The sequence below is a fragment of the Mesorhizobium sp. WSM4311 genome (assembly GCF_002295115.1).
Classification (GTDB): Bacteria; Pseudomonadota; Alphaproteobacteria; order Rhizobiales; family Rhizobiaceae; genus Mesorhizobium.
On the sequence record NZ_NSFV01000002.1, the window covers coordinates 396,832 to 452,222 of the forward strand.

Consider the following 55,391-nt stretch of genomic DNA (forward strand, 5'->3'; position numbering starts at 1 on the left):
TGTCACTCAGCCTCCGATGGCATGCTGCGCGTCGCCGCGACGAACCAGTCGGGCTGGCGGCCGCGGATCTCGGCAGCCGCGCGCTTGGCGACATTGCCGGTCTCGAACAGGCCGAAACATGTCGCGCCCGATCCCGACATGCGTGAAAACCCCGACCCGGCCTTGTTGAGCCATGACAGGGCCCTGCCTATGGCGGGCTGCAGCGCAAGGGCTGCCGGCTCCAGATCGTTGCGGGTAATCTCCAGCCAGTTGCGCAGGCTGTGAAAATCGATGCTGCGCGGCAGCGGCGGCAGGGGCTCGTTGTCGCGGCGGGACAGGGCCGCGAAGACATCCGCCGTCGACACCGGCGTGCCTGGATTGACCAGCACCAGTCCCAGCGCCGAAAAGTCCGGTACCATCGACAGCTCGTCACCGATGCCGCGCGCCACCAGTGGCTTTGCCGCCAGGCACATCGGTACGTCGGCGCCAAGCGAAAGGCCGATCCGCGCCAAGCCGGCGTCGTCCAGATCCAAGGCCCATGCCTGCGCCAGTCCGCGCAACACGGCCGCCGCATCGCTCGACCCGCCGCCGACGCCGGAGGCAACCGGCAGGTTCTTTTCGAGTTTTATGGAGATGGGCGGGGTCCGTGAGGGGCCAGCCTCCCGTCGCAAGGCATCGCGCGCCTTTAGCACAAGATTGCTGGCGTCGAGCGGAACCGCCGGCGCATAACGGCCCGACACGGTGAAATCATCGTTATCGGCGAGCGCGATCTCGACCCGGTCGCCAAAGCGTGTGAACACCGCCAGACTGTCGATCAGATGGTAGCCGTCAGCACGCCTGCCGGTGACGTGCAGCGCCAGATTGATCTTGGCATGCGCGTGCCAGATGCACGAACCGATCTCGGTGTCCACGGCGTCAGTCGTATAGGGGATGATGCTCAGTCCTTGGCCAGCCGGTATTCGCCGGTCTTCGGGTCCTTGACCAGCGTTCCCATCGCGCCATTGGCCGCCTGCTTTTCGGTGCGCCGCACCTTGGCCGTCACGCGCTCGGCTTCCCGGATGAAAGTGCGGTAGCCAAAATAGGCGGCGGCGCCAACGACGGCGAAGAAGATGATCTGCGGCATGTCACAACTCCTACCACGCTGGGCCGGCGAAGGCGGCCGGTCGGGTCGGTTGATGCATGTCGCCCAAAACTGTGTCCGGTTTTGGAAAAACGGCATGCATGGACTTCAAGCCTTCATGCTAGACGGTTTTGCGCGGTTTTCAAAGCCCGAAGCGGGCCCACAATGCGCGCTCTTCCGCCGCATCGATGACGCCGCTGGCGGCGGCGGCGGCAATATCGGGCGCTGAAAAGCCCTTGCTTGAGCCGAACAGGCCGAAACGACCGAGGAAACCGCGCGGCGCGGTGATCAGCCTGAGCTGGGTCTTCGCGCCAAACCGGGTCTTCAGCACCGTGCGCATGTCGCCGAGTGCATCGACGAGGCCGAGCTCCACGCCTTTCTTGCCGGTCCAGAACAGACCGGTGAACAGATCCGGATCGTCCTTCAGCTTCGTGCCGCGCCGCTCCTTGACCAGATCGATGAAGGTTTCGTGCACCTCGAGCTGCAGCGCCTTCAGCCGTTCCACGTCTTCCTTTTTCTCGGGCTTGAACGGATCGAGCACCGCCTTGTTCTGGCCTGCGGTGTGGACGCGGCGCTCGACGCCGATCTTCTTCATCAGTTCGGGAAAGCCGAACGAGGCCGAGACCACACCGATGGAGCCGACGATGGAGGAGGGATCGGCAAAAATCTCGTCGCCGGCGACCGCGATCATGTAGCCGCCCGAGGCCGCGACATCTTCGACGAAGACCAGCACCTTCTTGTTCTTTTCAACCGCCAGGTCGCGGATGCGCCTGAAGATCAGGCGCGACTGCACCGGCGAGCCGCCAGGCGAATTGATCGAGATGGCAACCGCCGGCGCATCGAAGGAAAATGCCTTCTCGATAAGGCCGGCTGTCGAGGCCAGCGACAGATTCTGCCGGAACTGGCCGCCGGCCATGATCGTGCCGTGCAGCCGGATGACCGGAATGGTGACGACGGTGGAGCGCCAGGATTTCGGCAGCAGGCGGTTGAAAAAGCGTTTCACGAGGGCGCGGTCTCCGGTCGATGGGTTGCAGGCATGTAGGGATTTCCCGGCCAACGGCAATGCGGCGGCGAGGAATAGCTCAATCTCCAAACAGCGAGGCGAGACCGTTGGCAATCATTTCGCTGCGCTCGTCGGGGCTATTGCCCGATTGCGCGTGAAGCATCAAAGGCGGACGGATGGCAAGTTTTCCGCGCGCGCCGAGCGCTGCCCGCACAATGATACGGATCGCCGCTGCGTCGGGGCGAGGGTGCACGGTGAGCAGCTCGGCATCGCCGAAGCGACCTGACATCGCGTCGAGAATGGCGCCGAGCTGTTCGGGCCGCGCGATGACCGCAAGCCCGCCGCGCGGCCTGACCACCGCTGCCGCGCTGCGGATCCAGCTTTCGAACAGCCCGTCCTGCATGACATGGGCTTCCTTTCGCAGCCGGTCAGGCGTGGCGCGGTCCCTGGCTGCGTTGAAGGGCGGGTTCATGATGACATAGTCGAAGTCGTTGTCGGCCAGACCTGCCGCCACCCGGGCCTGGCCTGAAACCGTGACGTCGGCGACGAGCACGGATGCGCGATCGCTGAGATGCGCATTGCCGGGGTGAGCAAGGGTAGCCGATGCGAAGGCGGCCATTTCCGGTGCGCGTTCGACCAGAACGGCCCGGGCAGCCGGGCAGCGCGACAGCACCGCCAGGCCGGCAGCGCCGGCGCCGGCGCCGAAATCGGCGAGACGTCCGCCAAAGACGGACGGCACGGACGCCGCCAGCATCATCGCATCCATGCCGGCGCGGTGGCCGCCATGCTTGGGCTGGACGAGCCAGAACCGGCCGCGATGGAAGGCATCGACCGTATGGGCCGGCGTGTCCGGGCCAAGGGTGTCAAGGGCAGGGGCGGCTGGCGCGGTCGACATTATTTTGTGCGGATCTCGTTGGCGATGCCGGCATCCCTGAGGATGCGACGAGCGGCATCGGCCTGGTCGGCGTCGACCATGACGCGCTTCTGCAAAAGCCCGATCGACCCTTCGAGAATGCTCATATTCTGATCGGCGACAAAGCAGGCGATACCGGCGTCGCGCATCAGCGATTCGACGAAGGAGATGATCACGGCATCGTTGGTGCGGACAAGCTCTATCATCGTATGAAACTCGCAGTTTGCGCCATTGATGTAAACGGGCAGGGGATTCGGCGGCAGAGCCTCGACTCCATCCAGGATCGTTAACAGGCTGTCACCGCCGCCGCGCCAATTCGCCACTTGCCGTGGCCGTGTCCGCCGCCCTAGAGTCCGTATCGGGACTAAGGGTGCCGTCGCACGCGTTGTAACAAGACGGGAGTTATTGTCGTGGGTGTCGTTCTCAACATCGAAAACGGGAAGCGGGAGCCCGCCTCCATCAAGGATCTGATCGATCTGACGGCGGCCGACATGGGACGCGTCAACGAATTGATCCTGTCCAAGGCCGGCTCCGACGTCGAGATGATTCCGGAGGTCGCCAACCATCTGATCTCGTCGGGCGGCAAGCGGCTCAGGCCGATGCTGACGCTCGCCGCCGCGCAGATGTTCGGCTATGCCGGCGAAGGCCATGTCAAGCTGGCCACCTCAGTCGAGTTCATGCATACCGCGACTTTGCTGCACGACGACGTCGTCGACGAGAGCGGCATGCGCCGTGGCAAGAAGACCGCCCGCATGATCTGGGGCAACCAGGCAAGCGTGCTGGTCGGCGATTTCCTGCTTGGCCAGGCCTTCCGCATGATGGTCGATGTCGGCTCGCTCGAAGCGCTCGACATCCTGTCGAGCGCCGCCTCGATCATCGCCGAGGGCGAGGTCATGCAACTCGCCGCCGCCAAGAACCTTGAAACCACCGAGGACGAGCATTTCGCGGTCATCAAGGCCAAGACAGCCGCACTGTTTTCGGCTGCCGCCGAAGTTGGACCGGTCATCGCCCAGGCGACCCGCAATGATCGCGCAGCACTACGCTCCTACGGCATGAATCTCGGGCTTGCCTTCCAACTCATCGACGATGCGCTGGATTATGGCGGCACCAGCAAGGACCTGGGCAAGAATGTCGGCGACGATTTCCGCGAGGGCAAGGTGACCTTGCCGGTCATCCTCGCCTACCGGCGCGGCACCAAGGCCGAGCGCACCTTCTGGAAGCGCGCCATCGAGGACAATGTCGTCGACGACGCGGGCCTGGAAAAGGCGATCGGCCTGATGACCCGTCACGGCGCCATCGCCGACACGATCGGCCGCGCCCGCCATTTCGGCGAGATCGCCCGCGACGCGCTGGCGCCGCTGGAAGAAACGCCACAGAAATCGGCGCTGATCGACGTCATCGATTTCTGCATCAGCCGGGTGAACTGAGAAGGCCGTCTTTTCTCCGAATTTCCCGTCGCTTTGTACTGGGGAGAACGATGGCGAACACGGCCTCATCGTCTCGACAAGCGGCCTTACGGCAAATTATCTATAAAACATGGCAAAGGGCACGGACGACACCATCGCGGTGCGCATCAGCAAGGCGCTGGCGGACCGCATCATCTCGGGCGCGATCGAGCCTGGAGCGCGGCTGCGCCAGGATCATGTCGCCGAGGAATTCAACACAAGTCATGTTCCGGTGCGCGAGGCCTTCCGCCGTCTGGAGGCGCAAGGCCTGGCGGTCAGCGAACCGCGCCGTGGCGTGCGCGTCGCGGCTTTTGATCTCGGCGAGGTCAAGGAGGTCGCCGAAATGCGGGCCGCGCTCGAAGTGCTGGCGCTGCGCCACGCCGCGCCGCATCTGACGTCGGCTATTCTCGATCTTGCCGAGGAGGCGACCAAGGCTGGCGACAAATCGCGCGATGTCCGATCCTGGGAGGAAGCCAACCGCGCCTTTCACCGGCTGATCCTGGCGCCATGCGGCATGCCGCGCCTGCTCGCCACCATCGACGATCTGCATGCCGCCAGCGCCCGCTTCCTGTTCGCGGCATGGCGCTCGGAGTGGGAGGCGCGCACCGACCAGGACCATAGGGCGATCCTGACCGCTTTGCGGCAGGGGAACACCGAATCGGCCGCGGCGACGCTGGGGCGGCATGTCCAATGGATCGGCCGCAAGCCGGTCAGGACGGCGTCCGGCGCGACGCGCGAAGCCTTCGCGATCGTGGGTTGATGCCCCTCACCCAAAAGTGGCCCTCAATTTGGGGCGCCATCCATAAAGCAATGACCTGAAGCGCATCGCGACGCAGTTCAGACGCTCTTTGTCGTGGGAAGGCTTGCTATGTTGCGAGAAATGTGGATTCGATAATAGATCGAAAACAGAAATTATCTATAATTTCAAATCGACCGAAGGGACCCTCATGACAGACATCGCATTCACGTCCAGCAAGCCGTCCTTCAGCCCGCTCCGGCTTCAAGACCGCTCGCTCGCCTGGCAGGTCGGAGCCGTGGTGCTCGGCACGCTGTTCCTGGCGCTGTCCTCCTGCATCGAAGTGCCGATGGTGCCGGTTCCCGTGACCATGCAGACCTTCGCGGTGACGCTGATCGGCGCGCTCTATGGCTGGCGGCTTGGCGCGGTCACCATCGCGGCATGGCTGGTCGAGGGTGCTGCCGGCTTTCCGGTGCTGGCCGGGGGCGCTGCCGGCGTCGCGCATTTCGTCGGGCCGACCGGTGGCTATCTCTTCGCTTTCCCGATCACCGGCGCGCTTGTCGGCTGGCTGGCCGAACGCGGCTGGAACGGCAACAGGGTGGTGCTTGCCTTCGCCGCCATGCTGCTCGGCAATCTTGCCTGCCTGGTGCTCGGCACGGCATGGCTCGCCGTCATGATCGGCACTGAGAAGGCCATTACCTTCGGCTTCCTGCCGTTCATTGTCGGCGGCTTGCTGAAGTCGGCGCTTGGTGCCGCGACACTCATGGCGCTCCCCCGTGGCAAGGCGAAGCCGGCCAATCCGTGACGATCAGGCTGCGCGCCCATCATCTCCTTTGCCTGCTCACCTATGTGGGCAAGGGATACAGCCCCGCCTTCACCGTCAATTATGACGCGATCGCGGAGCGCCTGAGCCGGGGCGAGGACATCCTCCTTGTTTCCGGCCCGGATGATGTCTGCGCGCCTTTGCTCGAAGGGCCGGACCCGCATTGCCGCAACGAGAGCGTCATCGAGCGGGACCGGCTTGCCGCACGCGATGTCGGGGATCTTCTGGCCCGACCAATCGAGCCCGGCGTCCGCCTCGATCTCGACGCGGCAATCCTGGCGCGGCTGCGACAGGCGTTCTCGATTGGTGGCGTGCGCAAGGCTTGCGGCGGTTGCGAATGGAACGAGCTGTGCGGCGCGATTGCGGCCGGCGGCTTTCCCGAGACGAAAGTGCAGCGATCCGTCGTGCAGCGCTGACCTTGACGCCGGCTTTTCCACGGCCGAAAATCTCCTCCAGCCATGGTTTGTTAATCGGCTGACCCGATTGTGAATTTCAGGCGGATTGAAGCGCGACCCCAAAAAGGCCATGCTTTGCCCGGAAAGATCGAGTCTACGTCGATCCCGCTGAAGCGGAGATGGCGCCTGGCTGAAAGGGATACGATGCAGCAAGGACGTGCGCGCTGGCTGACAAGGCTGGCAATTGTGACGGGCATGGCGATTTCGGCTTTGCCGGCCTATGCCAAGCAATCCACCGAACCGGTCAAGATCTCGTCGTTCTCGGGCGCCTATCTGGCAGCCCGGATCGCCGAAGGCGACAACGACCTCGACAGCGCCATCGCCTACTACAAGCAGGCCCTGGCCTTCGATCCGAGCGACACCGGCCTGCAGCAGAGCCTGATGCTGTCGCTGATCGCGCAAGGTCGTTTCGACGAATCCCTGGTCTATGCCGACAAGCTCAAGGAAGTGCCCGATGTCGAGCGCTTCTCGCGCCTGGCGCTGGCCGTTGATTCGTTCCACAAGAAGGATTTCACCAAGGCCCAGTACTGGCTGAAGCTGTCACTTGAGTCCGACCTTGACCGGCTGATTTCCGGCGTGATGTCCGGCTGGGCCGAACAGGGTGCTGGCCAAGCCGGCGACGCGATGGCTTCGATCGACAAGCTTCAGGGCCCGGACTGGTTCGGCCTGTTCAAATCCTTCCACCGCGCCCTGGTCGCCGATGCCTCCAACATGCCCGAAAAGGCCGAGGCGATCTACGCCGCGACGATGCAGGATACCGCCGCCGGCGGAGCCGCGCCCGAAACCTGGATGCGCAACGCGCAGGCCTATGCCTCGTTCCTGGCCCGCAAGGGCGACAAGGCCAAGGCGATCTCGGTGCTCGACCAGGCCGAGGCGTTTTCGCCGGGTAAGCTCGAAATCGTCGCCTTGCGCGACAGGATCAGCAAGGGCGACAAGATCGCGCCCTTCGTGTCCGGTCCGTCCGACGGTGCTTCCGAAATCCTGCTCGACCTCGCCACCGCGCTCAACCGGGGCGGCGGCGAGCCGTTCGTTCGCCTTTACCTGCAATATGCGCTCGCCCTGCGGCCCGACAGCGACGCGGCTCTCGTGCAACTCGCCGCCGTCGCCGAGCAGCTGAAGGACGGCGAGGGCGCCATCGCGCTCTATCGGCGGATTCCCGATTCTTCGCCGCTGAAGGAGCTTTCTGACCTGCAGCTTGGCCTCAACCTTGCCGATCTCGACCGCCATGACGAGGCGATCACCCATCTGAAGGCCTTCGTCGAGGCTCATCCCAACGACATGCGCGCCTATCTGGCGCTTGGCGGGGTCTATTCCTCCAAGGACGATTTCCGCTCGGCCGCCAACCTCTACGACAAGGCCGTCGAGGCGCTGAAGACGCCGACCGCTGCCAACTGGAACATCTTCTACCAGCGTGGCATCGCCTACGAGCGGCTGAAGGAATGGCCTAAGGCCGAACCGAATTTCCGCAAGGCGCTGGAACTGCAGCCGGACCAGCCGCAGGTGCTGAACTATCTCGGCTATTCCTGGGTCGACATGAACACCAACCTCAAGGAAGGCCTGGCGATGATCCAGAAGGCCGTCGACCTCAGGCCGAGCGACGGTTACATCGTGGATTCGCTGGGCTGGGCCTATTTCCGCCTCGGCCGCTTCGATGACGCGGTGCGCGAGATGGAACGCGCCGTATCGCTGAAGCCCGAAGATCCGGTTCTCAACGACCATCTCGGCGACGCCTACTGGCGCGTCGGCCGCAAGCTGGAAGCCACCTTCCAGTGGAATCAGGCGCGTGACCTGAAGCCCGATCCCGACGTGCTGGCCACCTTGCAGCAGAAGCTGATGAAGGGCCTGCCGCCGATCGAATCCAACACGGCGCAGGAAACGCCCAAGGTCAAGCCCGAGCCGGTGCCTGTCCCGAAGGGGTGAGATCGGCTACTTTTGAATGCGAACGGGGCTTCTTTGGGAGCCCCGTTTTCGTTTGGAGGCGCGCAGCCCTCAAAACAGCTTCCGGTAGACGACGAAACCGGAGCGTTCGCCGACCTTGTCATAGAGTCTCATCGCGGTCTGATTGGTTTCGTGCGTCAGCCAATACACCCGTCCGGAGCCGGCGGCCTGCGCGCGCTCATAGACGCCTTCGATCAGCGCCCGGGCGATGCCTTTGCCACGCGAAGCCTGCGTGGTGAAAAGATCCTGCAGATAGCAGTTCGGTGCGATCGCCGTCGTGCTGCGGTGGAACAGATAGTGCACGAGGCCGAGGAGCTGTCCCTGGCTTTCAGCCACTAGCGCATGGACCGGTTCATAGGCGTCGAAGAAGCGCGACCACGTCATCGCGGTGATCTCGCTTGCCAGCGCCGTCTCGCCGGCGCGGCCATAAAATGCGTTGTAGCCGTCCCAGAGAGGCAGCCATTGCTCGTAGTCCTGTCGCGTGACCGGGCGGACGATGATGGAGCTGGGCATGGCTGGACCTGTGGTCGTTGATTTGGGCTGTAGGGACGAAACAGACCGCAGGCTCCCGAGCCCGGCAATGGGCCAGTCCCCGGCAAAGTCTTCAACACCGCCCGGCATACTCACGGCGGCTCGCATCCGGCGCGCCCCTTGCTTGACGCTTCGCCGCCGTGTCTCTAGGACGGGCCGGCAAGAGCACGATCCCGAAAAGTGGATACCGGTTTTCGGAAAAGATCATGCTCGAGGACAGGCTCCAGCCTTTGATGTCGAGGCCACCCGTGACGATTGAAATCCCTGCCCATATGCACCCCAGCCGCTCGTTCCAGGGGCTGATCCTGACCTTGCACAATTACTGGGCGGCTTATGGTTGCGTCATCCTGCAGCCCTACGACATGGAGGTCGGCGCCGGCACGTTTCATCCGGCAACGACGCTGCGCGCGCTCGGGCCGAAGCGCTGGAACGCCGCCTATGTCCAGCCCTCGCGCCGCCCCAAGGATGGCCGCTATGGCGAGAACCCGAACCGGCTGCAGCATTATTACCAGTACCAGGTGATCCTGAAGCCGAATCCGCCGAACCTGCAGGAGCTCTATCTCGGCTCGCTGGCGGCGATCGGCGTCGATCCGCTGCTGCATGACATCCGCTTCGTCGAGGACGACTGGGAAAGCCCGACGCTCGGCGCCTGGGGGCTTGGCTGGGAATGCTGGTGCGACGGCATGGAAGTCTCGCAGTTCACCTATTTCCAGCAGGTCTGCGGCATCGAATGCGCGCCGGTGGCGGGCGAACTGACCTACGGGCTGGAGCGGCTCGCCATGTATGTGCAGGGCGTCGACAATGTCTACGACCTCAACTTCAACGGCCGCGAAGGCGCCGACAAGGTGACCTATGGCGATGTCTTCCTGCAGGCCGAGCAGGAATATTCGCGCCACAATTTCGAATACGCCAACACGGCGATGCTGCTCAGGCATTTCGAAGACGCCGAGGCCGAGTGCAAGGCGCTGCTCGAGGCCGGCGCGCCGGCGTCGAACGACAATCTGCCGATGCACAAGATGGTCTTTCCGGCCTATGACCAGTGCATCAAGGCCAGCCATGTCTTCAACCTGCTCGATGCTCGCGGCGTGATCTCGGTTACCGAGCGGCAGAGCTACATCCTGCGCGTGCGCAATCTGGCGAAGGCCTGCGGCGAGGCGTTTTTGAAGACACAGGCGGGTGGATTGGCGGCCTGAGCAATTCCAGGAAAAGCGCGTAGCTTTTTCCCTCGGGAGTTGCGCCAAACAAAGCTCTGCTTCAGGCAGACCTCATCGTCTCGAGGGTAGCGTTGATCGGTGACAGGATCTGGCCGCTCGGGCCAGCCATTGTCCGCAATGCCTGCCGAACACCCGGCATCGAGAAAGCGCCATGGACCTGCGCGGTGAAGCAGGCGCTGAGCGCGAGGATCTGCAGAAGTCTGGATGCCGTTTTCATGGTCGTTCAGCCAATAGTTCCCTGCCTGAGCGTGGGTCGCTTCAGCGCTGCGTTCGGTTCATGGAAATCTTTGATCCAAGGACGGACTGGGGCGCCGCGTCCCGACAGGGGAGCCAAAATTTCTGGAAAGGGTGACAGCGGCCAGCCGAGTTGCTATGCCCCGCCCGGACCACTCTCCCGCATGAGCTGACCCCAATGCCTGACCTGCTTCTAGAACTTCGCTCCGAGGAAATCCCTGCCCAGCCGCGCGACCGCAGCGCCGGAGGCGCGAGGACGCGCAAACAGGAAACTGGCATGCGGGTGGAGACACTCTGATGCCGGATCTTTTGCTGGAACTTCGCTCCGAGGAAATTCCCGCCCGCATGCAGCGCAAGGCGGCGGGTGATCTCAAGAAGATGCTGACCGACGGTCTGGTCGAAGCCGGTCTGACCTATGAGGCGGCGCGCGAATACTGGACGCCGCGGCGCCTGACGCTCGACATCAGGGGCCTGACGGCGCGCTCGAAGGATATCCGCGAAGAGATCAAGGGACCATCGACGACGGCACCCGAGCAGGCGGTCCAGGGGTTCCTGCGCAAGGCAGGGCTGTCCTCGGTCGCCGAGGCGCATGTCCATTCCGACCCGAAGAAGGGCGACTTCTATGTCGCCCACATTTCGAAGCCGGGCAGGGCGGCCGAAGAGATCATCGCGGAACTGGTGCCGGGCATTATCCGCAATTTCCCCTGGCCGAAATCGATGCGCTGGGGACCGGCCTCGGCCAAGCCAGGCTCGCTGCGCTGGGTGCGGCCGCTGCAATCGATCCTGTGCACCTTCGGCCCGGAAACCGAGGAGCCTGTCGTGGTCGATTTCGAGATCGACGGCATCCGCTCCGGCAACGTCACATATGGCCACCGTTTCCTCGCCCCGGGCGAAATCACCGTGCGCCGCTTCGAGGATTATGTGAGCAAGCTGGAAGCGGCAAAGGTCGTGCTCGACGCCGACCGGCGCAAGGAGATCATCCTTGCCGACGCCCGCAACCTCGCTTTCGCCAACGGGCTCGACCTGGTCGAGGACGAAGGGCTGCTGGAGGAAGTGTCCGGTCTCGTCGAATGGCCTGTCGTGCTGATGGGCGAGTTCGAGCAGGATTTCCTCGCCATTCCGGCCGAAGTGATCCGGCTGACCATCCGCGCCAACCAGAAGTGCTTCGTCACGCGACCGCAAGGTGAAGGCGAGGCGCTGTCCAGCCGCTTCATTCTCACCGCCAACATCGAGGCCAGGGACGGCGGCAAGGAGATCGCCCACGGCAACGGCAAGGTGGTGCGCGCCCGCCTCTCCGATGCGCTTTATTTCTGGACCACGGACCAGGGCGATCTGCCGGACCTCGGACAACTCGAAGCCTCGGCGAAAAAGTTTGGCCTCGATCTGAAAAGGCCGCTCGACCAACGCATGGCCCGCCTCGACCATCTCGGCGTCACCTTCCACGCCAAGCTCGGCACGCAGGGCGAGCGGGTGCAGCGGATTAAAGAATTGGCCGAAGGGCTAGCGCCAATTGTTGGCGCTGATCCCGCTCTGGCGCGCCGAGCCGCAGTGCTGGCCAAGGCCGATCTGCAGACAGAAGTCGTTGGCGAGTTTCCAGAACTACAAGGCGCTATAGGCGCTAAGTATGCGCTGCTACAGGGGGAGCTTCCTTCGGTCGCGGCGGCCATTGAGGAGCACTATAAGCCGCAAGGCCCGTCCGACCGCGTGCCGATCGATCCCGTTTCTGCGGCCGTTGCACTCGCCGACAAGCTCGACACGCTGGTCGGATTTTGGGCGATCGATGAAAAGCCAACTGGTTCGAAAGATCCCTATGCGCTCAGAAGGGCCGCGCTAGGTGTGATAAGGATCTTGGTTGAGAATGGGGCGAATGTGTCGCTTCTTCGTTCGATGATGTCTTCGATACTGGCGGCATACATGAAGTTCCAACGTGAGGGATCGCAGCCATATCTTGAGGCTGCGGATCGACTAACGTCCGCTGGTCTCGCTACGACAACTCAACGAGCCGAAGTCTATAACCGTCTCGTAGGGCAGTCGGGAAAAGAGGCCTTTGCGGAAGAGACGCCAGAGATGGCATGGCGCTTGAGTCTTGACCTCCTCGCCTTCTTCCATGACCGCCTCAAGGTCTACCTCCGCGACCAGGGTGCCCGTCACGATCTCATCGATGCCGTCATCACGCCGCAGTCCGACGACCTCCTGCAGATCGTCCGCCGCGTCGAGGCGCTGGGCTCCTTCCTCGACACCGAGGACGGCAAGAACCTGCTCGCCGGCACCAAGCGCGCGGCCAACATCCTGGCCGCCGAGGAGAAGAAGAAAACAGCTGTTGCCGAAACCGTTGAGCCGGCCTTGTTCAAGGAAAATGCCGAAAAATTGCTGTTTGTGGCGGTGAATCAGGCCGAGAAGCAAGCGGGCGAAGCGATTCAAAACGGAGACTTTTCCGCCGCCATGCTGGCGCTTAGCGCGTTACGCGAACCGGTTGATTCATTCTTTGAAGGTGTTCTCGTGAATGATGAAGACCTGGCGGTGCGAGCCAACCGTCTGGCGCTGCTCACGCGCATCCGCGCGGCCACCGGTCAGGTCGCGGATTTCTCGAAAATCGCGGGTTGAGAGCTTAACAAAAATATCTTCCAGCCGGCCGTTCGAGCCGGCTTACAGTCATATGGCGATGATCTCTGCGTGGCAAAAGGGACATGTTCCCCAACCCAACGGAGGCTTCCATGAATTCCGATCACGACATCGAAGTGACTGAAGAAACCTCGGCCGCCGCCGAGGCGCTTGAATCCGCTTCCGAAACCGCCCTCGATCATGCCGCTGCCACGGCGGTCGAAGCCGCCGATCACTCTGAGGACGAGGATGGCGACGAAGAAGAAGGCGACGACGCCGAAGACGAAGAAGAATCCGAAGACGGCGAGTCCGAAGAAGACGAGGACGACAAGGAAGAAGCGGCCTGAGATTTCAATCCGGCTTTGTCGAGAAGCGGGCGGCGCATCGGCGCCGCCCTTTGTCATCTTCCCGGACGCTTGTCAGTTCTCCAGGATGCGGACGCGCACGCTGTCCTCGTAGACGTCGACCTGGATCAGCGGTTCGCCATTGACGATGGCGCGCTTGGTCGACGAGCTCATCGCGCCGGGACGCTCCAGCATGCGCTGCAGGTCCGCGCGCTGGTCGTTGGTCCTGAACCAGGCATCACCCTCATCGTCGCTGTCGCGGCGATGGAATTTGTGCCAGTTGGCGCGATCCTGCCGCACCATCTGCGCGGCGTTGTCCAGCGCATAGCCGTCGCTCGCCTGATGGTCCCGATCGGAAATACGCGCGACATAGGATCCCAGCATGTCATCGGCTTGCGCTGCACTGGCGCCCAGCAGCGATGCCAGCAGAAGCCCGGCCACGGTAACGGTCTTGGATAGTCTCATGATCAACCCCCTTTTGAAACGACGAACTCGTTTGCCACGGCCGCCCCTTTCCCTGAATCGCTCGACCAAATTCAGGCGGCTTCGAGCGGCAAGATATGCCGGCACGAACTCGCGCGGCAATGGTGCGCAGGGCGCCGTCAAACTGTCAACGAACTGGCCGGGTCCAGCAGTTTGCCGGCCGGCTACTTGACCTTGCCGACCTTGGAAGCGGGCGCCGATGCGGCTGCCGGTGCGGCCGGCTTCTTCTGCGTGCCCGACGCCGGAGCCGCCGAGGCGGTCGCCTGGGCCGGGGCAGGAGCCGCGGCGGTGGTGGCGGCCGGTGCCTTGGTTTGTGTCGGTGTCGAGAAATCGCCGCCGACGATGCCGCCGCGAATGATCATCGGGCTTGGCATGAAGCCGTGCTGTGCCTCGGGCGGGTTGGGGATCGCCGCCACCTTCTCATAGGTAACGTCGGGCTCGCCGAGCGCGACGACGGACACCACATCGCTTGCCTTGATATCGGCCGCCTTCAGGGTCAGGATGGAGGGCGTCGCGGCCGGCGGGCCGGGAAAGACCAGGGACGAGGCCTGAACTCCGCTGGCCATCGTGGCCAGAGTTATTCCCAGCAGTACGCGCACAGACACTGATATAGCTCCCCTTTGCCCCGAAGCTGCTCAATAGCAGGCCAGAATTGATGCCGGCTTTCGCACAAACATAGCATTTTAGGGATTGATAAATCGCCAAGACCCTCTCTTGCCCAACAGCCGCCATCGTACTACGCAGCCGGCATCTGCGAGGTGACGAGAGTGGCTGAGATACTTGCCGTCGGCGAGGCGCTGGAGCGGGCGCTGGCTTTGCTTCAGGGCGGCGACGTCGTCGCCATTCCGACGGAAACCGTCTACGGGCTTGCCGGCGATGCCACCAACGGCATCGGTGTGGCGCGCATCTTCGAGGCCAAGGGGCGGCCGCGCTTCAATCCGCTGATCGCCCATGTCGCCGACATGGCCATGGCCGAGCGCATCGCCGTGTTCGATCCGCTGTCGAAGAAACTCGCACGGGCCTTCTGGCCGGGTCCGCTGACGCTGGTGCTGTCGCAGCGGCCCGGCAACGGCATCCATCCACTGGTCACAGCCGGGCTCGACACGATCGCCTTGCGCATGCCGAGGGGCTTTGGCGGCGACCTCATCGCAAAGCTCGGCCGGCCGCTGGCCGCGCCCAGCGCCAATTCCTCCGGCAAGATCAGCGCGACGACGGCGCAAGCGGTGGCGGCCGATCTCGGCGCCCGCATCAAGCTGGTGGTCGATGGCGGCGCGACGCCGGTCGGACTGGAATCGACCATCGTCAAGGCTGAAGGGGCAGGAGTGCGCCTGCTCCGGCCTGGCGGCATCGCCGCCGGGGAGATCGAGGCGGCCATCGGCATGGAACTGTTGCGCGGCGGTGCAGTCGGCGTCGAGGCGCCAGGCATGCTTGCCTCGCACTATGCGCCGGGTGCTGAGATGCGGCTCAATGCCGGAATGGTCGTCGAGGGCGAGGCGCTGCTTGCCTTCGGCGATCAGCGAGCCGAAGGCTGGCGCAATGCTGCCGCGTTCCTCAACCTGTCCGCGTCTGGTGACCTGCGTGAAGCGGCGAGCAATCTTTTCGCCTATATGCAGGAACTCGATCGCAGCGGCGCGCGCACCATCGCGGTGGAGACGATTCCGTTCGACGGGCTCGGAGAGGCCATCAATGACCGGCTCGCTCGCGCGGCCGCCCCTCGTGACAATGCACAGCCCACAACATAGTTTTGCCGCATGACCGAAATCGCAAAGACACTCGATCCCGCCCTCATCGACCGCTTTGCGGCGATCGTGGGTGACAAATACGCGCTGCGCGACGAGCAGGACATTGCGCCTTATCTCGTCGAGCGGCGCGGGCTCTGGCATGGCGCGACGTCGCTGGTGCTGCGGCCGGGTGGCGTCGACGAGGTCAGCCGCATCATGCGGCTGGCGACCGAGACGGCAACGCCGATTGTGCCGCAAAGCGGCAACACCGGACTGGTCGGCGCCCAGGTGCCGGACAAATCCGGCCGCGAGATCATCCTGTCCTTGTCGCGGCTGAACCGCATCCGCGAGATCGACGTCCTGTCCAACACGGTGACGGCGGAGGCCGGCGTCATCCTGCAGACGCTGCAGGAGGCGGCCGATGCCGCCGACCGGCTGTTTCCGCTGTCGCTCGCCGCGCAAGGCTCCTGCCAGATCGGCGGCAATCTTTCTTCCAATGCCGGTGGCACCGGCGTGCTGGCCTACGGCAATGCCCGCGAACTCTGTCTCGGCGTCGAAGTGGTACTGCCGACGGGCGAGGTCTTCGACGATCTGCGCAAGCTGAAGAAGGACAATACTGGCTACGATTTGAAGGACCTGTTCGTCGGTGCTGAAGGCACGCTCGGCGTCATCACCGCCGCCGTGCTGAAGCTGTTCCCGAAGCCGAAGGGGCGTGAGGTCGCATTCGCCGGCCTGTCGTCGCCCGAGGCGGCGCTATCTTTGTTCAGCCTGGCGATGGACCGCGCCGGCGCTTCGCTCACCGCCTTCGAATTGATCGGCAAGAGGCCCTACGATTTCACGCTCAGGCATGGTCAAGGTATCGTGCGGCCGCTGGCCGACGACTGGCCCTGGTATGTCTTGATGCAGGTTTCCTCCGGCCGCTCGGAAGCCGATGGCCGGGCGCTGATCGAGGAGGTGCTGGCGGATGGCCTCGAGCAAGGCATCGTTGGCGATGCGGTGGTCGCGGCCAGCCTTGCCCAGGGCGACGCTTTCTGGAATTTCCGCGAGACGCTGCCCGAATGCCAGAAGCCGGAGGGCGCCTCGATCAAGCACGATATTTCGGTGCCGATCGCCTCGATCCCGCGCTTCATCGCAGAGGCCGCCGGCGCGGTGGCGTCGGTCAGTGCCGGCGCCCGCGTGGTCTGCTTCGGCCATATGGGCGACGGCAACCTCCACTATAACATCTCGCGGCCCGTCGATGGCGACGATGAGGCGTTTCTCGCCCTCTACCATCCCATGAACAAGGCCGTGCACGATGTCGTGCGCGCCTTCCACGGTTCGATCTCGGCCGAGCACGGCATCGGCCAGTTGAAGCGCGACGAACTGATCGCCACGGCACCGCCGATGGCCATCGATCTGATGCGCCGGGTGAAAGCCGCCTTCGATCCGGCCGGCATCATGAATCCCGGTAAGGTTATCTGATCCTTTCAACATCTAGTGGCCGGTGGCATTCCGATAACCATCCCTGAGATCAGCAAAATTTAACCGACTTTCTTAAGCGCGGCGGTAAGGAGCCCGCGCTACTGTTTCCCCATAACGAGGCCGGGAAAACTGGCCCGGAGAGAACCGGACACCGGCTCTCAGGAGACAGACAGGAAGGCACTCTATGAACACCGGACTGAAGCCAGTCTGGGCGGGACGCAACATGCGCCTCGACCCATTCCGACTGCCCCAGATGGTCAGCTACGCCACCCGCGACGATTATGGCGACGTGACGTTCACCATCGACCACCGTGGCGCCGTGATCCGCCGCATGCTCGAGATGAGCGGCGTGCCGGCGATCATCGCCCTGCCGGCCAATGCGTTCCGCGGCGTCGCCGCCCGCGCAATGGAGGATCCGGAAGGCAACGTCACGGTGACCCTGGAACTCCTGCACAATGATCCGATGCTGTCGGTGCCCCTGCTGGTCGCCGACGATCTCGACGATGTCGCCGCCGACTGGCGCGCCTGGGCCGATGCCTACCGCCTGCCGATGCTGTTGATCGAATCGGACGGCGTCGCCCGCACCCTGGAGGAATCGCTCGGCGCCGCCATCAAGACGCTGCCGCCGCAGGATCGCCGCAAGGGTCGCGTTTCCAACACGCGCCGCCCTCGCTTCCTTGCCCGCCGCAGAGCCGGCAACCTCGGTCTCAGGCTGGTCATCGGCGGCCAGGAGATCATTTCACGCGACTAAACCAGCGGCTTCAGCGCCACCCACAATGCGCCGCCGATCAGGCCGAGGAAGATCAGCCAGCCGACCTGGTTGTTCGACCGGAACAGCCGCAGGCATTGGTCCGGATCGTTGATGTCCAGAACCGCGATCTGCCGCGCCATATGGGCGCCGGCGGCGATCAGTCCGGCGAGCGCCACCACGGGCGCCTGCGCCGAGGCGAAGGCGATGGCGAAGCAGACCAGCGTGCCGCCGTAAAGTCCGGCCAGCCACGATTTGGTGTTGTCGCCGAACAGCCGCGCCGTCGAGCGCACGCCGACAATGGCATCGTCTTCCTTGTCCTGGTGCGCATAGATCGTGTCGTAGCCGATCACCCACAGGATCGAGCCGATATAGAGCATGATCGCGGGGCCATCGAGATCACCGAACTCGACCGCCCATCCCATCAGCGCGCCCCAGGAAAAGGCAAGGCCGAGAAACAATTGCGGCCAGTTGGTTATCCGCTTCATGAATGGATAGATGGCGACGATCACCAGCGAGCAGATGCCGAGCAGAATGGCGAAGCTGTTGAATTGCAGGAGCACGACAAGGCCGACCAAGGCCTGCAGCACAAGAAACAGCCAGGCCCGCCGGCGCGTGGTCTGACCCGATGGCAGCGGACGCGAGCGGGTGCGTTCGACCTGGTTGTCGATGCCTTCGTCGACGATGTCGTTATAGGTGCAGCCGGCGCCGCGCATGGCGATGGCGCCGACCAGGAACAGCACGAGATACAACGGCGCCGGCAGCAGTGAGAGCAGCGGGTCGCCGGGGCGCGGATAGGCGCTTGCCGCGAGCGCCGCCGACCACCAGCATGGCCACAAAAGCAATTGCCAGCCGATCGGCCTGTCCCATCGCGCGAGCTGCGCATAGGGCCAAACCGCGCGCGGCAGCACACGATAGACCCAATGGCCGTTCGGCGCATCGGCAACACGGCCCTGGGCCGCTTTCGACTGGATAGGTTCCATGTCCATGGAGTGGCAGCAGCCGCGGAAACCGTCAAGCGGCAAGCGGATGAGCAGCGACCGTCAACCTGTCAGGAGGTGAAGATGTCGCGCGTGGAAAACCAGTCTTTCGCCGTCTCGACGAATGCCAGTGCCGCATGCGACACGCGCTGATGCGTGTCATAGGTGAGGATGATGCGTTGCATCGGCAGCGGATCCGACAGCGGCTTGCAGATCAGGGGCAGTCCATCATAGCTGCGGTCGCCATGCGGGCGGGTGTAGCTGACGGCGACGCCAAATCCGTTCGCCACCATGCTGCGCTGGAGTTCGAACGAGCTTGTCGCCCTGTCGGCCACCGGCGAGAGGCCACGGCCACGGAACAGGTCGAGCATGTGCTGCCAGCTGTGCGGCTGGTCCGTCGTGATCAGCGGATAGGCCGCCAGATCCGCCAGGCTGACCTCGGGATAGTCCACCAGCGCATGACCTGCCGGCAGCAATGCGTGCGGCCGCAGCTCGTGCAGCAGGATGCGGGCGAAATGCGCGGGCAGGCCAAGATCGTAGCTGAGGCCGAGATCGATGGCGGCATCCGCCAGACGCCGCCCGAGCGTTTCGAAGGTTTCGTCGCGAACGATCACCGTGACGTTTGGATGGCGTTCGGAAAAGGCGCGGATCAGACCTGGCGCGAAATAGGGCGCCAGATCCTCGAAACATCCAAGCACCAGCTCGCCGCCGATGGCGGAATTGCCCGAACCCAGGCTCATGAGTTCGTCGGTCTCGGCAAGAACCTGTTTTGCCTTGGCCACGACGACGCGGCCGAAGGAAGTCAGCGAAACGCCGCTGCCGCGCTGGCGCACGAACAGTTTCTGGCCAAAATCCTTCTCGACCGCGTCGATCGCCACCGAAATCGAGGGCTGGGAAATGTTCAGTGCTCTGGCCGCGCCGGTGACGCTGCCGAGGCGGGCGACAGCGACCAGATAACGCAATTGGGTGAGGCTGAGGCCCATAGTCCTGTTCTATGTGTCAGATGAGAAGTTATTATTTTACTGAATGAATCCGGGTTGCAATAGTCGTCCCGATCCTGAAAGGAGGACACCATGGCTTCCCAGACTGCTGCCCGCTCCATCGACACCGGCCTGATCGATGCGGAGACGATTGCCGACTACCAGCGTGACGGCGCGGTCTGCATCCGCGGCGCTTTCAAAGGCTGGGTCGACACGATTGCCGCCGGCATCGAGCGCAACATGCAGAACCGCAGCGCCACCGCGTCCGACATCGCCAATGGCCGCGGCAGTTTCTTCGACGATTACTGCAACTGGGAGCGCATTCCCGAATTCGTCGAGGTGGTGCGGAAATCGCCGGCCGCCGAACTGGCGGCGGCGGTGATGCAGTCGCGCACCGCGCAGTTCTTCCACGATCACGTTCTGGTCAAGGAACCCGGCACGCAGAAGCCGACACCCTGGCACCAGGACATCCCCTATTATTTCGTCGATGGCCGGCAGACGGTGAGCTTCTGGATCCCCATCGACCCGGTGAAGGAGGCGACGCTGCGCCTGATCGCCGGCTCGCACAAATGGGACAAGATGATCCTGCCGGTGCGCTGGCTCGACGACAGCAATTTCTATGCCGGCGAGGGCGACTACCTGCCGGTGCCCGATCCCGACAGCGACCCGTCGATGAAGGTGCTCGAATGGAAGATGGAGCCGGGCGACGCCATTCTGTTCGACTTCCGCACCGCGCATGGCGCGCGCGGCAATTTGACCTCGGCGCGGCGCCGGGCGCTGTCGCTGCGCTGGGTCGGCGACGATGCCCACTATGTCGAGCGGCCGGGCCGTACTTCGCCGCCCTATCACGGCCACGGCATGCAGCCCGGCCAGAAATTGCGCGAGGACTGGTTCCCGGTGCTCTTTCCCGGCTGAAGCGGGCCAGAATAGGGGCGCCGGAATTCGCCGCCCATATTCGGCTGGGATAACGTTCCCGTGCGCAATTCGGATCAAAACACCCTGATGCCTTGACCCGTCGCCCGGAGAGCAATAGCGGGTGCTCTCCAGGGTTTGCATCGAGAGGTGGCCATGAACGTTCTTCTTCTGGGCTCCGGCGGCCGCGAACACGCGCTTGCCTGGAAGATTGCCGCCTCGCCGCTGCTGACCAAGCTCTACGCGGCCCCCGGCAATCCGGGCATCGGTGCTGAGGCTGAACTGGTGAAGCTTGACATCACCGACCACGCCGCCGTGACCGCCTACTGCCGGGAGAAGAAAATCGACCTCGTCGTCGTCGGACCGGAAGGGCCGCTTGTCGCCGGTATCGCTGACGATTTGCGCGCCGAAAACATCCGCGTCTTCGGGCCTTCGAAGGCCGCCGCGCGGTTGGAAGGCTCTAAGGGTTTCACCAAGGACCTCTGCGCCCGATACGATATCCCCACCGCCGCCTATGGCCGTTTCAACGATCTGGCCTCGGCCAAGGCCTATGTCGAAAAGACCGGTGCGCCGATCGTCATCAAGGCCGATGGGCTCGCCGCCGGCAAGGGCGTCACCGTCGCCATGACGCTGGACGAGGCACGGGCGGCGCTCGATGCCTGTTTCGAGGGCTCCTTCGGCGTTGCCGGAGCGGAGGTGGTGATCGAGGAATTCATGACCGGCGAGGAGGCGAGCTTCTTCTGCCTCTGCGACGGAACCACTGCACTTCCTTTCGGCACGGCACAGGACCACAAGCGTGTCGGCGACGGCGATGTCGGCCCCAACACCGGCGGCATGGGCGCCTATTCGCCGGCGCCGGTGATGACGCCGCAGATGGTCGAACGCACCATGCGCGAGATCATCGAGCCGACCATGCGCGGCATGGCCGAGCTTGGCGCGCCCTTCGCCGGCATTCTCTTTGCCGGGCTGATGATCACCGACAAGGGACCGAAGCTGATCGAATACAACACCCGCTTCGGCGATCCCGAGTGTCAGGTGCTGATGATGCGGCTGAAGGACGACCTGCTGGTGCTGCTCAATGCCGCCGTCGACGGTCAGCTGGCGCACACGTCCATACGCTGGCGCGATGAGACGGCACTCACCGTGGTGATGGCGGCGCGGGGTTATCCCGGCACGCCGGAAAAGGGGTCGGTCATCCGCGGCGTCGAGCAGGCGGCGGGCGAAGGCGTCCAGATCTTCCACGCCGGCACCGCCATCAATGGCGGCGCGCTGGTCGCCAATGGCGGCCGCGTCCTCAATGTCACCGCGACCGGCGCCACGGTCGGCGAGGCGCAGGCGCGGGCCTATGCCGCGCTCGGCCGGATCGACTGGCCGGACGGATTCTGCCGCCGCGACATCGGCTGGCAGGCCGTGGCGCGCGAGCGGGCGAGCTGAGATTTCGGAGCGGCGGCCTACGGCTGACCGCGATCGATTTCGGTCGAACCGGTGCTGACCGGGTCGGCCGCGGCAAGGGCGGCGTCCAATTGTTCGGCTGAGCGTTGCCCGGTCCGCTTCCAGGCGACATATTGAACGATGCCGAAGCCCGGCCTGCGCGGCACCGTCTTCACCACGGGCATGCGGAAGCCGTCGCGGAATTTGGACCAGCGCGAACCGAGCACCGCGACCATTTCCTCGAAGGTCGGCGGCGTTGCCACATCCGCATAGATGAGGGTGGTCTTGCCGGCGAGCGCTGCTTGGCGCGAGAGCGGCACCGGCACGCTGGCAAGGTAGTCGGATGGCACGTCGATGAGGCCGCCAAAGGGCCATTGCTGGCGCAGCGTGGCGGCATCCGTCGGCACGACGTTGACGTCGATATTATCGGGCGTGCCGGCGACCCTGTAGGGGCAGCGGAAGCGGCCGCAATTGGCTTGCGCGGAAAATTGCCAGAGTGCGTAGCCTTGCCAGTTGCCCATCGGGAAATGCACGTCGATATCAGGCTTGTAGCGCGCGTACCAAAGCGGCAGCCGCGACAAGAGCCGGTATTTGTAGCGGTTGTCGGCGATATGCTGCGCGGTCTTGCCGTTGGTGTAGAGCACCGGGAAGCGGCCGACGCGCCGATGCACCTGGCGCACGAACTCCTCGGCATCGTCGAGCGACATCCATTGCGAGGGATCGATGCCCTCGATGTCGAGCGCCATGAGATCGTCCGGCGCGGGATCGGCGAAATCGAGGAAATTATTGGCCTGCTCGACCGGGTTGCCAGGTCGGGCGAGGTGATAGGCGCCCCATTTCATGCCGAGTGCCTTGGCGACGACCCGTCGCGTCTGAAACAGTTCGCGCGTCACCGCATGGCGCTTCCACAGCGCCTTGCACAGCTTAACGTCGGTGTCGCTGCCGAAACAGAAATAGGGCGGCGGCATGCCGTCGGAGGCCTTGTTGATGAAGGCGACGATGCGCTTGTCGGTGGCGAGCTGCGCCCAGTCGATCGAATTGTACTCGTAGGCGTCGACGACCAGCGCGCGGTCGGCGTTCTTCCACGGCTCGGAGAAATCCGAGGCCTTTGCCGCCGATATCAGCGCCATCATCGCCGCAAGAGCGATCGCTGAGCGGCGAAGAAGGTGCGCCGGCGTTTTCAAACAGGGGATCCCCGTTGATCAAACACCGATGGTGAACCGCTATGGTTAAGGAATGCTTCTCGAAGCAGGGCCGTGGGGAGCTAGCGCCGGTTGAACGGTTGAAATTCAAACGGGTCGGGCGCGGGCTCTTGCCGCAGCGTGCCTTCGGCGGCGCGCTTGCGGTGGTGGGCAAGAGAACATTGCGGCGAGCACAATATGCCGCGATCCGACCAGTAGGCGGCGCCATGCTCCAACTGGCCGCCATGATGTCAGAACCCCGTTGCGCGATAGGGCAAGCCACATTCGATGCAGCGATAGGCGTCGGGTCTGGCGAGCATGGGCTTGTTCCGGTCGGCTGCTTCTGGTCTGTCGCCGGTCGGCTTGATGCGGCGCCTATTGAATTTAATACGGGCCGGCGCGATTGCAAAATCCGCGTGACAAAGTTTGACGTTTACGTAAAAAGAAATGGGGAGACCGCCCAAAGGCGGATGGTTTTGCGGCCGCGCCGGCTCTAGGGTTGGCGAGGCTGGTGCATCAGGAGGATCGAGCGGCATGTATCGGGCACCGGTCGAGGATATCGCGTTCACGCTGAAGCATGTTGCCGGCATGAAATCCGCCCTCGACGCCGGTAGGTTCGGCGATCTCGGCGAGGACCTGGTCGACGCCGTCCTTGGCGAGGCCGGCCGTTTCGCCACAGAGGAGGTGGCACCGCTCTACAAGATCGGAGACGAGCAGGGTGCGGTGCTCAAGGATGCCGCCGTCACCATGCCGCCCGGCTGGAAGGAGCTTTATCGCCGCTGGATCGATGGCGGCTGGAACGCGCTGTCGGGGCCTGAAGACCATGGCGGCCAGGCGCTGCCCACCATGCTGGGCGTCGCGGCGCTCGAAATGTGGAACTCCGCCGCCATGGCCTTCGGCATCGGCCCGACGCTGACCATGGGCGCGGTCGAAGCGCTCGACAAGCACGCTTCCGAAGCGCTCAAGGCGACGTATCTCGCCAAGCTCGTGTCGGGCGAATGGATGGGCACGATGAACCTGACCGAGCCGCAGGCCGGCTCCGATCTCGCCGCCTTGCGCTCCCGCGCCGAGCCCGCCGGCGACGGCACCTACCGCATCTTCGGCCAGAAGATCTTCATCACCTATGGCGAGCACGATTTCACCGACAACATCATCCATCTGGTGCTGGCACGGTTGCCGGACGCGCCCGCCGGCACGCGCGGCATCTCGCTGTTCCTGGTGCCGAAATTTTTCGTCAACGACGATGGCTCGCTCGGCGCCCGCAACGACGTCTTCTGTTCCGGCCTCGAGCACAAGCTCGGCATCCATGCTTCGCCGACCTGCACCATGATTTATGGCGACGGTTTCCAGGGCGCCAGACCCGGCGCCGTCGGCTGGCTGATCGGCGAGGAGAACAAGGGTCTCGCCTGCATGTTCACCATGATGAACAATGCCCGCCTGGCTGTCGGCATGCAGGGTGTCGCGGTCGCGGAAGCCGCCACCCAGAAGGCGATCGCCTACGCCAATGAGCGCCGCCAGGGCAAGGCGGCGGATTATGCCGGCGCCGGCATGGCGCCGATCGTCCATCACCCCGACGTGCAACGCAATCTCCTGACCATGAAGGCGCTGACGCAGACGGCGCGGGCGATCAGCTATTCCTGCGCCCACGCCATCGACATGGCGCGGGTCTCGGATGGCGATCAGGCGTCACACTGGCGCGACCGCGCCAATCTTTTGACACCGCTTGCCAAGGCGTTTTCGACCGATGTCGGCGTCGAAGTTGCTTCGCTCGGCGTGCAGGTGCATGGCGGCATGGGCTTCATCGAGGAAACCGGTGCTGCAGCCTTCTACCGCGACGCCCGCATCGCGCCGATCTACGAGGGTACCAACGGCATCCAGGCGATCGATCTGGTCACCCGCAAGCTGCCGCTCGGCGGCGGCGAACACGTGCATGGCTTCATCGGCGAACTGGCCGCCGTCGCCAATGCCGTGCGTACTTCCAACCTGCAGGGTTTCGGCCGAACAGCCGATGCGCTCGACGCAGCCCTTGGCGACCTGACGCAAGCGACGCGCTTCCTGCAGAAACTGTCGGCCGACGGCCGGTCAGACGAGGCGCTGGCGGGAGCGACGCCGTATCTCAGGTTGATCTCGCTTGCCGCTGGCGGCGCCTATCTGGCGCGCGGCGCGCTTGCCGATCAGGACCGCATCGCCCTGTGCCGCTTCTTCGCCGAAAACCTGCTCGGCGAGGCACACGCCTTGAAGGAACGCGTCATCGACGGCGCGGAGAGCCTCGCTGCCGCCGGCAAGGCGCTGATATCAGCTTGAATTCTCATAGCGCTCCATCAGGGAAGAAGACCGTGACAGACCATATCCTCGTCGAGCGCCAGGGCGCCATCCAGATCATCCGCATGAACCGTCCGGACAAGAAGAACGCGCTGACGCGTGCCATGTACGCAAAGATGTCGGCGGCGCTTGCCGAAGGCGATGCCGATCCGGCGATCCGCGTCCATGTCTTCCTCGGCGTGCCCGGTGCCTTCTCCTCCGGCAACGATCTTGCCGATTTCATGGTTGTCGCCACCGGCGGTGACGGCGGCACGGAAGTCTGGGATTTCCTGATGGCGCTGGCCAGGGTCGAAAAACCCATCGTCTCCGGGGTCGACGGCATCGCGGTCGGCATCGGTACGACGATCAACCTGCATTGCGACCTGACCTTCGCCACGCCGCGCACCGTGTTCAGGACGCCTTTCGTCGATCTTGGCCTGGTGCCCGAGGCCGGCTCCAGTCTGCTGGCGCCGCGCATCCTGGGTCAGCAAGGCGCCTTCGCGCTGCTCGGCCTTGGCGAAGGTTTTTCCGCCGAGCGCGCGAAGGCCTCCGGCCTGATCTACGACGTGGTCGAGGAGGGCGCGCTGGAGGCCTCGGTGCTGACGGCCGCCGGCCAGATCGCCGCCAAGCCACCGCAGGCGCTGAAGATCGCGCGCGACCTCATGCGTGGCTCGCGCGACGATCTCGTCGCCCGCATCGGCGAGGAAAGCCAGCATTTTCGCGAGCGGCTGAAGTCGGACGAGGCCCGCGCCGCGCTCACCGCGTTCATGACCAGGAAGAAGAGCTGAGGCCTTGCCCTCTCAGGGATAAAGCCGCGTCTTGTCCCAATAGCCTTTGGCATTGCGGGTAAAGACCACCCGGTCATGCAGCCGGAACGGACGGTCGTGCCAGAACTCGATCGTCTTCGGCACGATGCGGAAACCCGACCAGTGCTTCGGGCGTGGAATCTCGCCGATGGCGTAGCGCGCCGTGTATTCGGCGACAGCTTTCTCCAGCGCGAAGCGGCTTTCCAGCGGCCGTGACTGCTTCGACGCCCAGGCGCCGATGCGGCTGCCGCGTGGGCGCGTCGCGTAATAGGCGTCGGCCTCGGCATCGCTGACGATCTCCACCGGGCCGCGAATGCGCACCTGCCGGCGCAGCGATTTCCAGTGGAAACACATCGCCGCCTTCATGCTGCCTAGAATCTCCTGGCCCTTCGCGCTCTCGAAATTCGTGTAGAAAACAAAGCCGCCTTCATCGAACCCCTTCAGCAGCACCATCCGCACATCCGGCATGCCTTCGGAATCGACGGTCGCCAGCGCCACGCCGTTGGCATCGTTGATTTCGTTCTTGGTGGCGTCGTCCAGCCATGCGGCAAAGAGGCGAAATGGCTCGGCCGCTTCGGTAAAGTCACTGGTTGTTAACTCTGTGTCGCTCATAGTTTTTCTCAAATTGTCACGAAATCAGGGAGGTTGCCGATTGTCGCGTATCGCGCAAGCTTTTGACAGCAGGCAATGGGGCGTTATCGCTTCGGCCAGCGCGAAAGCGGCGATCGTGGCGGCGGCCTTGCCGCTTGCCGCCTGCGGCGCGGGTGGCTTCAGCCTGGAAAAGGCCGAAGTCGACCGCTCGATCTTGACCAGCAGCACGCAGGCTTCACCGGCGCCTGCCGATTCGGATCGCGACTCCGACCAGACGACGATCGGCAATGCGGTGTCCTCCGCCGACATCGAACAGCTCGGCGGCCAGGCCGTGCCGTGGGCCAATGCCGGCACCGGCTCGCGCGGCTCCATCACCGAACTGGCGGAATTGAAGGACAGGGGCCAGACCTGCCGCCGCTTCAAGGCCTCGCGCGAAAGCTTTGACGGCGTTGCCATGTTCGAAGGCGAACTCTGCCTGGCCAGTGCCGGCGGCTGGCGCATGCAGGGCTTCAAGGCGCTCTGATTTCCGCTTTCAATATGGCCATCAGCTACTGGAATTTCTTCCTATCCGAGCGCATATAGGAGGCAAGTATGGACTCAACTCATTTCCAGGGCAGGAAGCATGCGCGACCCGTATGAGGTCCTGGGCGTTGCAAAGAACGCATCGGCCAAGGACATAAAATCGGCGTACCGGAAACTCGCCAAGAAACATCATCCGGACCAGAATCCGAATGATCCCAAGGCGAAGGACCGTTTTGCCGCGGCCAATCAGGCCTATGAGATCGTCGGCGACGAGAAGAATCGTGCTGCTTTCGATCGCGGCGAGATCGACGCCGACGGCAAGCCGCGCTTCCAGGGCTTTGAGGGCGCCGCCGGTGGCGGCGATCCCTTTGCCGGGTTTCGCCGCCAGCAAGGCGCCGGCGGTTCGCGATTCGAATTCCGTTCGGGGCGCCCGGGCGGGGATCCGTTCGACGGCAACAGCGATATTTTCAGCCAGATCTTCGGCGACGCCTTTTCCGGCGCGCGCGGTGCCGGCATGGGCGACCGCCGCCAGCCCGCGACGGCGGCTGATTTGAACGTCACGCTCGACGTCACCATCGAGGAAGCGGCGACCGCCGAAAAGGTGACGGCGATGTTCCCCGATGGCCGCAAGGTGGCGGTCAAACTGCCGGCCTTTGTCGAGGATGGCCAGACCATCCGGCTGAAGGGGCAGGGCGAGCAGGGGCCGGGCCAGCCCGGCGACGCGCTGGTCAAGATCCATATCCGCCGGCATCCGCGCTACCGCATCGAGGGCCGCGACCTGCATGCCGATCTGCCGGTGTCGCTGGCGGATGCGGTGCTGGGCGCCAAGGTGCCGGTCGAGACGCCGACAGGCAGGCTGGCGGTCAACGTTCCCGCCTGGTCGAGCTCGGACAAGGTCCTGCGGCTCAAGGGCAGGGGCCTGCCGGAAAAGGCCGGCGGCCATGGCGACCTCTACGCGCATGTCCGCATCATGCTGCCGGAAGGCGGCGACGGCGCGCTCGAAGCGTTGCTGCGTGGTCAAAAAGGCTGATCCATCGCTCTTGTCCCCCGAACTGTCCGGTTTGAGCGCTTGAAGGGGCTGTGTGCCTGTGCGATAGGCACTCCACAAAGAACAAACCTTGCGGAGAGCGCTCACATGGCGGGTGGACAGGGCCTGATGGCCGGCAAGCGCGGCCTTATTCTTGGCGTCGCGAACAACAGGTCGATTGCCTACGGCATCGCCAAGGCATGCGTCGACCATGGCGCAGAGATCGCGCTGACCTATCAGGGCGAGGCGTTCAAGAAGCGCGTCGAGCCGTTGGCGGCGGAACTGGGCGCCTTTGTCGCCGGCCATTGCGACGTCACCGATCCGGCTAGCCTCGATGAGGTTTTCGCCAATGTCGCCAGGCATTGGGGCAAAATCGACTTCCTCGTCCATGCCATCGCCTTCTCCGACAAGGATGAGCTGACCGGCCGCTATGTCGAGACCACGCGCGACAACTTCCTGCGCACCATGGACATTTCGGTGTTTTCCTTCACCACCATCGCCAAGCGCGCCGAGGCGCTGATGACCGAGGGCGGTTCACTGCTCACGCTAACCTACTACGGCGCCGAGAAGGTGATGCCGCACTACAACGTCATGGGTGTCGCCAAGGCCGCGCTCGAAGCCAGCGTGCGTTACCTCGCCGTCGATCTCGGCGGCAAGAAGATCCGCGTCAACGCAATCTCGGCCGGCCCGATCAAGACACTGGCCGCCTCGGGCATCGGCGATTTCCGGTACATACTGAAGTGGAACGAATACAATTCGCCGCTGAAGCAGACGGTCACGCAGGAGGAGGTCGGCGATTCCGGCGTCTATTTCCTGTCCGACCTGTCGCGTGGCGTCACCGGTGAGGTGCACCATGTCGATTCCGGCTATCACGTGGTCGGCATGAAGGCGGTCGACGCGCCTGATATTTCGACGGTCAAGGATTAATTCCGTCCCCTATCCTCAGTCCAGGCCCTGGCCCGACCTTCGGAAGACTTGATGTACCCGCTGGTTTATATCGTGCGCCACGGCGAGACCGCGTGGAACGCCGAGGCCCGGCTTCAGGGCCAGGCCGACACCGATCTCAATGAGCTCGGCCGCCAACAGGCAACCGGAAACGGGAATCGGCTGGCCGGCCTCGTCAACAAGCCGGAGGATTTCGATTTCATCGCCAGCCCGATGAAGCGGACGCGCGAAACGATGGAGCGCATCCGCGTCGCGATGAAGCTCGATCCGCTCGTCTATCGAACCGATCCCGATCTCGTTGAAGTCAATTTCGGCGATTGGCAGGGGTTCACGTTTGCCGAACTCGAGACACGCTATCCTCGTGCGAAGAGGACTCGCGCTTTGGATAAATGGAACTTCCGGCCGCCCGGCGAAGGTGCCGAGAGCTACCAGATACTGCTCGAACGGGTGAAGCCCCGGTTCGACGAGATTGACCGCAAGACGGTCTGCGTGACGCATGGCGGCGTCATGCGCACCCTGTTCCGTTTCGTGCTCGATATGGCGGAGGACGAGGCCGCGAACCTGGAAATACCGCACGATCGCGTGCTCAAACTTGAAGGCCGGAGCCTGGAGTGGGTTTAAGCCGCCTGACCTAGTTCGTGTCGCTGTCCGGCAACTGCATATCGGTCACGACATTCTCGCCATTGGTCACGTCGTAAGCGATGACGATGTCCATGCCCGGCTTCAGCGAGTCGAGATCGGTTTCGGCGTTCAGCTTGTAGGATTTGCCGTCATCCAGCGTCAGGGTCAGCGCGTCCTTGTCGATCTTCTTGATCAGGCCTTCGGTCTGTCCGGCGAAGGCGGCGGTGGAATAGAGCAGGGCGGCGGCAACAGCGCCAATCAGGGTACGCATGATCGTCCTCTTTGGTCATTGCGCCGGCACTGCGGCGGCGGGTCCTCAACGGCGGATGGAAGAAAGCAGAAACCAGCCGAATGTGTCAAAACTTAAACGGCAGGGATGACAGTTTGACCACCGCAAGAAACGCCAATAGAAGGCAGGCTTCAACCGGCTCCGCTGCCGGCAGGGCACTTTATCAATGTCTCATAACACGTTCGGCCACCTTTTCCGCGTCACCACCTGGGGCGAAAGCCATGGCGCAGCACTTGGCTGCGTGGTCGACGGCTGCCCGCCCGGCATCCGCTTCACGCGTGATGAAATCCAGGCCGAACTCGACAAGCGCCGGCCGGGCCAGTCGCGCTTCGTCACCCAGCGCCGCGAACCCGACGAGGTGAAGGTGCTGTCTGGTTTCGTCCTCGACGAGGACGGCCAGACGATGATCACCACCGGCACGCCGGTCTCCATGCTGATCGAGAATGTCGACCAGCGTTCCAAGGACTATGGCGAGATCGCCCGCCAATACCGGCCGGGCCATGCCGACTACACCTATGACGTCAAATACGGCATACGCGACCATCGCGGCGGCGGCCGCTCCTCGGCCCGCGAGACCGCGGCCAGGGTCGCCGCCGGCGCGCTCGCCCGCAAGGTGGTGCCCGGCATGGTGGTGCGCGGCGCCCTGGTTTCGATGGGTGAAAAATCGATCGACCGCGCCAACTGGAACTGGAATTTCATCGGCGACGCGCAGAATCCGTTCTTCACGCCCGATCCAGGTTCGGTTCCCGTCTTCACGCAGTATCTCGACAGTATCCGCAAGGCCGGATCCTCGGTCGGCGCCGTGATCGAGATCGTCGCCGACGGCGTGCCGCCAGGACTTGGCGCGCCGATCTATGCCAAGCTCGACCAGGACATTGCGTCGGGCCTGATGTCGATCAACGCTGTCAAGGGCGTCGAGATTGGCAACGGCTTCGAGGCCGCCCACATCACCGGCGAGCAGAATGCCGACGAGATGCGCATCGGCAATGACGGCAAGCCGGTGTTCCTGTCCAACAATGCCGGCGGCATCCTTGGCGGCATCTCGACCGGCCAGGCGATCGTGGCCCGTTTCGCCGTCAAGCCGACCTCATCGATCCTGACGCCGCGAAAGTCGATCGACAAGGACGGCAACGACGTCGAGGTGATGACCAAGGGCCGGCACGACCCCTGCGTCGGCATCCGCGCCGTGCCGATCGGCGAGGCAATGGTTGCCTGCGCCATTGCCGATCACTATCTGCGGCACAGGGGACAGACGGGGAAGGGAATAGGCAGTAGGGAATAGGCATTTGGCCGCCCGACACAGCCTTTTCATTTCCCTACTGCCTATTCACTAATCCCTGCGAGCGAAGCGAGCACCCCATGCCTTACGATCAGAAGAAGATTGTCGAAGCCATTCGCGCTTTCGAACGCGGCGAGATCGTCGTCGTCATGGACGATGACGGGCGCGAGAACGAGGGCGACCTGATCGTCGCCGCCGTTCACTGCACGCCGGAAAAGATGGCCTTCATCGTGCGCAACACCTCGGGCATCGTCTGCACGCCGATGCCGCGCGAGGAAGCCAAGCGGCTCAACCTGCAGCCGATGGTCGCCGACAATGATTCCGCCCACACCACCGCCTTCACCGTCAGCGTCGATTTCAAGCATGGCACGACGACGGGCATTTCGGCTGACGACCGAACGCTGACCGTGCGCAACCTCGCCAACGGCAATGTCGGCGCCTCCGATTTCGTCCGCCCCGGCCACATCTTCCCGCTGATCGCCCGCGAAGGCGGCGTGCTGATGCGTTCGGGCCATACCGAAGCGGCGGTCGATCTCTGCAAGCTCGCCGGCCTGCCGCCGATCGGCGTCATTTCCGAACTGGTCAACGACGACGGCACCGTCAAGCGCGGTCCGCAGGTGCAGGCTTTCGCCGAAGAGCATGGCCTGAAGCAGGTGTCGGTCGCCGACCTCATCGCTTACCGCCAGCGCAAGGAAACGCTGGTCGAGCGCGTCGCTTGCTCCGATATCGACACGCTTGGCGGCAAGGCGCAGGTCTTCACCTACACGCTGCCCTGGGACACGATGCATCACGTCGCAGTCGTGTTCGGCGATATACGCGATGGCGAGGAAGTGCCGGTGCGTCTGCATTCCGAGGATGTGGTGACCGACGTCTTCGGCACCAGCCATCGCCTGGACGGCATCATGAAGGCGATGGGCGAGCGCAAACGCGGCGTCATCGTCTATCTCAGAGAGGGCTCCGTCGGCGTCGCGCACCAGGAGCGCAAGCGCCCGCTGAGCGGTGACCGCGAGGATCACGAAGAGGCCCGCCGCCGTGAGAATGAATGGCGCGAAATCGGCCTCGGCGCACAGATCCTGAAGGATCTCGGCATTTCCTCGATCAACCTGATCGCCTCGCGCGAGCGCCACTATGTCGGCCTCGAAGGGTTTGGCATCCACATCGCCAAGACCGAGATCCTCTAAAATATATTCGAGACTCAGGTCAGGTCGGCCTGACCTGAATCTCGACATATTCTGGCTATCACTCGGCCGGAACGGCGGCTGCTTCGCATCCGTCCAACTCGCATTTATGCGTGGCCAGGATGCGTTGGCCGAGCAGCACGGTGGCGAGCGCAATCGTGCCCGATGCCACCGAGACCCAGAACCCGTTCTGGGCGCCGAACGCATCCACCACGGCGCCGGCGGCGAAGGAGCCAAGCGCCATGCCGATGCCGATCCCGGTGGTCACCCAGGTGATGCCTTCGGTCAGCATCGCTTCCGGCACATGCTGCTCAATCAGCCCGAAGGCCGTGATGAAGGTCGGCGAGATCGCCACGCCGCTGATGAAGACGGTCAGCGCCAGAAGCGGCACGCTGTTGGCGGTGAGTGGCAGCAAGGTGCCGAGCGCGACCAGGGCGACCGCGATGGCGAGCTGGCGTTGCAGCGGTGCCTTCAGGTTGAGCGCGCCGACAATGATGCCGAGCACGAACGACCCCAGCGCGTAGACGCCGATGACGAGGCTGGCGGCGCCGGGCTGGCCGAGCTCCTTGGTGATGGCCACCGTGCTCACTTCCGTCGTCGCGAAGGTCGCGCCGACGAAGATCAGGGCAAAGGTGATGACCTGTACCGGCCGCAGGCGGATCGCCGAGCCGCTCGAGCCATGGTCTACCGGGCGCACCTGCGGCTCGGTCGATCGCTGCAGGATGAACGCGGTCGAGCCCAAGGCGAGGAACAGAGTGCTCGCCAGCATGCCCGCTTCCGGAAACAGGGCGGCGCTGAGGCCGACCGACAGCGATGCGCCGGCGATATAGACCAGTTCATCCGCCGCCGATTCGAAGGCGAAGGCGGTGTTCATCTCGGGCCGACCCCGGAAAAGCTCGGTCCAGCGCGCGCGCACCATGGCCGGCATGCTGGGCATGGCCGCCGCCAGCAGCGCCGACACGAACAGCGTCCAGACCGGCCAGTCCTGATTGGCGGCCGCGACCAGCGTGATGAAGGCGACCACGGAGATGACTGTCGTGGGCACGACGATCCGCGTCTGGCCAAGGCGGTCGACCAGTCTTGATATTTGCGGCGCCAGGAATGCGTTGGCCGAGACAGCACCCGCCAGCCAGTATTCGCCACGCGTCTGCGACAGCATCGCCACGATGCCGATCGGCGCCATGGCGATCGGCAGGCGCGCCATGAAGCCGGCGGCCGCAAAGCCCCTCGCTCCAGGGGCGCGGAAGATTTCCGAATAGGGGTTTTGCATGGGGTTCCTCGACAAAGGGCGGTTCGACAATTACATACGAAGCGTATGATCATTAGATAGAGCATACGCGACGTATGTCAATTGGCATACGGAACGTATGTGAATAGGACCAGACGGAAATGCACAGACCCCGCAAGGAAATGATCGCCGAGACGCGCGCCAAGCTGATCGCCGCGGCCCGCCAGGCCTTTGGCACGATCGGATATGCCGAAGCGTCGATGGATGATTTCACGGCATCGGCCGGGCTGACGCGCGGCGCCCTCTACCACCATTTCGGCGACAAAAAGGGACTGCTGGAGGCGGTTATCGCCGAAATCGACGGCGAGATGGCTGCTCGGGTCAATGAGGTCGCGTCGAGAGCGCCGACCCGCTGGCAGCATTTCGTCGACGAGTGCACGACCTATATCGAAATGGCGCTGGAGCCGGAAATCCAGCGCATTATGTTCCGCGACGGTCCGGCCGTACTGGGCGATCCCGCGCAATGGTCGAATGCCAATGCCTGCGTCGGTTCAATGACCGATCATCTGACCGCGCTGCAGGGGGAAGGGGTGGTCGTCCCGGGCGTCGACCCCGAGACCGCCGCGCGGCTGATCAACGGGGCGAGCAGCCAGGCGGCGCAGCGGATCGCCAATTCGAACGACCCCGAAGCGACGTCGAAGATCGTGGTTGCGGCGTTCAAGCAATTGCTCGAAGGACTGCTCAGAAAACCAGCGTCGAAACAGAGCTAAATCCCCGTTGCGCACCGCTGTCCACCGCTCATGATTGACAATCCTCGGGGTGAGCGCATCCTTCCCAGCCATCTCTGAGGGGAGATTCGGGCATGTGGGATTTCGATATCGGCAGGTCGGTGTCCATCATGATGCGGACCTGGCCTTTCATTGTCTTTCGCATGATCGTCTATTTCGGCATCACGCTTGCCTATATCGTGGCGACCGGCACGGGAGCGTCGGTCGGCTATGGCGTCGGCCATATCTCCACGGATCCCGACGGGCCGATGTCCTTTGCCCTGTGGGGCGGCGTGGTCGGCTTCGGCGTGGTTTCGATCGCCGTCTATTGGATCCGCGAATATATCCTCTACGTCGTCAAGGCCGGCCATATCGCCGTGATGGTCCATCTGATCGACGGCCGGGATGTCCCCGACGGCCAGAACCAGATCGCCTATGCCAGGCAGGTCGTGACCGAGCGTTTCGCCGAGGCCAACATCCTTTTCGTCGTCGACCAGCTGGTCAAGGGCGCCATCCGCGCCATCACCGGCCTGCTCGGCGGCATCGCTGCTTTCCTGCCCATTCCGGGCCTGAGCGGTCTGGTCTCCTTCATCAACACGGTGATCCGCCTGTCGCTCACCTATGTCGACGAGATCATCCTCGGCTACAACATCCGCATCAACTCGTCCTCACCCTTCGAGACGGCGCGGCAAGGCGTCGTGCTCTACGCCCAGAACGGCAAGACCATGGTCAAGAACGCCGTCTGGCTGGCGGTCATCATGTGGGGCGTGTCTTTCGTCATCTTCCTGCTGATGCTGGCTCCGGCCAGCGCCGTTCTCTTCATCATGCCCGGACAACTCGCCGGCTGGGCCTTCGTGCTTGCCATCGTCTTTGCCTGGGCCTTGAAGGCGGCCTTCATCGAGCCCTTCGCCATCGCTTGCCTGATGCAGGTCTATTTCAAGACCATCGCCGGCCAGGTGCCCGATCCGGCCTGGGATATCAGGCTGGCCGAGGCGTCGTCGAAGTTCAGGGAGCTGAAGGACAAGGCGCTGGCCTCCTTTGGTGGCTCGCGCTGGGGCACGGCCGGCGCGACGAACTGATCGGCTGGGCAGGTCGTCGCCGGCGCGACATCGGAGGCGTTGAGGCGGGCCACGGTCGATTTCAGTGGCGCCTCGCCTTGCCCGCAAAAAGTCTCGCTCATGATCAGGTCGGGCAGCGGCAGCCGCCGGCCCCAGCCATGCGTTTCCAGGTCTGGTTTGGATGCGAACTCGGAAACCCGGCCGACGCAGAGATAGGCGACGGGCGTCACATGCTCGGGAATGGCCAGCAGGCTCTTCAACGCTTGCGGCTCGATGATGCTGACCCAGCCGACGCCGACGCCTTCGGCACGCGCGGCCAGCCAGAAATTCTGCACCGCGCAGACCGTGCTGTAGAGATCCATTTCCGGATTGTGCCAGCGGCCCAGTGGCGAACCTTGCGAGCGCCGACGGTCGCAGGTGATGCAGATGTTGAGGGCGCTTTCGCAGATACCTTCGAGCTTCAGCTTGCGATAGAGCGCCCGTCGTTCCTCCTCGATTTCAGGCAGTTCCTGTTCGCGCGCGGCCAGGAACAGGTCGCGCACCTCTGCCCGTCGCGCGGCGTCGCGGATGACGATGAAATTCCATGGCTGCATAAAGCCGACCGATGGCGCATGATGGGCGGCAAGCAGAAGCCGCGCCAACACCTCGTCGTCGAGCGCGTCGGGCAGGAAATGGCTGCGCACGTCGCGCCGCGTGAACATGGCGCGATAGACCGCGTCGCGCGCCATCTGGTCAAATCCGTCGCCCCCAGGAGCGGTCATGTGTTCCGGCATCGCTCGTCCCCTTGCGATTGCAATAGTTCCACACCGTCAGAGCGCACTTTGTGCATCCAACTGGACGCAGTTTGCTCTGATGCCAGCCGCCTGACCATGCGGATGACGATGCCTGCCAGGCCGGTCTTCTGGCTCGGGATCAACCCGCGTCCGGTGCCTTTCCGTCATCGACAGTGGCAGTTACCGGCGCGGTCCCCCTCACAGCGTTGGGCACGCCACGGAATTCAACCGTGTTCCCGATTCTCCCGCTCGCGGCGAGCACCAGGCAGTGGCGCGACCTTACGCCGAAGCCTCGGCCGCGCCAATCCCCGCAGCGGCGCCAATGGACGCAGGCGCGATTTTCCCCAGTGATCGAGCCGCAATGCATGGCCATCGCGGCGCCGGGGCACTAGATAGGGAGCATGACAACCCGTCTCTACACGCACCCGATCTTCCTCGAACACATCACGCCGCCCGGCCACCCCGAGCGGCCGGACCGCTTGCGCGCCATCGAGCGCGTGCTCGACGACGAGGCTTTTGCCGCGCTCGATCGTGCCAAGGCGCCGGAGGGCGACGAGGCCACCATCCTCTACGCGCACCCCGCCGATTTCGTCGCCCGTGTGCGTGCCGCCATTCCCGAGGAGGGTATTGCCCGCATCGATGCCGACACCACCGCCAGCCCGAAGAGCTGGCAGGCGGTGATCGCCGCGATCGGCGCCGCCAACGCCGCCGTCGACGACGTCTTTGCAGGCCGCGCCGACAATGTCTTCGTCGCCGCAAGGCCGCCCGGCCACCATGCCGAAAAGACCACCGCGATGGGCTTCTGCTTCTTCAACACGGCGGCGATCGCCGCGCGCTATGCGCAGAAGAAGCATGGCGCCGAGCGCGTCGCCGTCGTCGACTGGGATGTGCATCACGGCAACGGCACGCAGGACATTTTCTGGGACGATCCCTCGGTTCTCTATTGCTCGACGCACCAGATGCCGCTTTATCCCGGCACTGGCGCGAAGACCGAGACCGGCGCCGGCAACATCGTCAACGCGCCCTTGGCGCCGCAGACCGGCAGCGAGGTGTTTCGCGATGCCTTCCTGTCGCGGGTGCTGCCGTCGCTCGACAATTTCGCGCCTGACCTGATCATCATCTCGGCCGGTTTCGACGCGCATCACCGCGATCCGCTGGCCGAGATCAACCTGACCGAGGACGATTTCGACTGGGCGACCGGCCAGCTGATGCAGCGCGCCGCGCGCCACAGCGGCAACCGGCTCGTCAGCCTGCTTGAGGGCGGTTACGATCTGCAGGGACTGGCATTTTCGGTCGCCGCCCATGTCGGGCGACTGATGAAAGGATGAATGATGGCTGGTGAAACCAACGAAGACGTCAAGGCGATGAGCTTCGAGCAGGCACTCGACGCGCTGGAGAAGATCGTCGATGATCTCGAGCGTGGCGACGTGCCGCTCGACCAGTCGATCAAGATCTACGAGCGCGGCGAGGCGCTGAAGGCGCATTGCGACCGGCTGCTGAAGGCGGCCGAGGACAAGGTCGAAAAGATCAGGCTGTCGCGCGACGGCAAGCCGGTCGGAACCGAGCCGCTCGACGCGGACTGAGGCACGGAGCAGCCTTACCGGTTTTGGACACGATCATGGTTGAGGATTAAGCTCGTCCCGGTTGAAACGGCTCCAGGACAAGAGGAGATACGGAAGCGATGTGCAGAAACATCAAGACCTTGTTCAATTTTGACCCGCCCGCAACCAATGACGAAGTGCGCGACGCAGCCCTTCAGTTCGTCCGCAAACTGAGCGGAACGACACGGCCGTCGAAACAGAACCAGCATGCGTTCGATCATGCGGTCGAAGCCATCGCGGCATCGGCGCGTGAACTCCTCGATTCGCTCGAAACCAACCAGCATCCGCGCAATCGCGAAGAGGTGGCGGCCAAGCTGCGGGCAAAGGCGGCGATCCGTTTTGCCTGATGCCGCCAAGTGGCCCTTGACCGCTAACAAGGAGAGTCCATGAGCTTCTTTCCCGGGAATGACCCTGAAGCCGGCGACGCCTTTGCCAGCGACCAGATCGAGTTGATGGTCATCCCGAACGCCAAGGACATTGGCGGCTTCGAGGTGCGTCGCGCGCTGCCGACCGCCAGGCGGCGGCTGGTCGGGCCGTTCATTTTCTTCGATCGCATGGGTCCGGCGATCCTGCGGGCAGGCCAGGCTCTCGATGTCCGTCCTCACCCGCATATCGGCCTGTCGACGGTGACGTATCTGTTCGACGGCAGGATCAGGCATCGGGATTCGCTGGGCACCGAAATGGTGATCCAGCCCGGCGACGTGAATTTGATGACCGCCGGCCGCGGCATCGTGCATTCCGAGCGCACGCCGGAGGAATTGCGCGGCGCGCCGATGTCGATCTCAGGCCTGCAGACATGGCTCGCCTTGCCCGATGGCAAGGAGGAAGTGGCGCCGGTGTTTGAGAACACCGCTGCCTTGCGGCTGCCCGAGATCGATGCCGAAGGCGTCCGCGGCCGCATCGTCATCGGCGATTTCCAGGGGCAGCGCTCCCCGGTAAGGGCCGATTCCGAGACACTTTACGCCGACCTTAGGCTGGCTCCGGGCGCCAGCATAAAGATTCCGGCCGACGCGGAAGAGCGCGCCATCTACACGCTGGAAGGCGAGGTCGCGATTTCGGGCGACGTCTTTCCGGCAGAGCGGCTCCTGGTGTTCCGGCCCGGTGACGAGATCATCATATCGTCGCAAACCGGTGCGCATTTCATGCTTTTCGGCGGCGCCTCGCTCGGCTCGCAGCGCTACATCTGGTGGAATTTCGTCTCCTCGTCGAAGGAGCGCATCGAACAGGCCAAGCAGGAATGGAAGACGGGACGCTTCGATATCGTTCCTGGAGATGAGAAAGAGTTCATCCCGCTGCCGGAAAGCTGAGGAAATCGGCGAGGGGACCTGATAGATCCGCGTCACCGACACGCATTTACTTTCGCCGGCCGGCGGCTTATCCCGCCGTTGAACAGAAAGCCTGAGCTCCCGTGAACGCAACGCCGCATACGCCGCTTCTCGACAAGGTCCGCATCCCGGCGGATCTGCGCGCGCTTGACGAGAGCGAGCTGCCGCAACTGGCATCCGAGCTTCGCCTCGAACTGGTCGACGCCGTGTCGCGCACCGGCGGCCATCTCGGCGCCGGCCTCGGCGTGGTCGAACTGACGGTGGCGCTGCATTATGTCTTCAACACACCGGACGATCGCCTGATCTGGGATGTCGGCCACCAGGCCTATCCGCACAAGATCCTGACCGGCCGCCGCGACCGCATCCGCACGCTGCGCCAGGAAGGCGGCCTGTCCGGCTTCACCCGCCGCGCCGAGAGCGAATACGATCCCTTCGGCGCCGCGCACTCCTCGACATCAATATCGGCCGGCCTTGGCATGGCAGCCGCCCGCGACCTTTCCGGCGGCCGCAACAACGTCATCGCCGTCATCGGCGACGGTGCCATGTCGGCCGGCATGGCCTACGAGGCGATGAACAATGCCGGCGCGCTCGATGCCCGGCTCATCGTCATCCTCAACGACAATGACATGTCGATCGCGCCGCCCACCGGCGCCATGAGCGCCTATCTGGCGCGTCTCGCCTCGGGCAGGGCCTATGCCGGCCTGCGCGACTTCGGCAAGAAGCTGACGTCCTATCTCGGCAAGCGCGCCGATCGTGCGATCACGAGGGCTGTCGAGCATGCGCGCGGCTACGTCACCGGCGGCACGCTGTTCGAGGAGCTCGGCTTCTACCATATCGGCCCGATCGACGGCCACAATCTCGAACATCTCATCCCGGTGCTCAAAAACGTCCGCGACAATGGCGAAGGCCCGGTGCTGATCCATGTCGTCACCCAGAAGGGCAAGGGCTATGCGCCGGCGGAGGCCGCCGCCGACAAGTACCACGGCGTCAACAAGTTCGACGTCATCACCGGCACGCAGGCCAAGGCACCGGCCAACGCACCGGCCTACACCAAGGTGTTCGCCGAAAGCCTGATTGGGGAAGCCCGCGAGGACGACCGCATCGTCGCCGTCACCGCCGCCATGCCGAGCGGCACGGGGCTTGATCTGTTCGGCGAAGTGTTCCCGTCACGGACCTTCGACGTCGGCATTGCCGAACAGCATGCAGTGACCTTCGCCGCCGGTCTCGCGACCGAGGGCTACAAGCCGTTCGCGGCGATCTATTCGACCTTCCTGCAGCGCGCCTACGACCAGGTCGTCCATGACGTCGCCATCCAGAAGCTGCCGGTGCGTTTCCCGATCGACCGCGCCGGCTTCGTCGGCGCCGATGGCGCCACCCATTGCGGCGCGTTCGACACCACTTTCCTGGCGACCTTGCCTGGGTTCGTCGTCATGGCCGCGGCTGACGAGGCGGAACTCCGCCACATGGTGCGCACCGCGGCAAGCTATGATGATGGCCCGATCGCCTTCCGCTATCCGCGCGGCAACGGCGTCGGCGTCGACATGCCGGAGCGCGGCTCGGTGCTCGAACTCGGCAAGGGCCGCATCGTCAGGGAAGGCACAAAGGTGGCGCTGCTGTCGTTCGGCACGCGCTTGCAGGATTGCCTGATCGCCGCCGAGGAACTCGGTGCGGCCGGGCTTTCCACCACCGTTGCCGATGCCCGCTTCGCCAAGCCGCTCGACGAGGATCTGATCCGCCGGCTCGCCCGCTCGCACGAGGTTCTGGTCACGGTGGAGGAGGGCGCCATCGGCGGCTTCGCCAGCCATGTGCTGCAGTTCCTTGCCCATGAAGGACTGCTGGAAAGCGGCCTGAAGGTGCGCCCGCTGGTGCTGCCCGACATATTCACCGACCACGCCAAGCCGGAGAAGATGTATGCCGATGCCGGTCTCGATGCAGCCGGCATCGTGCGCACGGTATTTGTCGCCCTCGGCCATACAGCCCGCGCCCAGCGCGCCTGAATCAAAGTCTCAGGGGCTTCAATCAGTTTGCCGACTTGACGTCTTAACGCATTGTTAACGCTGCCGTTTGGCATTCTGCTTACCGTGTCCCTTGGCCGTTTTTCAACGGCGCCCTGCTAGATCGGTGATCAGGCAGGGAGACAAACAACAATGAGAACGCTTCTGTGCGGCGTGGCGCTTTCAGCGGTCATCGTCGCGCCGGCCGTCGCCGAAACGCGCTATGATCGCAGCCTTGAAAAGGCGGCGATGGGCATCATCGCCGGCAAGATGGGCGATATCCGCGGCGGCTTTTCCTACAAGCAGGTGCCGCAACTGGTCGTCCTGCCGGATCCTGTTCCGCCGCCCGCCACCGCCACCGAGCATCCTGCCGTGCAAGCCTCAGGGGATCGCGACGACGGTTTGTCCCCGGCCATCGAGCGCCAGGTTCCGCGCACCATCTTCTAGAACCACATATCGCGCACGCAACGGCCGTCGCGGGGCAGGTCGTCATATGTGTCGAGGCCATCGAAATGGTCGATGGGCAGATCGGCGACGGCCTCGGGTGGCGCCAGCCGCACATTGACGGCGATGCGCGTTTGGCCAGACGCCTCTGCGCGCAAACCACGCCAGGCGAGCACGCAGGCGCAGGTCGGGCAGAACAGGATTTCGAGCGACGGGCTGTCCTTTCCGGCGCGCGTGTAGCTGCCCATCGGTCCCGAAACGCGGATGCGCTCGTCGACGTAATCATAAGCCCAGAGCACGCCATAGCGCCGGCAAAGCGTGCAGCTGCAGGCGGTGATCGGCCCGGGATCGCCCTCCAGGGTCCAATGGGCTGCACCACAGTGGCAGGTTCCTGTTAGCATCCGTGCCCTCGCATTCGGATAAACGGCGCCCCTCCTCAACATTGTGCCGGGTTGATGCGATACCCGCAAGCGGTGCGGCGGCTTGGTGCGTTCGCTCGCTTTTCGACGATGTTCCTGATCCCGCCCCAATGTCCTTGCCTTCGCTGCCAGCTTTCGCCATGAAGGCCGATGAACTCGCCTCCCCCAGCCAGCACCCGCCAGCGGCTCGACGACTTGCTCGTCCAGCGCGGGCTGTTTGCCAGCCGCTCGCGTGCCCGCGACGCGGTCGAGCGTGGCACGGTGATGGTTGACGGCGTCCTTGCCCGCAAACCCGGCCAGAACGTTTCGCCGCAATGCCTTGTTGCCATCGATGATCCGGCGCAAGGCTATGTCTCGCGCGCGGCGCTGAAGCTCCTCGGCGGGCTCGATCACTTCAGCCTCGATCCGGCCGGCCGCGAGGCCCTCGACATCGGCGCCTCGACCGGCGGCTTCACCCAGGTGCTGCTGGAGCGTGGTGCCTCCCACGTCACCGCCATCGACGTCGGGCACGGCCAGATGCATCCCGATGTCGGCAAGGACCCGCGCGTGACGGTCATCGAGGGACTGAATGCCCGTGACCTCACCGCCGCGGATCTTGCCGGCCGCATTCCGGATTTCATCGTCTCCGACGTCAGCTTCATCTCGCTGAGATTGGCACTGCCGCCGGCGCTCGCCGTCGCGAAGCCTGGTGCTGCCGCGGTCTTTCTGGTCAAGCCGCAATTCGAAGCGGGTCGCGAGGCGATCGGCAAGGGCGGCCTGTTGAAAGACCCCTTCGATGCCGCCCGTGTCGCCGGCCTGTTGCAGGATTGGCTGGACGCCGTTCCGGGCTGGCGTTCGCTCGGCCTGCATCTGTCGCCGATCGAAGGCGGCGACGGCAATCGCGAATTCCTGCTTGGTGGGATCAAGGATCGATGAGCGCGCGCTTCACCATAAAAAAGCTTGGCGCACAGGGTGACGGCATTGCCGAAACCGAAAGCGGCGACCTGTTCATCCCCTTCACGCTGCCCGGCGAGACCGTCACCGCCGCGCGCGAACGGGATCGTGCCGCGCTGATGGCGGTGCTGGAGGCCTCGCCGCTGCGCATCGAACCCGCCTGCCGCCATTTCACCGAATGCGGCGGCTGCGCCCTCCAGCATTTCGAGGCCGAAGCCTATCGCCAGTGGAAACGCGACAAGGTGGTGTACGCCCTGAAGGGCATCGATTGCGGCATCGACGAACTGGTCGCCTGCGCGCCGCACACGCGCCGCCGTGTCGTGCTCGCCGCCCGGCGCGCCGAGACGGGCATGCTGCTCGGCTTCAACCGTCACCTCTCGCCGGAAATCATTGCCATATCGGAATGCCCGATCTCGCTGCCCGAGATCGTCGCAGCACTCGACCGGTTGAGGGCGCTCGCCGACTTGATATGCGCGACCACCAAATCGTTCCGGATGGCGGTCACCGTGACGGGTTCGGGCCTCGACGTCGCTGTGCATGAGTCCGGCAAGCTTGGCGAGCACCAGCGCCGCATCGCTTCCAACTTTGTCCTGGCGCAAGGCTTTGCCAGGCTGTCCATCGATGACGAGATCATCATCGAACCGAGGAAGCCCGTGGTCATGTTCGGCAGCGTCGCTGTCGCCGTGCCGCCCGGCGCCTTCCTGCAGGCGACCGAGGCCGCCGAGCAGGCCATGGCCGAGATCGTCGGCTCACATCTGAAGCGCGCCAAGAAGGTCGCCGATCTTTTCGCCGGTTGCGGCAGCTTTGCCTTGCGGTTGGCCGCGAAGTCGGAAGTTCATGCGGTGGAGGGCGATGCGGCGGCCCTTTCGGCGCTCGACCGGGGGGCACGATTCGCGACCGGCCTGAAGCGGGTGACGGCCGAGCGCCGCGACCTGTTCCGCCGGCCGCTGACGTTCAAGGAGTTGAACGCCTTCGACGGCCTTGTCTTCGATCCGCCGCGTGCCGGCGCCGAGGACCAGTCGAAGCATATCGCCCGCTCGGATGTTCCCTACGTTGCCGCGGTGTCCTGCAATCCCGTGACGCTGGCTCGCGACCTGCGCATCCTCATCGACGGCGGCTACACCCTGAAAAGCGTGACGCCGATCGACCAGTTCCTGTGGTCGTCCCATGTCGAGGCTGTCGCCCTGCTGGAAAAGCCCAGGAAAAGGCGCGGCTGACGTCGGCCCGTGATCACGTTTCGTTGAGACCAGCCACTTCAGCCGCTCCCGGCCCAAAGCGGACGGATTGACGCCGCAAAGCCGCCTTCTTGTACCAGCCTAGTCTGGCTGGGGCGGAAGCATAGGCACACTCACCTGACGGATGATCGTAATGCGGACGGTCTCGAAACTTCTCGCTTTCTTCCTTGCCCTCGCCATTTTCGCGTTCGGGTCGACGGCAGCGGCGCTGGCGCAAAGCCAAAAGCGCCTTGCCTTCGTCATCGGCAACGCCGCCTATCCGGCGGGCGCGCTGACGACGCCGGCCAACGATGCCGGCCTGATTGCCCAGACTTTGCAAGCGGCGGGGTTCGACGTGGTCGGCGCGCGCGACGTCGACCAGGAATCGCTGCGCGGCGCCTATCGCGATTTCCTCGCCAAGGTGACGGCAGCCGGTCCCGACGCGGTGGTGTTTGTCTATCTGGCCGGCCAGGGCCTGCAGTTCGAGGGCGAGAACTACTTCGCGCCCGTCGATGCTCAGATCGCCAATGCTGCGGACGTGCCGATGGCCGCGGTGCGGATCTCCGACCTCACCAAGCCGCTTGCAGCGCTGCCGACCACGGTCAACATCGTCGTGCTCGACGCGGCGCGGCCAAACTCCTTCGCCAAGTCGAACCAGCCGCTGGCTGGCGGCCTTGCACTGGTCGATCCCGACCCGAACATGCTGATCGCCTTCAACGCCGCTCCGGGCACGGTCGCGCCGGAAGGCAAAGGACCCTACGGCGCTTATGCGCAGGCGCTTGCCGAGATGATCAGGGATGGCGGCCTGCAGCTCGGTGATGTCTTCGACCGCACGCGCCTGCGCGTGAACGAGGTGACGCAGGGTGCGGAATTGCCCTGGAACGCCTCCAAGATCACGGAGCCTTTCGTCTTCTTCGACCGCGGGCCGGATGCCCCGCCGCAGCAGATGTCGTCAGCCGAGGTGGGCGCCATGCGGACCAAGGAAATCCGCGACTTCGATGCGCATGATGCCTATATCGCGGCTCTCGATCGCGACACGATGCGTGGCTACGAGGATTTTCTGGTCGCCTATCCCCACGATCCGATGGCCAGGCGGGTGCGCGCGATCCTGGCGGCGCGGCGCGAGGCGATCACCTGGCGCCAGACCTGGCTGAGGGACACGCCCGAAGCCTATTGGTCCTATCTCGATCGCTATCCGCACGGTCCGCACGCCTGGGACGCAAGGCGCAGGCTTGAGCATTTCGATGCCGCGCTCGAACCGCCGCAGGGTTTTGCCGTCTACGCCTACGACGTGCCGCCGCCACCGCCCGATGAGATCGTCTATGTCGACCGGCCCGTGCTCTATTTCGACGACCCGGAATTCGATTTCGCGCCACCGCCACCCGTGGCGGTCATCTTCCTGCCGCCGCGGCCGCGAGACTTCATTGAACTGGCACCACCGCCGCCGCCGGTCGGAATCTTCCTTCTGCCGACGCCTGTTTTCGTACCGGTGCCCGCCTGGGTGAACCCGCCGCGTGACATCTACCCGCCGCCGAACGACGTCATCTTCAACAACATCCACAACACCACCATCATCAACAACACGACGATCAACGAGAACAACAACCAGGGTGGTGGCCTCACCACCGGCCAGAAACTGACTGCTGGCGCCGTGGGCCTGGGTGCGGCGGCGCTGGCAACGAAGGTGGCGTTGCCGGCTTTCCTGCAGAAAAAGGAAACCGTGCTGTCCAAGCAGAACCCGGGCGGCCTCCCGCTGAAGCCGCGGCAGGGTGGCCAGCAGCCGGGCGGTGTCACGCCGCTGTCGAAGACATTGCCCGCCAACAAGCTGACGGGTCATGCCTTGCCCGGCGCCGACGGCAAGACGCTGCCGCTCGTCAATGGCAAGCCGGTGCTGAATGGACAGAACCTGCCCAACAACCCGAATCTGCCTAAGCAGAACCCGGGCGGCATCCCGCTGAAGCCGGGGCAGGGCGGCCAGCAGCCGGGCGGTGTCACGCCGCTGTCGAAGACATTGCCTGCCAAGAAGCTGACGGGTCATGCCTTGCCCGGCGCCGACGGCAAGATGCTCCCACTCGTCAATGGCAAGCCGGTGCTCAATGGACAGAACCTGCCCAACAACCCGAACCTGCCCAAGAACAAGTCCGGCAAGCTCCTGAACAAGCAGGCCACGGCCGGTGGAAGCGCCGTGACCGGCAACCCGGTGGCGAATGGGCAAAACGGCGCCAACGGCCAGGGCAACGGGCAAGGCCAGAACGGTACCGGCAAGAATGCCAAGTTGCGCAAGATTCCGGGCGCCAACGGCACGTCTGCGGCGAATGGGATGAACAGCCCATCGGCGTTCAATGGCCAGAATTCAGGCCAGAACCCACCCAACGGCAAGTTCAAGAAGGCTCACAATCAAGGCGGCGGCCAGCTGAACGGCCAGGCCAATGGGCAAGGCAATGGTGGGGCCCAGGTCAATGGCAATGGGCCGAAATTCCACAGTTTGCCTGCCAACGGAAACAGTGGTGGCAGTGTCCAGCAGAAATTCAAGGTCAACAACGGCAACACGCAGCTGAAGGTGCAGGCTCAGCCTAAGGCGCAGAGACCGGAGTTCCACGCCCAGCCTAAGCAGCAAATGCAGCAGCAGCGGCCGGCACAGCCAAGGCCGCCCCAGCCGCCGGCCGGCAAGCAGCCGTCTTGCGGGCACCCCAATGAGCCCGCTTGCAAGAAATAGCACATGTCGGCCAGAGGTGGTTCGGCTTGGGTCGGGACATGCATGAGACAAAGGCTTGAAACGCGTCGCTGGTCGCGGCGTCTGCCATCACGCCGGAGAAGACCGCGATCTCCAAGCAATGTTCCGCACTCGCGCACGCCAAGAAGCTGCACGGCAAGACGCGCGAGCCCGGACGGTCGCGGAATCCACCATCCCGAGCGCTGAAAACGCGTCGACAGTCTGTGGCGCTTGGACCGCTGCGGTGAAAGGTTGCTCAGTCTACGAGCTTGGCAACGTTCGTGAGGGTCTGCGGCGTGCCGCCTCGCCGGTTGATCGACACCCAGATATTCGGGTTCTGCTGCGACTGGCGTTTCACGAAGTAGTAGCCGGTCACGTTCCAGGGCCTGATTTCGTCGATCAGATTGTCGAGGACCAGATCGCCCTTGTCGGTTTTCACCGTCAGGATGGTGTGGCCTTCATTGTCGAGGTCGTGCACCACGGTCATCAGCAGCGCCTGCCGGGGAAATCCCGCCTCCATGAGAAGCTTGCGCTTGTAGAGCGCGTAGATCTTGCAGTCGCCCTTGCCGTCAACCGGATAGTCCCAGTGGTCCATCATCGTGCCCCAGTGATCGAAATTGCTGACCGGTTTGATGGAACTGTTCGCCTTCTGATTTATCCGCTTGAGGATGCGCAGGGTCTGCGCGGTCAGCTTGACGTTCGTGGCCGGCAGTGCGGGCACCTTGCACTCTTTTGGTCGGCGATGGCAGAAATCGACCCACCCGTAGGGGAGGCTGGTGGGGCCGCCAACCGCGGCGGAGAGTGAGGCGCCCGAGGATGATTGCGTCTTCCCGAACAATGTCGACTGCTTGGGCACGGTGGATTGCGCTGACGCCGAACCGACATTCAGCGACGTTGCGCCAAACAGCGAAACACAGCCAAGCAGGAAGGAGGAAGTCAGGACGCCGAGGGAACGCAGCACTGGCAACACCACCGCACGAGAGGACCGATCAAAAGTAATGTGGCGATCGTGCTCGATCAATTAAACATTTAAGAAGGCGTTAACATGTTCGTGTTCGTGGCGCGCAACGCGGCGTGGCGCACTTCGCCACGCATCGCGCTATGCTTCTTGCACGTCCCCGAGCCCCGCTGCCTGCGCGGCCCTGATCAATTTGCGGTCGAAGGTCGCAATTCCCGTGCAATGCGCGGACTTGCGGAGGTGCAGCGCATCTGCGAAATCCACTCCGGTCTCGACCAGATCGAGCGCGGAAGAGACAATTGCCGCGTCTTCGATTTCAACCGTGGGAAGACCGCCGAACGCCCGCAAAGCTCTGACGATAGCGGCCTGATCATAGCCGTAAGCGCTTCGCAGCACCCATTCGGCTTCCAGCATGACCGTCACGGCGACAAATACGGGTCGGTCATCGATCACGCGGCGGGCGCGCGGGGATTGCTCGGGATAGTCGTTCGTCAGGTACCGAACGACGACATTGGTATCAATCGCGAGCATGCCGCCGCCGTGCTTCGGCGAGAACGCCCGCATCCATGTCTTCAAGCGTCCTCGGCCTGCCGTTATGAGGCAGCAAACCAAAGACGTCTTGAGGCCGGGTAGCGGCGAAGGCAGGTGCCGACTTGAAGAGAACGCCTTCAGGCGTGTCTTCGACCGCCAGCCGAGTGCCGGCGCCCCACTCCTTGCGTTTGCGGATGGCGCTCGGCAGGATCACTTGCCCCTTGGTTGAGACGGTGGTGGTAAGCTTTTCGGAGCCGGCCATTGTCGCTTGCCTCAATGTAAGACAAACGTAAGATAGTCGGAAGTGACGCTGATTTCACGGCTATAAGGTCACCATCAAACCCTGGTGCCGCCCACCGTCATCTGGTTCATCCTCAGATGCGGCTGGCCGACGCCGACCGGCACGCCCTGTCCGGCCTTGCCACACATGCCGATGCCATTGTCGAGCTTCATGTCGTTGCCTACCATCGAGACGCGGTGCATGGCGTCCGGCCCATTGCCGATCAGCATCGCGCCCTTGATCGGCTGCGTCACCTTGCCGTTCTCGATCATGTAGGCCTCGGTGCAGCCGAACACGAATTTGCCCGACGTGATGTCGACCTGGCCGCCGCCGAAGGAGACGGCGTAGATGCCGTTCTTGACCGAGGCGATGATCTCGTCCGGCTCCATTTCGCCTGACGTCATGTAGGTGTTGGTCATGCGCGGCATCGGCTGGTGCGCATAACCTTCGCGCCGGCCGTTGCCGGTGGCCTTCATGCCCATCAACCGGGCGTTTTGCCGGTCCTGCATGTAGCCGACCAGTTTGCCGTCCTCGATCAGCACATTGCGGGCCGAAGGCGTGCCCTCATCATCGACGGTGAGCGAGCCGCGCCGCTCCGGGATGGTGCCGTCGTCGACGACGGTGACGCCCTTGGCAGCGACCTGCTGGCCCAGCAGCCCGGCGAAGGCCGACGTCTTCTTGCGGTTGAAATCGCCTTCCAGCCCGTGCCCGACGGCCTCGTGCAGCATGACGCCCGGCCAGCCGCTGGACAGCACGATGTCGAAGGTGCCGGCCGGGGCGGGGATGGCCTCGAGATTGACCAGCGCCTGCCTCAGCGCTTCCTTGGCGGCATGCTTCCAGCTGTCCTCGATCAGGAAGTCGCCGAATGCCTTGCGTCCGCCCATGCCGTAGGAGCCGCTTTCCTGGCGGTCGCCGTCGCCGACCACGACCGAGACGTTGATACGGACCAGCGGCCTGATATCGCGCACCACCTGGCCGTCGGCGCGCACGATCTCGACATGCTGCCAGGATGCGGCGAGCGAGGCCGTCACCTGGCGCACGCGTGGGTCCTCGGCGCGCAGCCAGGCGTCGATTTCCTGCAGCAGCTTTGCCTTGGCCTCGAAGGAGGGCGAGGGGATCGGGTTCTCGTCGCCGTAGAGATGGCGGTTGGTGCGGGCGGGCCCGGCGGCAAGCGTACCGGAGTAACCACCCTTGACCGTCGAGACGGCAGCGGCCGCGCGCAGCAGCGAGGCTTCGGAGAGGTCGCTCGAATGTGCGTAGCCGCTGGCTTCACCCGCGACCGCACGCAGGCCAAAACCCTGGTCGGTGTTGAAATTGGCGGTCTTCAGCCGGCCATTGTCGAACATCAGCGCCTCGCTCTCGCTGTATTCGAGAAACAGTTCGCCGTCATCGGCGCCGTTGATGGTATCGGCGACGATCCGCTTGATGCGATCGTCGGAAATATCGAATTGGCCGATCAGGCTGTTCATGGCGCGTCCGTCCGTGGGAAGATTGCTTTCCCCCGATGTAGGCGCGAAGCCGCGCCCGCACAATCGGCAATGAGGATCAGCGTCGACGAATGGCAACGGCCGGCCCATGCGGCATTCACGAAAGCTGAGTCAGAACCCGGTTCCGCGCAAAGCACGCGATCAGGGGAGGGCGGCGAAGCCGTCGGCAAAACCCTTGAGGTCGACGGGGATGCCGATGCCTTCTTCAGGCGTCTGGAAGACGATGAACGTCGCCGACGTACCGGTCTTCAACGTGTCGAGCAGCGGCTTTTCGAGGATGACCTCGGCATAGCAGCCGTCCTGGAAGCAGCGCACGAAATAGGCGCGGCCGATGTCCTTGCCGTCGACATTGAGGCCGAGCCCGTTCGGCAAAAGCACGCCGAGCGGCGCCAGCACGCGCAGGATCTCGGCCTTGTTGTCGGCGGTGCGCAGCACGACCACCGACAGCCCCATCTCCGGACGGTCCTCGGCGACGACATTCTGCATCATCACGCATTGTTCGGAGGTGGCGCCGGCAGGCGTGTCGCAGATGATCGACCATGCGCCATGCGTCGAGCGCACCGTGCCGCTCGGCTGGGCGGCATTGGCCTGACCGGCGACGAACAGGCTGGCCGCGGACAGGGCGGCAAGAAACATGGCCTTGACCAAGATGCTCGAAAGCCCCGGTCTCGTATGCCCCAGTCTCGAAAGCCAAGAGTTCATGACGGCTCCATTGCGAATCACGGCACTTTAAGCCGCGCCAATGCCAAGTAAAGGACGAGACCGCTGCCGAACTGTCCCGAAACAGGCACTCCAGCGCTTTTCCCTGCCAAATTCGCCTGAATTACGACGCATCGCGCACCTTGCCAACATGAGCCGGGCAACCGGCCGAACATACGCGATTCGCCGCCATCGCCGCTGCCCCGGAAGAGCCGTCTCGGCTTGCGCGCAAAAATGCCGCACAGTTTCCTCCGCTCCTTTCTTGCGGAGGGAAAAAGAGTATGGTTTGAACCAGCTTGAGACTGTCGGGATTCCCGTCCCGGCATTGTTCGTTATTCTCGTTGGCGCCGCCGCGAGGGACTGGGAGACGAAGAGGGCGATGAGAAATTTCCTAGCAGACGCCAAGTTTCTAGCCAGTGCTGGGGCTGCCACCGCGCTTTTCGCCGGTACGTCCGCCCATGCCGATCAGCCCGTGGCGTGGGAGACGACCTTCCAGGCGCCGGCGACCGACATGATGCGGCAGATCGAATGGTTCGGAAATTATACGATGTGGTTCATCGTCCCGATCACCATTCTGGTGCTGCTTCTCCTCGCCTACTGCATCGTCAGGTTCCGCGCGAGCGCAAACCCGGTTCCCTCCAAGACCAGCCACAACACGCTGATCGAGGTGATCTGGACCGTCGGCCCGGTCGTGGTCCTGCTCTGCCTCGCCATTCCCTCGTTCCAGCTCCTGACCGCGCAGTACACTCCGCCGGAAGAAGCCAAGCTCACCGTCAAGGCGACCGGCAACCAGTGGAACTGGGATTACGAATACCAGACCGACAACACGCTCTCCTTCAATTCGGCCATCCTCCAGGATGGCGATCGCGCCAAGGCCGGCAAGGAGGATCGCAAGGTCTATCCGCGCCTGCTCGCCGTCGACAATGAGCTGGTGGTGCCGGTCAACACGATGACCCGCGTTCTCGTCACCGCGACTGACGTGATCCACTCCTTCGCCATGCCGTCCTTCGGCATCAAGATCGACGCCATTCCGGGGCGCACCAACGAGACCTGGTTCAAGGCGGAGAAGGAAGGTCTTTATTACGGCCAGTGCTCGCAGCTTTGCGGCAAGGACCACGCCTTCATGCCGATCGCCATCCGCGTCGTCTCCGACGCGCAGTTCAAGACCTGGCTGGCTGCGGCCAAGACCGATCTGCCCGGCGCCAACAAGACGCTGATGGCCGAGGTCGATGGCCAGAACAAGGTAGCGGCCGCCGGCAATTGAATGCCGCGGGTTAGCAAGATTTAGGGAACGGAGCGGAACATGGCAGACGCTGCAGCTCACGACAGCCACGACCACAAGCCTTATCATGGCTGGGTGCGCTGGGTCTATTCGACCAACCACAAGGACATCGGCACGCTCTACCTGATCTTCGCGATCATGGCCGGCATCATCGGCGGCGCGCTATCGGTCGCCATCCGCATGGAGCTGCAGGAGCCTGGCATCCAGATCTTCAGCGGTCTGGCCCAGATGGTCTACGGCATGAACGGCGACGCCGCGGTCGACGGCGGCAAGAGCATGTACAATGCCTTTGCCACCGCGCATGCGCTGATCATGATCTTCTTCATGGTCATGCCGGCGCTGATCGGCGGCTTCGCCAACTGGATGGTGCCGATCATGATCGGCGCGCCCGACATGGCGTTCCCGCGCATGAACAACATCTCCTTCTGGCTGCTGCCGCCGGCCTTCATCCTGCTGCTCACCTCGATGTTCGTGCCGAGCGCGCCGGGCGCCTTCGGCGTCGGCGGCGGCTGGACGCTCTATCCGCCGTTGTCGACCTCGGGTCAGCCCGGACCGGCCATGGATCTGGCGATCCTGTCGATCCACATCGCCGGTGCCTCGTCGATCCTCGGCGCCATCAACTTCATCACAACCATCTTCAACATGCGCGCTCCGGGCATGACGCTGCACAAGATGCCGCTGTTCGCCTGGTCGGTACTGGTCACCGCCTTCCTGCTGCTGTTGTCCCTGCCGGTCCTGGCCGGCGGCATCACCATGCTGCTCACCGACCGCAATTTCGGCACCACCTTCTTTGCGCCCGATGGCGGCGGCGATCCGCTGCTGTTCCAGCACCTGTTCTGGTTCTTCGGTCACCCGGAAGTGTACATCCTGATCCTGCCGGGCTTCGGCATCATCAGCCACATCGTCTCGACTTTCTCGAAGAAGCCGGTGTTCGGTTATCTCGGCATGGCCTACGCCATGGTCGCGATCGGCGCCGTCGGCTTCATCGTCTGGGCGCACCACATGTATACGACCGGCCTGTCGCTGGACACGCAGCGCTATTTCGTCTTCGCCACCATGGTCATCGCGGTGCCGACGGGCGTTAAGATCTTCTCCTGGATCGCCACGATGTGGGGCGGGTCGATCTCGTTCAAGACGCCGATGCTGTGGGCGCTGGGCTTCATCTTCCTGTTCACCATCGGTGGCGTCACCGGCGTTCAGCTGGCCAATGCCGGCCTCGACCGCTCGCTGCACGACACCTATTTCGTCATCGCCCACTTCCACTACGTGCTGTCGCTGGGCGCGGTGTTCGCCATCTTCGCCGGCTGGTACTACTGGTTCCCCAAGATGACCGGCTACATGTATTCGCCCGTCATCGCCAACACCCACTTCTGGGTCACCTTCGTCGGCGTCAACCTGATCTTTTTCCCGCAGCATTTCCTTGGCCTGGCCGGCATGCCGCGCCGCACCATCGACTATCCGGACGCGTTTGCCGGCTGGAACTATGTCTCGTCGATCGGCTCCTACATCTCGGCCGTCGGTGTGGTGATCTTCCTCTACTGCGTGTTCGAAGCCTTCCAGAAGAAGCGGATCGCCGGTGCCAACCCATGGGGCGAGGGCGCCACCACGCTGGAATGGCAGCTGCCTTCGCCGCCGCCGTTCCACCAGTGGGAGCAGTTGCCGAAGATCAAGTAAGGCGGCTCCCGCCCGAATACGAAACCGCCGGCACGCCGGCGGTTTCGGCCAACGGAATGATGGACTGAGTACGCATGGCCCTAGTCGACCAAACCAGCATTGACGAAGCGGGCTTCCGCATGTCGGAAGCGACGGCGGGCGATTTCTTCGCCCTGCTGAAGCCGCGCGTCATGTCGCTGGTGGTGTTCACCGCCTTTGTCGGGCTGGTCGCCGCCCCGGTGACCATCAACCCGCTGCTGGCGGTGATCGCCATCCTGTCCATCGCCATTGGGGCCGGCGCCTCGGGCGCGCTCAACATGTGGTACGACGCCGACATCGACGCGGTGATGACCAGGACCGCAAGCCGTCCAGTGCCGTCCGGCCGCATCCAGCCGCACGAGGCGCTCAGCTTCGGCCTGGTGCTGTCGGTGCTGTCGGTGATGACGCTCGGCGTGCTGGTCAACTGGCTGTCGGCGACGCTGCTGGCCTTCACCATCTTCTTCTATGCCGTCGTCTACACGATGTGGCTGAAGCGCTGGACCCCGCAGAACATCGTCATAGGCGGCGCGGCCGGCGCCATTCCGCCGGTCATCGGCTGGGCGGCGGTGACCGGATCGGTCAGCCTGGAGAGCATCGTCCTGTTCCTGATCATCTTCCTTTGGACGCCGCCGCATTTCTGGGCGCTCGCGCTGTTCAAGTCCGGGGATTATGAGCGTGCCGGCGTCCCGATGATGCCCAATGTCGCCGGCCACGCTTCGACCCGCCGTCAGATCTTCGCCTATGCGCTGGTGCTGGCCCCGGTCGGCGTGGCGCCGTGGCTGCTCGGCTATACGACGCCTTTCTATGGCATAGCCGCCATCCTGCTTGGTATTGGCTTCGTCTGGTACGCCTGGAAAGTGCTCGGCATGACCGATGGCGACCGCATCATGAAGCCGGCCAAGGCGCTGTTTGCCTATTCGCTCCTTTATCTCTTCGCCATCTTCGCTGCCTATCTGGCCGACAGCGTTGTCGAACGCGCGCTTGCCATGGGTGGGGCATGATCATGGTCGAGGAAAAGCTCGAGACGGTCACCTTGACCGAGCGTCAGAGGAAGGCCCAGCGCAGCCGGTCCATCGCCATAGGCGTGGCGCTGGCGGTGCTGGTCGTCATTTTCTACATCGCCACGATCGTCAAGTTCGGCCACAATCTGGGCACGATGTGATGAGCGTCGAGACGTCCAAAAAGCCGGCCGGCAAGAACA

Annotated in this window: 59 protein-coding genes, 2 pseudogenes and 1 riboswitch (2 of these 62 only partly in view); of the genes and pseudogenes, 37 read left to right on the plus strand and 24 right to left on the minus strand. The window is 64.0% G+C overall.

Annotated elements, in window-relative coordinates; genetic code table 11:
* The 6 genes from moaB to CK226_RS05700 all read right to left on the minus strand — a co-directional run.
* Position 1: a 1-nt sliver of a molybdenum cofactor biosynthesis protein B gene (gene moaB / locus CK226_RS05675; RefSeq protein WP_095791287.1), read on the minus strand. The gene continues 554 nt to the left of window position 1, outside the view; only 1 of the gene's 555 nt is visible here; only part of the start codon is in view: it crosses the left edge, with 1 base visible at position 1; the stop codon falls past the left edge of the window.
* 1 nt (position 2) lies between these two features.
* Positions 3-890: a 4-(cytidine 5'-diphospho)-2-C-methyl-D-erythritol kinase gene (locus CK226_RS05680; RefSeq protein WP_095791288.1), complete on the minus strand. Its 888-nt coding sequence runs from the start codon at positions 888-890 to the stop codon at positions 3-5.
* A gap of 26 nt (positions 891-916) precedes the next feature.
* Positions 917-1,102 carry a membrane protein gene (locus CK226_RS05685; RefSeq protein WP_019856933.1) on the minus strand — a complete coding sequence of 62 codons (186 nt, stop codon included), beginning with the start codon at positions 1,100-1,102 and terminating at the stop codon, positions 917-919.
* 139 nt (positions 1,103-1,241) lie between these two features.
* On the minus strand, positions 1,242-2,102 hold the full coding sequence (locus CK226_RS05690) for a S49 family peptidase (protein WP_095771073.1): 861 nt from the start codon (positions 2,100-2,102) through the stop codon (positions 1,242-1,244).
* A gap of 79 nt (positions 2,103-2,181) precedes the next feature.
* On the minus strand, positions 2,182-2,997 hold the full coding sequence (locus tag CK226_RS05695; protein WP_095791289.1) for a tRNA1(Val) (adenine(37)-N6)-methyltransferase: 816 nt from the start codon (positions 2,995-2,997) through the stop codon (positions 2,182-2,184).
* Positions 2,997-3,221 (minus strand): DUF2007 domain-containing protein, encoded by a 225-nt coding sequence (locus CK226_RS05700; protein ID WP_027041409.1) that lies wholly within the window; start codon positions 3,219-3,221, stop codon positions 2,997-2,999. The genes CK226_RS05695 and CK226_RS05700 overlap by 1 nt, the downstream gene beginning before the upstream one ends.
* Before the next feature lie 204 nt (positions 3,222-3,425).
* Between CK226_RS05700 and CK226_RS05705 the strand changes: the two genes are divergently transcribed.
* The 5 genes from CK226_RS05705 (at position 3,426) to CK226_RS05725 (ending at position 8,394) form a co-directional block, all read left to right on the plus strand.
* Positions 3,426-4,442, plus strand: coding sequence for a polyprenyl synthetase family protein (locus CK226_RS05705; RefSeq protein WP_019856937.1), 1,017 nt, complete (start codon positions 3,426-3,428; stop codon positions 4,440-4,442).
* Positions 4,443-4,551: 109 nt separating this feature from the next.
* Positions 4,552-5,220, plus strand: a complete 669-nt coding sequence (locus CK226_RS05710; protein WP_095771071.1) for a GntR family transcriptional regulator — start codon at positions 4,552-4,554, stop codon at positions 5,218-5,220.
* A 187-nt stretch (positions 5,221-5,407) separates the two neighbouring features.
* Positions 5,408-6,001: a biotin transporter BioY gene (locus CK226_RS05715; RefSeq protein WP_095791290.1), complete on the plus strand. Its 594-nt coding sequence runs from the start codon at positions 5,408-5,410 to the stop codon at positions 5,999-6,001.
* Positions 5,998-6,435, plus strand: coding sequence for a DUF1284 domain-containing protein (locus tag CK226_RS05720; RefSeq protein WP_095771069.1), 438 nt, complete (start codon positions 5,998-6,000; stop codon positions 6,433-6,435). The genes CK226_RS05715 and CK226_RS05720 overlap by 4 nt, the downstream gene beginning before the upstream one ends.
* A gap of 183 nt (positions 6,436-6,618) precedes the next feature.
* Positions 6,619-8,394: a tetratricopeptide repeat protein gene (locus tag CK226_RS05725; RefSeq protein WP_095791291.1), complete on the plus strand. Its 1,776-nt coding sequence runs from the start codon at positions 6,619-6,621 to the stop codon at positions 8,392-8,394.
* Between the two features lie 69 nt (positions 8,395-8,463).
* On the opposite strand, the gene CK226_RS05730 is transcribed toward CK226_RS05725, so the two are convergent.
* On the minus strand, positions 8,464-8,925 hold the full coding sequence (locus tag CK226_RS05730) for a GNAT family N-acetyltransferase (RefSeq protein WP_095771067.1): 462 nt from the start codon (positions 8,923-8,925) through the stop codon (positions 8,464-8,466).
* A gap of 266 nt (positions 8,926-9,191) precedes the next feature.
* On the opposite strand from CK226_RS05730, the gene CK226_RS05735 reads away from it, so the two are divergent.
* Positions 9,192-10,136 carry a glycine--tRNA ligase subunit alpha gene (locus CK226_RS05735; RefSeq protein WP_038645360.1) on the plus strand — a complete coding sequence of 315 codons (945 nt, stop codon included), beginning with the start codon at positions 9,192-9,194 and terminating at the stop codon, positions 10,134-10,136.
* Positions 10,137-10,197: 61 nt separating this feature from the next.
* Here CK226_RS05735 and CK226_RS34745 read toward each other — a convergent pair whose 3' ends face one another.
* A complete protein-coding gene (locus CK226_RS34745; protein WP_179300971.1) occupies positions 10,198-10,374 on the minus strand; it encodes a hypothetical protein in 177 nt (58 codons plus the stop codon).
* Between the two features lie 314 nt (positions 10,375-10,688).
* On the opposite strand from CK226_RS34745, the gene glyS reads away from it, so the two are divergent.
* Both glyS and CK226_RS05745 read left to right on the plus strand, forming a co-directional pair.
* Positions 10,689-12,995: a glycine--tRNA ligase subunit beta gene (gene glyS, locus CK226_RS05740; RefSeq protein ID WP_095791292.1), complete on the plus strand. Its 2,307-nt coding sequence runs from the start codon at positions 10,689-10,691 to the stop codon at positions 12,993-12,995.
* 110 nt (positions 12,996-13,105) lie between these two features.
* Complete coding sequence (locus tag CK226_RS05745; protein ID WP_095791445.1) at positions 13,106-13,339, plus strand: ATPase; 234 nt, start codon at positions 13,106-13,108, stop codon at positions 13,337-13,339.
* Positions 13,340-13,411: 72 nt separating this feature from the next.
* Here CK226_RS05745 and CK226_RS05750 read toward each other — a convergent pair whose 3' ends face one another.
* Positions 13,412-13,801, minus strand: a complete 390-nt coding sequence (locus CK226_RS05750; RefSeq protein WP_095791293.1) for a hypothetical protein — start codon at positions 13,799-13,801, stop codon at positions 13,412-13,414.
* A 182-nt stretch (positions 13,802-13,983) separates the two neighbouring features.
* Entirely contained in the window at positions 13,984-14,385 is a 402-nt protein-coding gene (locus tag CK226_RS05755; RefSeq protein ID WP_095771063.1) for a hypothetical protein, read from the minus strand.
* Between the two features lie 201 nt (positions 14,386-14,586).
* Here CK226_RS05755 and CK226_RS05760 point away from each other — a divergent pair, with 201 nt between their 5' ends.
* The 3 genes from CK226_RS05760 (at position 14,587) to CK226_RS05770 (ending at position 17,752) form a co-directional block, all read left to right on the plus strand.
* Positions 14,587-15,561, plus strand: coding sequence for an L-threonylcarbamoyladenylate synthase (locus CK226_RS05760; RefSeq protein ID WP_179300972.1), 975 nt, complete (start codon positions 14,587-14,589; stop codon positions 15,559-15,561).
* A gap of 9 nt (positions 15,562-15,570) precedes the next feature.
* A complete protein-coding gene (locus CK226_RS05765; protein WP_095786631.1) occupies positions 15,571-17,001 on the plus strand; it encodes an FAD-binding oxidoreductase in 1,431 nt (476 codons plus the stop codon).
* A gap of 184 nt (positions 17,002-17,185) precedes the next feature.
* Positions 17,186-17,752: a DUF6101 family protein gene (locus tag CK226_RS05770; protein WP_095771060.1), complete on the plus strand. Its 567-nt coding sequence runs from the start codon at positions 17,186-17,188 to the stop codon at positions 17,750-17,752.
* On the opposite strand, the gene ubiA is transcribed toward CK226_RS05770, so the two are convergent.
* Both ubiA and CK226_RS05780 read right to left on the minus strand, forming a co-directional pair.
* Positions 17,749-18,732: a 4-hydroxybenzoate octaprenyltransferase gene (gene ubiA / locus CK226_RS05775; RefSeq protein ID WP_179300986.1), complete on the minus strand. Its 984-nt coding sequence runs from the start codon at positions 18,730-18,732 to the stop codon at positions 17,749-17,751. The genes CK226_RS05770 and ubiA overlap by 4 nt on opposite strands.
* A gap of 68 nt (positions 18,733-18,800) precedes the next feature.
* Positions 18,801-19,712: a LysR family transcriptional regulator gene (locus tag CK226_RS05780; RefSeq protein WP_095786630.1), complete on the minus strand. Its 912-nt coding sequence runs from the start codon at positions 19,710-19,712 to the stop codon at positions 18,801-18,803.
* A gap of 90 nt (positions 19,713-19,802) precedes the next feature.
* Between CK226_RS05780 and CK226_RS05785 the strand changes: the two genes are divergently transcribed.
* Together CK226_RS05785 and purD are read left to right on the plus strand one after the other, a co-directional pair.
* Complete coding sequence (locus tag CK226_RS05785; RefSeq protein ID WP_095791296.1) at positions 19,803-20,624, plus strand: phytanoyl-CoA dioxygenase family protein; 822 nt, start codon at positions 19,803-19,805, stop codon at positions 20,622-20,624.
* Between the two features lie 153 nt (positions 20,625-20,777).
* Complete coding sequence (gene purD, locus CK226_RS05790) at positions 20,778-22,055, plus strand: phosphoribosylamine--glycine ligase (protein WP_095791297.1); 1,278 nt, start codon at positions 20,778-20,780, stop codon at positions 22,053-22,055.
* A 17-nt stretch (positions 22,056-22,072) separates the two neighbouring features.
* Here the strand turns inward: purD and CK226_RS05795 are convergent, their stop codons facing one another.
* Positions 22,073-23,185 carry a glycoside hydrolase family 25 protein gene (locus tag CK226_RS05795; protein ID WP_095791298.1) on the minus strand — a complete coding sequence of 371 codons (1,113 nt, stop codon included), beginning with the start codon at positions 23,183-23,185 and terminating at the stop codon, positions 22,073-22,075.
* A 131-nt stretch (positions 23,186-23,316) separates the two neighbouring features.
* A pseudogene (locus CK226_RS05800) lies at positions 23,317-23,553 on the minus strand (hypothetical protein).
* Positions 23,554-23,767: 214 nt separating this feature from the next.
* On the opposite strand from CK226_RS05800, the gene CK226_RS05805 reads away from it, so the two are divergent.
* Entirely contained in the window at positions 23,768-25,537 is a 1,770-nt protein-coding gene (locus CK226_RS05805) for an acyl-CoA dehydrogenase (RefSeq protein WP_095786626.1), read from the plus strand.
* 32 nt (positions 25,538-25,569) lie between these two features.
* The gene (locus CK226_RS05810) at positions 25,570-26,322 is read left to right on the plus strand and encodes a crotonase/enoyl-CoA hydratase family protein (protein ID WP_095791299.1); all 753 of its coding nucleotides are present in this window, start codon (positions 25,570-25,572) and stop codon (positions 26,320-26,322) included.
* A gap of 12 nt (positions 26,323-26,334) precedes the next feature.
* Here CK226_RS05810 and pdxH read toward each other — a convergent pair whose 3' ends face one another.
* Positions 26,335-26,952 (minus strand): pyridoxamine 5'-phosphate oxidase, encoded by a 618-nt coding sequence (pdxH, locus tag CK226_RS05815; protein WP_095791300.1) that lies wholly within the window; start codon positions 26,950-26,952, stop codon positions 26,335-26,337.
* Positions 26,953-26,992: 40 nt separating this feature from the next.
* Between pdxH and CK226_RS05820 the strand changes: the two genes are divergently transcribed.
* From CK226_RS05820 to CK226_RS05835, 4 genes are all read left to right on the plus strand, one after another.
* Complete coding sequence (locus CK226_RS05820) at positions 26,993-27,454, plus strand: RT0821/Lpp0805 family surface protein (RefSeq protein ID WP_095771051.1); 462 nt, start codon at positions 26,993-26,995, stop codon at positions 27,452-27,454.
* A 99-nt stretch (positions 27,455-27,553) separates the two neighbouring features.
* Positions 27,554-28,483: a DnaJ C-terminal domain-containing protein gene (locus tag CK226_RS05825; protein ID WP_095771050.1), complete on the plus strand. Its 930-nt coding sequence runs from the start codon at positions 27,554-27,556 to the stop codon at positions 28,481-28,483.
* A gap of 105 nt (positions 28,484-28,588) precedes the next feature.
* On the plus strand, positions 28,589-29,407 hold the full coding sequence (fabI, locus tag CK226_RS05830; protein ID WP_095771049.1) for an enoyl-ACP reductase FabI: 819 nt from the start codon (positions 28,589-28,591) through the stop codon (positions 29,405-29,407).
* A 51-nt stretch (positions 29,408-29,458) separates the two neighbouring features.
* Positions 29,459-30,046 (plus strand): histidine phosphatase family protein, encoded by a 588-nt coding sequence (locus CK226_RS05835; protein WP_095771048.1) that lies wholly within the window; start codon positions 29,459-29,461, stop codon positions 30,044-30,046.
* A 10-nt stretch (positions 30,047-30,056) separates the two neighbouring features.
* Here CK226_RS05835 and CK226_RS05840 read toward each other — a convergent pair whose 3' ends face one another.
* On the minus strand, positions 30,057-30,317 hold the full coding sequence (locus CK226_RS05840) for a DUF1344 domain-containing protein (RefSeq protein WP_095771047.1): 261 nt from the start codon (positions 30,315-30,317) through the stop codon (positions 30,057-30,059).
* A 184-nt stretch (positions 30,318-30,501) separates the two neighbouring features.
* Between CK226_RS05840 and aroC the strand changes: the two genes are divergently transcribed.
* The gene (gene aroC, locus CK226_RS05845) at positions 30,502-31,617 is read left to right on the plus strand and encodes a chorismate synthase (protein WP_095791301.1); all 1,116 of its coding nucleotides are present in this window, start codon (positions 30,502-30,504) and stop codon (positions 31,615-31,617) included.
* 77 nt (positions 31,618-31,694) lie between these two features.
* The gene (ribB, locus tag CK226_RS05850) at positions 31,695-32,795 is read left to right on the plus strand and encodes a 3,4-dihydroxy-2-butanone-4-phosphate synthase (RefSeq protein ID WP_010914867.1); all 1,101 of its coding nucleotides are present in this window, start codon (positions 31,695-31,697) and stop codon (positions 32,793-32,795) included.
* A gap of 58 nt (positions 32,796-32,853) precedes the next feature.
* On the opposite strand, the gene CK226_RS05855 is transcribed toward ribB, so the two are convergent.
* Positions 32,854-34,062 (minus strand): MFS transporter, encoded by a 1,209-nt coding sequence (locus CK226_RS05855; RefSeq protein WP_095791302.1) that lies wholly within the window; start codon positions 34,060-34,062, stop codon positions 32,854-32,856.
* 119 nt (positions 34,063-34,181) lie between these two features.
* Here CK226_RS05855 and CK226_RS05860 point away from each other — a divergent pair, with 119 nt between their 5' ends.
* The gene (locus CK226_RS05860; protein WP_095771044.1) at positions 34,182-34,790 is read left to right on the plus strand and encodes a TetR/AcrR family transcriptional regulator; all 609 of its coding nucleotides are present in this window, start codon (positions 34,182-34,184) and stop codon (positions 34,788-34,790) included.
* A 92-nt stretch (positions 34,791-34,882) separates the two neighbouring features.
* Positions 34,883-35,866: a hypothetical protein gene (locus CK226_RS05865; protein WP_245437666.1), complete on the plus strand. Its 984-nt coding sequence runs from the start codon at positions 34,883-34,885 to the stop codon at positions 35,864-35,866.
* 173 nt (positions 35,867-36,039) lie between these two features.
* Here CK226_RS05865 and bluB read toward each other — a convergent pair.
* Positions 36,040-36,618: pseudogene (gene bluB, locus CK226_RS35455) on the minus strand (5,6-dimethylbenzimidazole synthase); the annotation flags it as partial.
* A 100-nt stretch (positions 36,619-36,718) separates the two neighbouring features.
* A riboswitch (cobalamin riboswitch) is annotated at positions 36,719-36,899 on the minus strand.
* Between the two features lie 120 nt (positions 36,900-37,019).
* Between bluB and CK226_RS05875 the strand changes: the two are divergent.
* The 6 genes from CK226_RS05875 to CK226_RS05900 all read left to right on the plus strand — a co-directional run bounded on the left by CK226_RS05875 (position 37,020) and on the right by CK226_RS05900 (position 41,985).
* A complete protein-coding gene (locus tag CK226_RS05875) occupies positions 37,020-37,946 on the plus strand; it encodes a histone deacetylase family protein (RefSeq protein WP_095786619.1) in 927 nt (308 codons plus the stop codon).
* Between the two features lie 3 nt (positions 37,947-37,949).
* Positions 37,950-38,201, plus strand: a complete 252-nt coding sequence (locus CK226_RS05880; RefSeq protein WP_027046614.1) for an exodeoxyribonuclease VII small subunit — start codon at positions 37,950-37,952, stop codon at positions 38,199-38,201.
* A 98-nt stretch (positions 38,202-38,299) separates the two neighbouring features.
* Complete coding sequence (locus CK226_RS05885) at positions 38,300-38,566, plus strand: DUF2277 domain-containing protein (RefSeq protein WP_010914875.1); 267 nt, start codon at positions 38,300-38,302, stop codon at positions 38,564-38,566.
* Positions 38,567-38,605: 39 nt separating this feature from the next.
* On the plus strand, positions 38,606-39,526 hold the full coding sequence (locus CK226_RS05890) for a pirin family protein (RefSeq protein ID WP_095791304.1): 921 nt from the start codon (positions 38,606-38,608) through the stop codon (positions 39,524-39,526).
* A 101-nt stretch (positions 39,527-39,627) separates the two neighbouring features.
* Positions 39,628-41,541: a 1-deoxy-D-xylulose-5-phosphate synthase gene (gene dxs, locus CK226_RS05895; RefSeq protein ID WP_095791305.1), complete on the plus strand. Its 1,914-nt coding sequence runs from the start codon at positions 39,628-39,630 to the stop codon at positions 41,539-41,541.
* Positions 41,542-41,691: 150 nt separating this feature from the next.
* A complete protein-coding gene (locus CK226_RS05900; protein WP_095786616.1) occupies positions 41,692-41,985 on the plus strand; it encodes a hypothetical protein in 294 nt (97 codons plus the stop codon).
* Here the strand turns inward: CK226_RS05900 and CK226_RS05905 are convergent.
* The gene (locus tag CK226_RS05905) at positions 41,982-42,383 is read right to left on the minus strand and encodes a GFA family protein (protein ID WP_095791306.1); all 402 of its coding nucleotides are present in this window, start codon (positions 42,381-42,383) and stop codon (positions 41,982-41,984) included. The two genes, CK226_RS05900 and CK226_RS05905, sit on opposite strands and share 4 nt — an antisense overlap.
* A 168-nt stretch (positions 42,384-42,551) precedes the next feature.
* Here CK226_RS05905 and CK226_RS05910 point away from each other — a divergent pair, with 168 nt between their 5' ends.
* The 3 genes from CK226_RS05910 (at position 42,552) to CK226_RS05920 (ending at position 47,264) form a co-directional block, all read left to right on the plus strand.
* Positions 42,552-43,316: a TlyA family RNA methyltransferase gene (locus tag CK226_RS05910; RefSeq protein ID WP_095786615.1), complete on the plus strand. Its 765-nt coding sequence runs from the start codon at positions 42,552-42,554 to the stop codon at positions 43,314-43,316.
* The gene (locus tag CK226_RS05915; RefSeq protein WP_095791307.1) at positions 43,313-44,551 is read left to right on the plus strand and encodes a class I SAM-dependent RNA methyltransferase; all 1,239 of its coding nucleotides are present in this window, start codon (positions 43,313-43,315) and stop codon (positions 44,549-44,551) included. Before CK226_RS05910 ends, CK226_RS05915 begins: the two co-directional genes overlap by 4 nt.
* A gap of 151 nt (positions 44,552-44,702) precedes the next feature.
* The gene (locus CK226_RS05920) at positions 44,703-47,264 is read left to right on the plus strand and encodes a caspase domain-containing protein (protein WP_348629075.1); all 2,562 of its coding nucleotides are present in this window, start codon (positions 44,703-44,705) and stop codon (positions 47,262-47,264) included.
* A gap of 253 nt (positions 47,265-47,517) precedes the next feature.
* Here CK226_RS05920 and CK226_RS05925 read toward each other — a convergent pair whose 3' ends face one another.
* From CK226_RS05925 to CK226_RS05945, 5 genes are all read right to left on the minus strand, one after another.
* Positions 47,518-48,279 (minus strand): transglutaminase-like cysteine peptidase, encoded by a 762-nt coding sequence (locus tag CK226_RS05925; protein ID WP_245437684.1) that lies wholly within the window; start codon positions 48,277-48,279, stop codon positions 47,518-47,520.
* Positions 48,280-48,360: 81 nt separating this feature from the next.
* Complete coding sequence (locus tag CK226_RS05930) at positions 48,361-48,750, minus strand: type II toxin-antitoxin system VapC family toxin (protein ID WP_095791309.1); 390 nt, start codon at positions 48,748-48,750, stop codon at positions 48,361-48,363.
* Complete coding sequence (locus CK226_RS05935) at positions 48,737-49,012, minus strand: AbrB/MazE/SpoVT family DNA-binding domain-containing protein (RefSeq protein WP_095791310.1); 276 nt, start codon at positions 49,010-49,012, stop codon at positions 48,737-48,739. The genes CK226_RS05930 and CK226_RS05935 overlap by 14 nt, the downstream gene beginning before the upstream one ends.
* A gap of 74 nt (positions 49,013-49,086) precedes the next feature.
* The gene (gene tldD / locus CK226_RS05940; RefSeq protein WP_095791311.1) at positions 49,087-50,499 is read right to left on the minus strand and encodes a metalloprotease TldD; all 1,413 of its coding nucleotides are present in this window, start codon (positions 50,497-50,499) and stop codon (positions 49,087-49,089) included.
* Between the two features lie 159 nt (positions 50,500-50,658).
* Positions 50,659-51,219 carry an invasion associated locus B family protein gene (locus tag CK226_RS05945; protein WP_095786609.1) on the minus strand — a complete coding sequence of 187 codons (561 nt, stop codon included), beginning with the start codon at positions 51,217-51,219 and terminating at the stop codon, positions 50,659-50,661.
* A gap of 376 nt (positions 51,220-51,595) precedes the next feature.
* Here CK226_RS05945 and coxB point away from each other — a divergent pair, with 376 nt between their 5' ends.
* From coxB to CK226_RS05970, 5 genes are all read left to right on the plus strand, one after another.
* On the plus strand, positions 51,596-52,480 hold the full coding sequence (gene coxB, locus CK226_RS05950; protein ID WP_095786887.1) for a cytochrome c oxidase subunit II: 885 nt from the start codon (positions 51,596-51,598) through the stop codon (positions 52,478-52,480).
* A 39-nt stretch (positions 52,481-52,519) separates the two neighbouring features.
* Positions 52,520-54,172, plus strand: a complete 1,653-nt coding sequence (gene ctaD, locus CK226_RS05955) for a cytochrome c oxidase subunit I (protein WP_095786608.1) — start codon at positions 52,520-52,522, stop codon at positions 54,170-54,172.
* 74 nt (positions 54,173-54,246) lie between these two features.
* A complete protein-coding gene (locus CK226_RS05960; protein WP_095791312.1) occupies positions 54,247-55,191 on the plus strand; it encodes a heme o synthase in 945 nt (314 codons plus the stop codon).
* Positions 55,188-55,352, plus strand: a complete 165-nt coding sequence (locus tag CK226_RS05965; protein ID WP_179296350.1) for a hypothetical protein — start codon at positions 55,188-55,190, stop codon at positions 55,350-55,352. The genes CK226_RS05960 and CK226_RS05965 overlap by 4 nt, the downstream gene beginning before the upstream one ends.
* On the plus strand, positions 55,352-55,391 hold the beginning of the coding sequence (locus CK226_RS05970; RefSeq protein ID WP_095771028.1) for a cytochrome c oxidase assembly protein. It continues 593 nt past the right edge of the window; the window shows 40 of its 633 coding nt (coding positions 1-40); the start codon lies at positions 55,352-55,354; its stop codon lies beyond the right edge, outside the window. Before CK226_RS05965 ends, CK226_RS05970 begins: the two co-directional genes overlap by 1 nt.

Coding starts and splice junctions, on each gene's coding strand:
- CK226_RS05785 (WP_095791296.1), top strand. CDS start 19,803: ATGGCTTCCCAGACTGCTGCCCGCTCCATCGACACCGGCCTGATCGAT.
- CK226_RS05935 (WP_095791310.1), bottom strand. CDS start 49,012: ATGGCCGGCTCCGAAAAGCTTACCACCACCGTCTCAACCAAGGGGCAA.
- CK226_RS05730 (WP_095771067.1), bottom strand. CDS start 8,925: ATGCCCAGCTCCATCATCGTCCGCCCGGTCACGCGACAGGACTACGAG.
- CK226_RS05905 (WP_095791306.1), bottom strand. CDS start 42,383: ATGCTAACAGGAACCTGCCACTGTGGTGCAGCCCATTGGACCCTGGAG.
- CK226_RS05795 (WP_095791298.1), bottom strand. CDS start 23,185: ATGATGGCGCTGATATCGGCGGCAAAGGCCTCGGATTTCTCCGAGCCG.
- CK226_RS05960 (WP_095791312.1), top strand. CDS start 54,247: ATGGCCCTAGTCGACCAAACCAGCATTGACGAAGCGGGCTTCCGCATG.
- CK226_RS05780 (WP_095786630.1), bottom strand. CDS start 19,712: ATGGGCCTCAGCCTCACCCAATTGCGTTATCTGGTCGCTGTCGCCCGC.
- CK226_RS05700 (WP_027041409.1), bottom strand. CDS start 3,221: ATGATAGAGCTTGTCCGCACCAACGATGCCGTGATCATCTCCTTCGTC.
- ubiA (WP_179300986.1), bottom strand. CDS start 18,732: ATGGAACCTATCCAGTCGAAAGCGGCCCAGGGCCGTGTTGCCGATGCG.
- CK226_RS05825 (WP_095771050.1), top strand. CDS start 27,554: ATGCGCGACCCGTATGAGGTCCTGGGCGTTGCAAAGAACGCATCGGCC.
- CK226_RS05885 (WP_010914875.1), top strand. CDS start 38,300: ATGTGCAGAAACATCAAGACCTTGTTCAATTTTGACCCGCCCGCAACC.
- coxB (WP_095786887.1), top strand. CDS start 51,596: ATGAGAAATTTCCTAGCAGACGCCAAGTTTCTAGCCAGTGCTGGGGCT.
- CK226_RS05710 (WP_095771071.1), top strand. CDS start 4,552: ATGGCAAAGGGCACGGACGACACCATCGCGGTGCGCATCAGCAAGGCG.
- glyS (WP_095791292.1), top strand. CDS start 10,689: ATGCCGGATCTTTTGCTGGAACTTCGCTCCGAGGAAATTCCCGCCCGC.
- CK226_RS05755 (WP_095771063.1), bottom strand. CDS start 14,385: ATGGCCAGCGGAGTTCAGGCCTCGTCCCTGGTCTTTCCCGGCCCGCCG.
- CK226_RS05695 (WP_095791289.1), bottom strand. CDS start 2,997: ATGTCGACCGCGCCAGCCGCCCCTGCCCTTGACACCCTTGGCCCGGAC.
- aroC (WP_095791301.1), top strand. CDS start 30,502: ATGTCTCATAACACGTTCGGCCACCTTTTCCGCGTCACCACCTGGGGC.
- CK226_RS05860 (WP_095771044.1), top strand. CDS start 34,182: ATGCACAGACCCCGCAAGGAAATGATCGCCGAGACGCGCGCCAAGCTG.
- CK226_RS05910 (WP_095786615.1), top strand. CDS start 42,552: ATGAACTCGCCTCCCCCAGCCAGCACCCGCCAGCGGCTCGACGACTTG.
- CK226_RS05900 (WP_095786616.1), top strand. CDS start 41,692: ATGAGAACGCTTCTGTGCGGCGTGGCGCTTTCAGCGGTCATCGTCGCG.
- CK226_RS05890 (WP_095791304.1), top strand. CDS start 38,606: ATGAGCTTCTTTCCCGGGAATGACCCTGAAGCCGGCGACGCCTTTGCC.
- purD (WP_095791297.1), top strand. CDS start 20,778: ATGAACGTTCTTCTTCTGGGCTCCGGCGGCCGCGAACACGCGCTTGCC.
- CK226_RS05685 (WP_019856933.1), bottom strand. CDS start 1,102: ATGCCGCAGATCATCTTCTTCGCCGTCGTTGGCGCCGCCGCCTATTTT.
- CK226_RS05765 (WP_095786631.1), top strand. CDS start 15,571: ATGACCGAAATCGCAAAGACACTCGATCCCGCCCTCATCGACCGCTTT.
- CK226_RS05965 (WP_179296350.1), top strand. CDS start 55,188: ATGATCATGGTCGAGGAAAAGCTCGAGACGGTCACCTTGACCGAGCGT.
- CK226_RS05865 (WP_245437666.1), top strand. CDS start 34,883: ATGTGGGATTTCGATATCGGCAGGTCGGTGTCCATCATGATGCGGACC.
- CK226_RS05855 (WP_095791302.1), bottom strand. CDS start 34,062: ATGCAAAACCCCTATTCGGAAATCTTCCGCGCCCCTGGAGCGAGGGGC.
- fabI (WP_095771049.1), top strand. CDS start 28,589: ATGGCGGGTGGACAGGGCCTGATGGCCGGCAAGCGCGGCCTTATTCTT.
- CK226_RS05835 (WP_095771048.1), top strand. CDS start 29,459: ATGTACCCGCTGGTTTATATCGTGCGCCACGGCGAGACCGCGTGGAAC.
- CK226_RS05915 (WP_095791307.1), top strand. CDS start 43,313: ATGAGCGCGCGCTTCACCATAAAAAAGCTTGGCGCACAGGGTGACGGC.
- CK226_RS05745 (WP_095791445.1), top strand. CDS start 13,106: ATGAATTCCGATCACGACATCGAAGTGACTGAAGAAACCTCGGCCGCC.
- ribB (WP_010914867.1), top strand. CDS start 31,695: ATGCCTTACGATCAGAAGAAGATTGTCGAAGCCATTCGCGCTTTCGAA.
- CK226_RS05750 (WP_095791293.1), bottom strand. CDS start 13,801: ATGAGACTATCCAAGACCGTTACCGTGGCCGGGCTTCTGCTGGCATCG.
- CK226_RS05945 (WP_095786609.1), bottom strand. CDS start 51,219: ATGAACTCTTGGCTTTCGAGACTGGGGCATACGAGACCGGGGCTTTCG.
- tldD (WP_095791311.1), bottom strand. CDS start 50,499: ATGAACAGCCTGATCGGCCAATTCGATATTTCCGACGATCGCATCAAG.
- CK226_RS05920 (WP_348629075.1), top strand. CDS start 44,703: ATGCGGACGGTCTCGAAACTTCTCGCTTTCTTCCTTGCCCTCGCCATT.
- CK226_RS05880 (WP_027046614.1), top strand. CDS start 37,950: ATGGCTGGTGAAACCAACGAAGACGTCAAGGCGATGAGCTTCGAGCAG.
- CK226_RS05840 (WP_095771047.1), bottom strand. CDS start 30,317: ATGCGTACCCTGATTGGCGCTGTTGCCGCCGCCCTGCTCTATTCCACC.
- CK226_RS05875 (WP_095786619.1), top strand. CDS start 37,020: ATGACAACCCGTCTCTACACGCACCCGATCTTCCTCGAACACATCACG.
- CK226_RS05930 (WP_095791309.1), bottom strand. CDS start 48,750: ATGCTCGCGATTGATACCAATGTCGTCGTTCGGTACCTGACGAACGAC.
- pdxH (WP_095791300.1), bottom strand. CDS start 26,952: ATGAGCGACACAGAGTTAACAACCAGTGACTTTACCGAAGCGGCCGAG.
- CK226_RS05805 (WP_095786626.1), top strand. CDS start 23,768: ATGTATCGGGCACCGGTCGAGGATATCGCGTTCACGCTGAAGCATGTT.
- CK226_RS34745 (WP_179300971.1), bottom strand. CDS start 10,374: ATGAAAACGGCATCCAGACTTCTGCAGATCCTCGCGCTCAGCGCCTGC.
- CK226_RS05715 (WP_095791290.1), top strand. CDS start 5,408: ATGACAGACATCGCATTCACGTCCAGCAAGCCGTCCTTCAGCCCGCTC.
- CK226_RS05770 (WP_095771060.1), top strand. CDS start 17,186: ATGAACACCGGACTGAAGCCAGTCTGGGCGGGACGCAACATGCGCCTC.
- CK226_RS05725 (WP_095791291.1), top strand. CDS start 6,619: ATGCAGCAAGGACGTGCGCGCTGGCTGACAAGGCTGGCAATTGTGACG.
- ctaD (WP_095786608.1), top strand. CDS start 52,520: ATGGCAGACGCTGCAGCTCACGACAGCCACGACCACAAGCCTTATCAT.